This is a genomic window from Streptomyces sp. B93, assembly GCF_018070565.1.
In the GTDB taxonomy this organism is placed as follows: Bacteria; Actinomycetota; Actinomycetes; order Streptomycetales; family Streptomycetaceae; genus Streptomyces.
This window is the reverse complement of sequence record NZ_JAGPXL010000026.1, coordinates 1-56,570: the sequence shown is the minus strand read 5'-3', so window position 1 is coordinate 56,570 and position 56,570 is coordinate 1. Positions and strand designations below refer to the sequence as shown.

General features: G+C 72.9%; 50 protein-coding genes, 1 rRNA gene and 1 pseudogene (1 of these 52 running past the window's edge). 16 read left to right on the top strand and 36 right to left on the bottom strand.

All coding sequences use genetic code 11. The features are described 5' to 3' along the window. On the bottom strand, positions 1–1,143 hold the 5' portion of the coding sequence (locus KBY47_RS23305) for a DUF5685 family protein (protein ID WP_210923786.1). The gene continues 18 nt to the left of window position 1, outside the view; the window shows 1,143 of its 1,161 coding nt (coding positions 1–1,143); it begins with the start codon at positions 1,141–1,143; its stop codon lies off the left edge, out of view. A 366-nt stretch (positions 1,144–1,509) separates the two neighbouring features. On the opposite strand from KBY47_RS23305, the gene KBY47_RS23300 reads away from it, so the two are divergent. Then, positions 1,510–1,947, top strand: a complete 438-nt coding sequence (locus KBY47_RS23300) for a cell division protein SepF (RefSeq protein ID WP_210923785.1) — start codon at positions 1,510–1,512, stop codon at positions 1,945–1,947. 49 nt (positions 1,948–1,996) lie between these two features. Here KBY47_RS23300 and KBY47_RS23295 read toward each other — a convergent pair whose 3' ends face one another. Next, the gene (locus KBY47_RS23295; protein WP_374103099.1) at positions 1,997–3,184 is read right to left on the bottom strand and encodes an acyl-CoA dehydrogenase family protein; all 1,188 of its coding nucleotides are present in this window, start codon (positions 3,182–3,184) and stop codon (positions 1,997–1,999) included. Between the two features lie 128 nt (positions 3,185–3,312). After that, positions 3,313–4,917: an MFS transporter gene (locus tag KBY47_RS23290; protein WP_210923783.1), complete on the bottom strand. Its 1,605-nt coding sequence runs from the start codon at positions 4,915–4,917 to the stop codon at positions 3,313–3,315. A 272-nt stretch (positions 4,918–5,189) separates the two neighbouring features. Here KBY47_RS23290 and KBY47_RS23285 point away from each other — a divergent pair, with 272 nt between their 5' ends. Together KBY47_RS23285 and KBY47_RS23280 are read left to right on the top strand one after the other, a co-directional pair. Beyond that, the gene (locus KBY47_RS23285) at positions 5,190–6,449 is read left to right on the top strand and encodes a glycosyltransferase family 39 protein (RefSeq protein WP_210923781.1); all 1,260 of its coding nucleotides are present in this window, start codon (positions 5,190–5,192) and stop codon (positions 6,447–6,449) included. A gap of 240 nt (positions 6,450–6,689) precedes the next feature. Beyond that, the gene (locus KBY47_RS23280) at positions 6,690–7,832 is read left to right on the top strand and encodes a phosphatase PAP2 family protein (protein WP_210923780.1); all 1,143 of its coding nucleotides are present in this window, start codon (positions 6,690–6,692) and stop codon (positions 7,830–7,832) included. A gap of 31 nt (positions 7,833–7,863) precedes the next feature. Here the strand turns inward: KBY47_RS23280 and KBY47_RS23275 are convergent, their stop codons facing one another. Next, positions 7,864–8,079, bottom strand: coding sequence for an I78 family peptidase inhibitor (locus tag KBY47_RS23275; RefSeq protein WP_210923778.1), 216 nt, complete (start codon positions 8,077–8,079; stop codon positions 7,864–7,866). A gap of 441 nt (positions 8,080–8,520) precedes the next feature. Between KBY47_RS23275 and ctaD the strand changes: the two genes are divergently transcribed. After that, the gene (ctaD, locus tag KBY47_RS23270; RefSeq protein ID WP_247695100.1) at positions 8,521–10,218 is read left to right on the top strand and encodes a cytochrome c oxidase subunit I; all 1,698 of its coding nucleotides are present in this window, start codon (positions 8,521–8,523) and stop codon (positions 10,216–10,218) included. 15 nt (positions 10,219–10,233) lie between these two features. Here ctaD and KBY47_RS23265 read toward each other — a convergent pair whose 3' ends face one another. Continuing rightward, positions 10,234–11,541, bottom strand: coding sequence for an ABC transporter substrate-binding protein (locus KBY47_RS23265; protein ID WP_210923776.1), 1,308 nt, complete (start codon positions 11,539–11,541; stop codon positions 10,234–10,236). Further along, positions 11,510–12,055 carry a hypothetical protein gene (locus tag KBY47_RS23260; RefSeq protein WP_210923774.1) on the bottom strand — a complete coding sequence of 182 codons (546 nt, stop codon included), beginning with the start codon at positions 12,053–12,055 and terminating at the stop codon, positions 11,510–11,512. Before KBY47_RS23260 ends, KBY47_RS23265 begins: the two co-directional genes overlap by 32 nt. 128 nt (positions 12,056–12,183) lie before the next feature. Between KBY47_RS23260 and KBY47_RS23255 the strand changes: the two genes are divergently transcribed. Genes KBY47_RS23255 through KBY47_RS23245 form a run of 3 tightly spaced genes read left to right on the top strand, consistent with a single transcriptional unit; the run spans position 12,184 to position 16,186 of the window. After that, positions 12,184–12,663, top strand: coding sequence for a hypothetical protein (locus KBY47_RS23255; RefSeq protein WP_210923772.1), 480 nt, complete (start codon positions 12,184–12,186; stop codon positions 12,661–12,663). Continuing rightward, positions 12,663–15,554 carry an ATP-binding cassette domain-containing protein gene (locus tag KBY47_RS23250; RefSeq protein ID WP_210923770.1) on the top strand — a complete coding sequence of 964 codons (2,892 nt, stop codon included), beginning with the start codon at positions 12,663–12,665 and terminating at the stop codon, positions 15,552–15,554. Before KBY47_RS23255 ends, KBY47_RS23250 begins: the two co-directional genes overlap by 1 nt. After that, on the top strand, positions 15,551–16,186 hold the full coding sequence (locus KBY47_RS23245; protein WP_210923769.1) for an ATP-binding cassette domain-containing protein: 636 nt from the start codon (positions 15,551–15,553) through the stop codon (positions 16,184–16,186). The genes KBY47_RS23250 and KBY47_RS23245 overlap by 4 nt, the downstream gene beginning before the upstream one ends. Here KBY47_RS23245 and KBY47_RS23240 read toward each other — a convergent pair whose 3' ends face one another. Next, positions 16,187–16,798, bottom strand: a complete 612-nt coding sequence (locus KBY47_RS23240) for a transglycosylase family protein (RefSeq protein WP_210923768.1) — start codon at positions 16,796–16,798, stop codon at positions 16,187–16,189. A gap of 104 nt (positions 16,799–16,902) precedes the next feature. Beyond that, positions 16,903–17,568: a transglycosylase family protein gene (locus tag KBY47_RS23235; protein ID WP_210923767.1), complete on the bottom strand. Its 666-nt coding sequence runs from the start codon at positions 17,566–17,568 to the stop codon at positions 16,903–16,905. A gap of 548 nt (positions 17,569–18,116) precedes the next feature. Between KBY47_RS23235 and KBY47_RS23230 the strand changes: the two genes are divergently transcribed. Both KBY47_RS23230 and KBY47_RS23225 read left to right on the top strand, forming a co-directional pair. Further along, positions 18,117–18,899, top strand: coding sequence for a hypothetical protein (locus KBY47_RS23230; protein ID WP_210923766.1), 783 nt, complete (start codon positions 18,117–18,119; stop codon positions 18,897–18,899). A 65-nt stretch (positions 18,900–18,964) separates the two neighbouring features. Continuing rightward, the gene (locus KBY47_RS23225) at positions 18,965–19,369 is read left to right on the top strand and encodes a hypothetical protein (protein ID WP_210923765.1); all 405 of its coding nucleotides are present in this window, start codon (positions 18,965–18,967) and stop codon (positions 19,367–19,369) included. 76 nt (positions 19,370–19,445) lie between these two features. Here the strand turns inward: KBY47_RS23225 and der are convergent, their stop codons facing one another. The 5 genes from der to aroH all read right to left on the bottom strand — a co-directional run bounded on the left by der (position 19,446) and on the right by aroH (position 23,974). After that, positions 19,446–20,927, bottom strand: coding sequence for a ribosome biogenesis GTPase Der (gene der, locus KBY47_RS23220; RefSeq protein ID WP_210923763.1), 1,482 nt, complete (start codon positions 20,925–20,927; stop codon positions 19,446–19,448). Between the two features lie 79 nt (positions 20,928–21,006). Continuing rightward, positions 21,007–21,654: a 1-acyl-sn-glycerol-3-phosphate acyltransferase gene (locus KBY47_RS23215; RefSeq protein WP_210923761.1), complete on the bottom strand. Its 648-nt coding sequence runs from the start codon at positions 21,652–21,654 to the stop codon at positions 21,007–21,009. Beyond that, positions 21,651–22,328 (bottom strand): (d)CMP kinase, encoded by a 678-nt coding sequence (gene cmk / locus KBY47_RS23210; RefSeq protein WP_210923759.1) that lies wholly within the window; start codon positions 22,326–22,328, stop codon positions 21,651–21,653. Before cmk ends, KBY47_RS23215 begins: the two co-directional genes overlap by 4 nt. 201 nt (positions 22,329–22,529) lie before the next feature. Then, positions 22,530–23,615, bottom strand: a complete 1,086-nt coding sequence (locus tag KBY47_RS23205; protein WP_210923757.1) for a prephenate dehydrogenase — start codon at positions 23,613–23,615, stop codon at positions 22,530–22,532. After that, entirely contained in the window at positions 23,612–23,974 is a 363-nt protein-coding gene (gene aroH, locus KBY47_RS23200) for a chorismate mutase (RefSeq protein WP_210923756.1), read from the bottom strand. The genes KBY47_RS23205 and aroH overlap by 4 nt, the downstream gene beginning before the upstream one ends. Before the next feature lie 174 nt (positions 23,975–24,148). Here aroH and KBY47_RS23195 point away from each other — a divergent pair, with 174 nt between their 5' ends. Beyond that, the gene (locus KBY47_RS23195) at positions 24,149–24,559 is read left to right on the top strand and encodes a Rieske (2Fe-2S) protein (RefSeq protein ID WP_210923755.1); all 411 of its coding nucleotides are present in this window, start codon (positions 24,149–24,151) and stop codon (positions 24,557–24,559) included. Positions 24,560–24,581: 22 nt separating this feature from the next. Next, a pseudogene (locus KBY47_RS23190) lies at positions 24,582–25,272 on the top strand (DNA polymerase beta superfamily protein). Positions 25,273–25,283: 11 nt separating this feature from the next. On the opposite strand, the gene KBY47_RS23185 reads toward KBY47_RS23190, so the two are convergent. The 11 genes from KBY47_RS23185 to KBY47_RS23135 all read right to left on the bottom strand — a co-directional run bounded on the left by KBY47_RS23185 (position 25,284) and on the right by KBY47_RS23135 (position 37,903). Beyond that, complete coding sequence (locus KBY47_RS23185; RefSeq protein WP_210923754.1) at positions 25,284–26,306, bottom strand: ADP-ribosylglycohydrolase family protein; 1,023 nt, start codon at positions 26,304–26,306, stop codon at positions 25,284–25,286. Continuing rightward, positions 26,303–27,022, bottom strand: coding sequence for an NUDIX domain-containing protein (locus KBY47_RS23180; protein WP_210923853.1), 720 nt, complete (start codon positions 27,020–27,022; stop codon positions 26,303–26,305). The genes KBY47_RS23185 and KBY47_RS23180 overlap by 4 nt, the downstream gene beginning before the upstream one ends. Before the next feature lie 77 nt (positions 27,023–27,099). Next, positions 27,100–28,164, bottom strand: coding sequence for a pseudouridine synthase (locus tag KBY47_RS23175; protein ID WP_210923753.1), 1,065 nt, complete (start codon positions 28,162–28,164; stop codon positions 27,100–27,102). Then, on the bottom strand, positions 28,164–28,808 hold the full coding sequence (scpB, locus tag KBY47_RS23170) for an SMC-Scp complex subunit ScpB (protein WP_210923752.1): 645 nt from the start codon (positions 28,806–28,808) through the stop codon (positions 28,164–28,166). Before scpB ends, KBY47_RS23175 begins: the two co-directional genes overlap by 1 nt. Then, the gene (locus KBY47_RS23165; protein WP_210923751.1) at positions 28,805–29,800 is read right to left on the bottom strand and encodes a ScpA family protein; all 996 of its coding nucleotides are present in this window, start codon (positions 29,798–29,800) and stop codon (positions 28,805–28,807) included. The genes scpB and KBY47_RS23165 overlap by 4 nt, the downstream gene beginning before the upstream one ends. An 18-nt stretch (positions 29,801–29,818) precedes the next feature. Further along, positions 29,819–30,388, bottom strand: a complete 570-nt coding sequence (locus tag KBY47_RS23160) for a hypothetical protein (RefSeq protein ID WP_308405249.1) — start codon at positions 30,386–30,388, stop codon at positions 29,819–29,821. Next, entirely contained in the window at positions 30,373–31,509 is a 1,137-nt protein-coding gene (locus tag KBY47_RS23155) for a ParA family protein (protein WP_210923750.1), read from the bottom strand. The genes KBY47_RS23160 and KBY47_RS23155 overlap by 16 nt, the downstream gene beginning before the upstream one ends. Before the next feature lie 424 nt (positions 31,510–31,933). Next, entirely contained in the window at positions 31,934–33,049 is a 1,116-nt protein-coding gene (ald, locus tag KBY47_RS23150) for an alanine dehydrogenase (RefSeq protein WP_210923849.1), read from the bottom strand. Between the two features lie 138 nt (positions 33,050–33,187). Next, positions 33,188–35,344 carry a tetratricopeptide repeat protein gene (locus KBY47_RS23145; protein ID WP_210923748.1) on the bottom strand — a complete coding sequence of 719 codons (2,157 nt, stop codon included), beginning with the start codon at positions 35,342–35,344 and terminating at the stop codon, positions 33,188–33,190. A 160-nt stretch (positions 35,345–35,504) separates the two neighbouring features. Continuing rightward, complete coding sequence (locus KBY47_RS23140; RefSeq protein WP_210923746.1) at positions 35,505–36,131, bottom strand: NUDIX hydrolase; 627 nt, start codon at positions 36,129–36,131, stop codon at positions 35,505–35,507. Positions 36,132–36,238: 107 nt separating this feature from the next. Next, positions 36,239–37,903, bottom strand: a complete 1,665-nt coding sequence (locus KBY47_RS23135) for a CTP synthase (protein ID WP_210923847.1) — start codon at positions 37,901–37,903, stop codon at positions 36,239–36,241. Between the two features lie 503 nt (positions 37,904–38,406). Between KBY47_RS23135 and KBY47_RS23130 the strand changes: the two genes are divergently transcribed. The 3 genes from KBY47_RS23130 (at position 38,407) to KBY47_RS23120 (ending at position 43,350) form a co-directional block, all read left to right on the top strand. Then, a complete protein-coding gene (locus KBY47_RS23130) occupies positions 38,407–40,209 on the top strand; it encodes a glycoside hydrolase family 15 protein (RefSeq protein WP_210923744.1) in 1,803 nt (600 codons plus the stop codon). A gap of 70 nt (positions 40,210–40,279) precedes the next feature. Beyond that, positions 40,280–41,662 carry an FAD-binding oxidoreductase gene (locus tag KBY47_RS23125; protein ID WP_210923742.1) on the top strand — a complete coding sequence of 461 codons (1,383 nt, stop codon included), beginning with the start codon at positions 40,280–40,282 and terminating at the stop codon, positions 41,660–41,662. Between the two features lie 35 nt (positions 41,663–41,697). After that, positions 41,698–43,350: a PucR family transcriptional regulator gene (locus KBY47_RS23120; protein WP_210923740.1), complete on the top strand. Its 1,653-nt coding sequence runs from the start codon at positions 41,698–41,700 to the stop codon at positions 43,348–43,350. A gap of 7 nt (positions 43,351–43,357) precedes the next feature. Here the strand turns inward: KBY47_RS23120 and KBY47_RS23115 are convergent, their stop codons facing one another. The 5 genes from KBY47_RS23115 to KBY47_RS23095 all read right to left on the bottom strand — a co-directional run bounded on the left by KBY47_RS23115 (position 43,358) and on the right by KBY47_RS23095 (position 48,679). Continuing rightward, positions 43,358–44,494: a glycosyltransferase family 4 protein gene (locus KBY47_RS23115; RefSeq protein ID WP_210923738.1), complete on the bottom strand. Its 1,137-nt coding sequence runs from the start codon at positions 44,492–44,494 to the stop codon at positions 43,358–43,360. A gap of 299 nt (positions 44,495–44,793) precedes the next feature. Continuing rightward, positions 44,794–46,518 carry a DNA repair protein RecN gene (gene recN, locus KBY47_RS23110; RefSeq protein ID WP_210923845.1) on the bottom strand — a complete coding sequence of 575 codons (1,725 nt, stop codon included), beginning with the start codon at positions 46,516–46,518 and terminating at the stop codon, positions 44,794–44,796. Between the two features lie 160 nt (positions 46,519–46,678). Beyond that, positions 46,679–47,584, bottom strand: a complete 906-nt coding sequence (locus tag KBY47_RS23105) for an NAD kinase (RefSeq protein ID WP_210923736.1) — start codon at positions 47,582–47,584, stop codon at positions 46,679–46,681. Then, on the bottom strand, positions 47,581–48,396 hold the full coding sequence (locus tag KBY47_RS23100; protein ID WP_210923733.1) for a TlyA family RNA methyltransferase: 816 nt from the start codon (positions 48,394–48,396) through the stop codon (positions 47,581–47,583). Before KBY47_RS23100 ends, KBY47_RS23105 begins: the two co-directional genes overlap by 4 nt. Positions 48,397–48,403: 7 nt before the next feature. Continuing rightward, on the bottom strand, positions 48,404–48,679 hold the full coding sequence (locus tag KBY47_RS23095; protein WP_210923731.1) for a hypothetical protein: 276 nt from the start codon (positions 48,677–48,679) through the stop codon (positions 48,404–48,406). A 42-nt stretch (positions 48,680–48,721) separates the two neighbouring features. Between KBY47_RS23095 and KBY47_RS23090 the strand changes: the two genes are divergently transcribed. Continuing rightward, positions 48,722–49,069, top strand: coding sequence for a sterol-binding protein (locus tag KBY47_RS23090; protein WP_210923729.1), 348 nt, complete (start codon positions 48,722–48,724; stop codon positions 49,067–49,069). On the opposite strand, the gene KBY47_RS23085 is transcribed toward KBY47_RS23090, so the two are convergent. Genes KBY47_RS23085 through KBY47_RS23070 form a run of 4 tightly spaced genes read right to left on the bottom strand, consistent with a single transcriptional unit; the run spans position 49,053 to position 53,141 of the window. Beyond that, positions 49,053–49,973, bottom strand: coding sequence for an ABC transporter ATP-binding protein (locus KBY47_RS23085; RefSeq protein ID WP_210923727.1), 921 nt, complete (start codon positions 49,971–49,973; stop codon positions 49,053–49,055). The two genes, KBY47_RS23090 and KBY47_RS23085, sit on opposite strands and share 17 nt — an antisense overlap. Beyond that, positions 49,970–51,016, bottom strand: a complete 1,047-nt coding sequence (locus KBY47_RS23080) for an iron chelate uptake ABC transporter family permease subunit (protein WP_210923725.1) — start codon at positions 51,014–51,016, stop codon at positions 49,970–49,972. Before KBY47_RS23080 ends, KBY47_RS23085 begins: the two co-directional genes overlap by 4 nt. Then, positions 51,013–52,056 (bottom strand): iron ABC transporter permease, encoded by a 1,044-nt coding sequence (locus tag KBY47_RS23075; protein WP_210923723.1) that lies wholly within the window; start codon positions 52,054–52,056, stop codon positions 51,013–51,015. Before KBY47_RS23075 ends, KBY47_RS23080 begins: the two co-directional genes overlap by 4 nt. A gap of 56 nt (positions 52,057–52,112) precedes the next feature. Then, a complete protein-coding gene (locus tag KBY47_RS23070; protein ID WP_210923721.1) occupies positions 52,113–53,141 on the bottom strand; it encodes an HAD hydrolase-like protein in 1,029 nt (342 codons plus the stop codon). 85 nt (positions 53,142–53,226) lie between these two features. On the opposite strand from KBY47_RS23070, the gene KBY47_RS23065 reads away from it, so the two are divergent. Further along, positions 53,227–54,516, top strand: a complete 1,290-nt coding sequence (locus tag KBY47_RS23065; protein ID WP_210923719.1) for a DUF1015 family protein — start codon at positions 53,227–53,229, stop codon at positions 54,514–54,516. 75 nt (positions 54,517–54,591) lie between these two features. Here KBY47_RS23065 and KBY47_RS23060 read toward each other — a convergent pair whose 3' ends face one another. From KBY47_RS23060 to rrf, 3 genes are all read right to left on the bottom strand, one after another. Then, on the bottom strand, positions 54,592–55,314 hold the full coding sequence (locus KBY47_RS23060; RefSeq protein WP_210923843.1) for a tetratricopeptide repeat protein: 723 nt from the start codon (positions 55,312–55,314) through the stop codon (positions 54,592–54,594). Next, entirely contained in the window at positions 55,293–55,952 is a 660-nt protein-coding gene (locus KBY47_RS23055; RefSeq protein ID WP_210923861.1) for a hypothetical protein, read from the bottom strand. The genes KBY47_RS23060 and KBY47_RS23055 overlap by 22 nt, the downstream gene beginning before the upstream one ends. Positions 55,953–56,243: 291 nt before the next feature. Continuing rightward, positions 56,244–56,360: ribosomal RNA gene (gene rrf / locus KBY47_RS23050) — 5S ribosomal RNA — on the bottom strand. Between the last annotated feature and the right edge of the window lie 210 nt (positions 56,361–56,570).

Below are 56,570 nucleotides of genomic sequence, written 5' to 3'. Positions count from 1 at the left end.
GCCGTCGCAGCAGTTGCAGCCGTCCCCGCAGCAGTTGCAGCAGTCGCAGCAGTCACAGCAGTTGTCGCCGTGGCGCTGGCACAGCCCTTCCTTGCGCTCCCCCGTCCACGGGCTGGAGTACTCCCCGCAGCACATCTGGCACGTACACGCCAGCCCCATCCACACCGCGCAGCCCGCGAGCAGCCCACGCCGGTTGCCGCGCGGCGGCTCGGGCGGCAGCGGACCACCGGGGCCGCCGGGGCCGCCGGGCGGGGCGTACGGCCCCGGGGCACCGTGGGCGCAGGTGGCGGACGTACCGAAGGCGCGGTCGACGGAGGCGGGCAGCTCGTGCACGAGCAGCCGGTGTGTCAGCCGCCCGTCCGTGAACTCGGCCTCGTCGAGCGCGAGCCGGATGCCGTGCACGGCGTCGTCGGCGAGCCGTCGCGCCTCGGTGAGCGGGGTCCCGGTGGCGGTGAGCGGGTTCCAGGCGCCCGACGCGGCGTCGGCCTCCCGGTCCTCCACGGCGTCCAGCAGATGCGCCAGCCGCCCGAACAGCCGGCCGGCCTCGGCGAGCGGCTCGGCGTTGCCCGGCCGTCCGGCGAGCACGGCGGTGTGCGCGAAGGCCGCCGCGGTGGCCGTCTCGGTCGGCTCGGTGACGGCCAGCACCGGGGTGCCGGGCCCGGCCAGCGCCTCCACCCCGGCCTGCCGGTCCACGGCGTCCACCAGCAGCGCGGTGTCGAACCCGACCGCGGACCCGCTCCGGGCGCCCGCGCGCCCCCAGCCGTCGGCGACCCGGCGCGCGGCGAGCGCCACCGGGGCCCGGGCCAGCAGTCCGTCGCCGTCGGCGACGTGGTCGCGCACCTTGGCCGAGGCGAGCACCAGCGATACCGCCGCCGCGAGCCGCGCCCCCTCCCCCCGGGCGACGGACGCGGTGCGCATCCCGCGCAACGGGCACGGCCCCGCCGTACGCCGTCCGTCCGTGGAGCGCGGGGCCTGAGCCTCCGTCAGTACGGAGACGAGCAGCCCGTCGTAATTGGTCACCACCCGGGCGAGCTGCCCGTGGTCGCGGCGCAGCGCGAGACAGAGCCCGCACAGGTGCGCCAGCCACTCGGCGCTCAGCCGCTCACCGAGCCGATGACGGCAGGGCCTGACTATTCCGAACACGACGATTCCCCCCGTGATCCCCCGTGATCCCCCGCGGTCAGCCAGGATGCGCAGGACCGCGTCCTCCCTTTGAGCGACCGAATCCTATCGACCGACCGTCATCTCTTCTGTCCCGCTCCTGGCACGGTTTCGTTCACTCTTACGCACCGCTCATCACCCGGACGCGGGGAAGAGTCATATTTCACTCACAGTCAGCAGCCGTTTGCGGAACGACCCTTGGGGGACTTGGACTCTCGACGGATTCGCTGTGCACCAGTACCGTCACAAACCCCCCGCGCGGCGTCTATCCACTTGGCGCGACGTCCGCATCATGGATGACCATAGGGATGCGGAAGGCACGAAAGACCGCTGTGAGAGGAGGCGTCCATGGGATCGGTGCGCAAGGCGAGTGCGTGGCTCGGCCTCGTCGACGACAACGATGACGAGCGCTACTACGACGACGACTACTCCGAGGGGAACGAGACCGGGGACGCCTGGGTCACCGACCCGCGGGTGAAGGTGGCCACGGACACGGCCGAGGAGAGAGGCCGCCGGATCGGCACGGTGACCCCGGACAGCTTCCGGGACGCGCGTGCCATCGGCGAGCTGTTCCGGGACGGTGTCCCGGTCATCATGAACCTCACGGCCATGGAGGCCGCCGACGCCAAGCGCGTGGTGGACTTCGCGGCCGGGCTGATCTTCGGGCTGCGGGGTTCGATCGAGCGGGTCTCCAACCGGGTGTTCCTGCTGTCGCCCGCCAACACGGAGGTCATCAGCGGCGAACCGGCCGCACACCGGGCGGACGGCTTCTACAACCAGAGCTGAGGCAGGGCCGACGTCACACCGGCCCTGCCCCACCCGCTCTCCCCCGGCCTTACCGGAAGGCGTCCAGTCCGGTGAGCGCCTTGCCCAGCACCAGCTGGTGCATCTCGACGGTGCCCTCGTAGGTGAGCACCGATTCGAGGTTGGTCGCATGACGCATCACGGGGTACTCCAGTGAGATCCCGTTGGCGCCGAGGACCGTCCGGGCCGTACGGCAGATGTCGATGGCCTCGCGCACGTTGTTGAGCTTGCCGAAGCTGACCTGCTCGGGACGCAGGCGGCCGGCGTCCATCCGCCGCCCCAGATGGTGGGCGAGCAGAATCCCCTTGTGCAGTTCCACCGCCATGTCGGCGAGCTTGGCCTGGGTGAGCTGAAAGCCGCCGATGGGCCGCCCGAACTGCTCCCGCGACTTCGCGTAGTCGACGGCCGACTCCAGACAGCTGCGCGCCGCGCCCATGGCGCCCCACACGATCCCGTACCGGGCGTGCGACAGACAGCTGAGCGGCCCGCGCAGCCCGGTCGCCTCGGGCAGCACGGCGTCGGCGGGCAGCCGTACGTCGTCCAGCACCAGCTCGCTGGTGACGCTGGCCCGCAGCGACCACTTGTGCTTGATCTCGGGCGCGGAGAACCCGGGGCTGTCGGTGGGCACGACGAAGCCGCGGATGCCGTCGTCGGTCTGCGCCCAGACGACCGCGACGGCGGCGACGGAGCCGTTGGTGATCCACATCTTGCGGCCGCTCAGGACCCAGTCGGCGCCGTCGCGCCGGGCGTGGGTGCGCATCGAGGCGGGGTCGGAGCCGTGGTCGGGCTCGGTGAGGCCGAAGCAGCCGATCAGTTCACCGGCGGCCATGCCGGGCAGCCACCGCTGCTTCTGCTCCTCGCTGCCGAAGCGGTGGATGGCGTACATGGCGAGGGAGCCCTGCACCGACACCAGCGAACGGATGCCGGAGTCGGCCGCCTCCAGCTCCAGACAGGCGAGCCCGTACTGCACCGCGCTGGCCCCCGCGCAGCCGTAGCCGCTGAGCGACATGCCGAGCGCGCCGATGCCGCCCAGCTCCTTCGCCAGCTCCCTGATGACCGGCAGCTCGCCCTTCTCGTACCACTCGGCGACGTACGGCAGCACCCGGTCCGCGGCCCAGCGCCGCACGGTGTCCCGGACGCCGAGGTCCTCGGGGCCGAGCAGATCGTCGATGCCCAGCGGATCGCCGGGGTCGAACGGGGGCAACTTCGAGGACGACACGGAGACCCTCCGACTCAAACTAGCACTGCTAACCGGGACTGTTCAGGCCGACGCTACGGGGCACGCTCCCGCACGTCCACCCGCCGACCGACGGCGAGCAGGTGGGTGGGGTGGGAAACCCCCGACGCTCACGCGGAGACGCGGGACTTCTCGGCCCCCCGCTGCGCGGGCACGTCCACGACCGCCTGCTCGCAGTGCATCACCCGCGGCAACCGCAACGCCATCACCGCCCCCAGCAGCAACAAACCCGCGCTCACCAGCAGCGTCACATGCAGCCCGTGCACGAAGCAGTCCCGCGCCACCTGGCGCAGGCTCTCCCCCGCCGGCCCCCCGAGCCGCGCGGCCACCTCGTACGCCTCCCCGAGCGAGTGCCCGGCGTCCCCGGACGCCGACTCCGGCACCCCGGGCACCGCCCGCACGCCCGGCGCGTACGCCGCGTTCATCACGCTGCCGAGCAGCGCGATACCGATGCCCGCGCCCAGCTGGTACGACGTCTCGCCGATCGCCGCCGCCCCGCCCGCCTGCTCGGGCGGCGCCTCGCTCAGCATCGACTCGTACGCCCCGAACAGCGTCGTCTCCAGACCGAAGCCGAGCAGCACGAACCCGGACAGCATCAGCGCGGGCTCGTCCTGCCGTCCCAGCGCGGTCAGCAGCACCACCGCGCCCGCCGTCAGACAGAACCCGAAGCACACCATCCGGCGCGGCCCGAACCGCCGCAGCATCCGCGCCCCAGCCAGCCCCGCCGCCATCGCCGCGATGGTCAGCGGCAGCAGCCGAAGCCCGGTCTCGAGCGGCGAGAGCCCGAGCACCAGTTGCAGGTACTGCGCGGCGATCAGTTCGAGGCCCACCAGCGCGAGCATCGCCAGCACGATGCACCCGACGGACGTGCTGAACGCCGGACGGGCGAACATCCGCAGGTCCACCAGCGGATGCCGACGCCGCCGCTGCCGCCGTACGAACCGCACCAGGAGCCCGGCGCCGAGCAGCAGCGGCAACACCGTGAACGGGCTGGCCACCGCCTCGCCGCCGCCGAGCCGCTTCACCCCGAGGACCATGCCGAAGAGCCCGGCCGCCGCCATCAGGGCGCCGACCACGTCCCAGGGCCCGTCGCCCTCACCGGTCGACTCGGGCAGCAGCAGCCGTCCCACGGGCAGGCTGACCAGCATCAGCGGAATGTTGACCAGGAAGACCGAACCCCACCAGAAGTGCTCCAGCAGGAAGCCGCCGAGCAGCGGTCCGACCGCCGCGCCGACCGCGGCGACCGCGCTCCACACACCGATCGCCAGCGCCCGCTCCCGCCGGTCGGGGAAGACCTGCCGCAGGATGGAGAGGGTCGCGGGCATGATCATCGCGCCGCCGACCCCGAGCAGCGCCCGCGCCAGGATCAGCACCCGCGGGGTGTCGGCGAAGGCCGCGAGCGCGGAGGCCACACCGAACAGCGCGTAGCCGAGGAGCAGGATCCGTCTGCGGCCCACCCGGTCGCCGAGCGTGCCGAACAGGATCAGCAGCGAGGCGCAGACCAGCGGGTAGACGTCGACGATCCAGAGCAGCTCCATCGCGCCGGGCTTGAGGTCCTCGGTGACGGCGGGGACCGCCACGTGCAGCACGGTGGCGTCGACCGCGACCAGCAGCAGGCTGGTGCACAGGACGACGAGAACGACCCAGCGGTTGGCACCGGCCCCGGCCGCCCGACGGCGCGGCCCGGTGGCGGCGGCCGAGGTCGTCCCGGACATGTACACGTACCTCCCAGATGATCCCTCGCGTTCGGCGGGCTCACGGGGCGGGGACTCCCCGCGACTCGGCCGGAGAGGAGCGGTGTCCCCGGCTCTCGCAGGCGAACGGCGAGTGACACGTCAGCGTACGCGAGTTCGCGGCGGGGTCACGTGGCGGATCTCTCACACTTCCGGCGGAACGATGTGGCGTGCGCCACTCCGCTTGTGCGCACACCGGGGCCCCGGCACCGCCCCGGTCCGCCGGCCGCGCCGTTCAGCCGATAATCGAGCCCGTGACCGATCTTGAAACGCGCGTGGCCCCGTCCGGGTCCGCGCCCACCTGGCGCCGGGCGGCCCCGGCCCTCCTCGGGTACGCCGCCGTGCGCGCCCTGGGCCTGCTCGCCCTGGCCGGGTGGAGCGCCGCGCGCGACAAGAGCGCGTACACCCTGCTGACCGCCCGCTGGGACGCCCTCTGGTACACCAGGGTCGCCGAGCTGGGCTACGGCTACGAGGTGCGCCTGCCGAACGGCGACATCCACTCCAACCTGGCCTTCTTCCCGCTGCTGCCATGGCTGGAGCGGCTGGGACACGCGCTGACCCCGCTGTCGTACGCCGACGCCGGTTTCGTCGTCTCCCTGCTCTCCTCGCTCGCCGCCGCCTGGGGGATCTTCGCGGTCGCGGACCACCTGTACGGGCGGCGGGCCGGGGTCTGCGCGGTGCTGCTGTGGGCGGTGCTGCCGGTCGGGATCGTCCAGTCGATGGCGTACAGCGAGTCGCTGTTCACCGCGCTGGCCGCCTGGTCGTTGTACGCCGTGCTGACCGGCCGCTGGGTGGCCGCGGGCACCCTCGCGCTGCTGGCGGGTCTGACCCGGCCGGTGGGGCTGGCCGTGGTGGCGGCGGTGTGGACGGCGGCCGTCGTGTCGCTCGTACGGGACGCCCGGGCCCCCGGCGTTGCGCCGTCCGGGGGAGCCCGGAGCGCCGCCGCACCGTCCGGCGCCCGCCCCGCCGAGCGCGCCCCCGTCGCCTCCCCCGGCCCGCCCCCGGCCGGCGCGCCGATCTGGCCGCGCGCTCTCGGGATGCTGCTCGCGCCCCTCGGCGCCGCCGGGTACGTCCTGTGGGTCGGCCACCGCACCGGCCTCGGCCCGCTCGGCTACCTCGACGTCCAGGCGGGCTGGCGCAACGGCTTCGACGGCGGCTACGCCTTCGCCCGCTTCGTCGCCGACAAGTTCACGTCGTTCCCCTCGGCCCTGGCGGGCGTCGCGCTGGTCGTCGGAGTGGCTTTGCTGCCATGGCTGTATGTCGTCTGCGTACGGCAGCGCCAGCCCCTGTCGCTCCTGGTGTACGCGGGGGTGGTCACCGGTCTCGCCCTGTGCGCGTCCAGCTACTTCGGCTCGAAACCGCGGCTGCTGCTGCCCGCCTTCCCGCTGCTGCTGCCCCTGGCGCTCGCCCTGGCGCGGGCACGTCCGCGCAGGTCGGCGCTGGTGCTGGCCGGTGCGGCGGTGGTCTCGGCGCTGTACGGCGCGTTCTGGCTGAACGGCTCCGGTCCACCGTGAACCGCGAACGGCGCCACGATGAGCACCCGGGAAATTCCACCCGAGGGCCCGGTGAACACACTTAAAAGCAAGCCAAAACACAGGCTATGGAATGATCAAAGGAATTGCGGGGAAGAGGCTCCGGGCATTACGGAAACCCCTGAAATAAACGCCCCCCTGAGAGCAATGCCACATCACATCGTCATTACAACCCCGGTGATTCGCGGGGGAAGTGACCTCACTCCCTGTAACGTCGATTGAGTGCGTACCGAACCAAAGCTGACCCGGCTCGACCGGATCTTCGCCCGACTGGACCGTGAACCGGTGCGGCCCGTCCTCGACGTGCCGCGGATGACACGGCACCGGGTGGTGCTCTTCGGCGCGACGCTCGCCTTCTACCTCGCCATCGTGCTGGCCGTCGCGGTCACCTCGTGGCTGGTCCGCTTCGACTGGCAGGCGATGCTCTTCCGGCCGTACCAGCAGTGGCCGGAGATCCACGCCTTCCTGGACTACTGGGTGGTCCTCGGCCAGCGCGGCCCGACCGCCGTGATGGTCGCCGCATGGCTCGGCTGGCGGTCCTGGCGGCAGCACACGGTGCGCCCGCTGCTGGCCTTCGGCGCGGCGCTGCTGCTGCTGAACATCACGGTCGGTGCCGTGAAGTACGGCCTGGGCCGCTCGGGTCCGCACTACGCGACCGACGTCGGCTCCAACGAGATGTGGCACTGGTTCCAGGCCGGCAGCGACATATTTCCCTCCGGCCACACCGCCAACGCGGTCGTGACCTGGGGCATCCTCGCCTACCTGGCCTCCACCCCGCGCGCCCGCCGCTGGCTGTCGGCCCTGTCGGCGGTGCTGTCCCTGAGCGTGGGCCTGACCACGGTCTACCTCGGCACGCACTGGCTGAGCGACGTCCTCCTCGGCTGGGCCGCCGGTCTGCTGATCCTGCTCGCCCTGCCCTGGTGCGAGCCGCTGATCGCGCGCGCCGAGGCCTGGATCCTGGCCCAGCGCGACCGTCTGCCGCTCCGCCGCCCGGACCTCTCGACGGCCCCGCGCCCGGCGCCGGTCGCCGTGGCCACCGCGGAGCCGGTCACGGGTGCCGCGGTCGCGGATGCCACGGTGACCGGTGCCGAGACCGCGGGTGCGGCTCCCGCCGTGCTCACCACGACGGCGGCGGCGAGCGGCGAGGCGGCCACGGCGGAGTCCGACCCGGCCGCACCCGTGCGGGAGGCCATCCTGCCGTCGACGGTACGGACCACCCGGCCGCCGCTGTACCTGGCGCCGGGCCCGCACACCGCCCGTTCGGAACGCACCCCGATCACCCCGGCGGGCAGCCGCCGCCCGCCGCACGCCGAGCGCCCCACGCGCAACCAGCCCTCGGCCGCCCGCCCGGTGACGGGCGGCTGACCAGCGGGCCGGTGCCCGTGGCCCGGCCCGCTCAGCCCTTCCAGGCCCGCGCCACGCGGTCGTCCTTCACCTCGAAGTTCAGCCGTCCGACGCGGTACTCCATCGTGATGATCGCCCCCGGCGGCAGCGACCGCACCGTCGACCAGCCCCGCTCACGGGCGAGCCGCTCGGCGGAGGCCGCGTCGAGGCCGACGTAGGCGTCCGGACTGTCCTGTGGTTCCGCGGGCGGTGTCGGTATGGGTGCCATGCGGCCACGCTAGGCGCTGGGCGCCGACCGGGGAAGCCCACGCCGTGCACCGAGGGTCACGGGTGCCCCTCCGGTCACACTTCTGTCACAGGACCACGACACCCGTTTCGGTGGAACTCACCCACCCGGATGAGCGGCCCCGTACCTCTTCCGTAGGCATTCGATCGTAATTCCCGCGTGTCGCCCCGACTCTCCGAATAACCCGGCGGAAAGTGCCCGGAGGACTGTCCGAGAACCGTGCCCGGAGCACTATTCATTCCGTTTCCGGGCGGGCCGCGGCAGCCCGGTGCCGCACGGGAAATACCCGGCTCCCCCACGGCGACGCCGTCCGCACCCTGTCCGGGCACCCGTCGCCGCGAGCATCATGGCGAGGGCTCGCGGGTACCTGTGGCGCGGGCTTCGGCGGGCCCGGGGCGCGACGAGCGAAGGGGCGAGCGAGGCATGGGGACGCAGACCGTACCGGCGACAGCGCGACCCGCGGGGACCAGGAAGCGCGGCCGGGTGGTCGTCGACTGGCTGACCACCACCGACCACAAGAAGATCGGCCACCTCTATCTGATCACCTCCTTCGGCTTCTTCCTGATCGGCGGGGTGATGGCCCTGGTGATGCGCGCCGAGCTGGCCCGGCCGGGACTCCAGCTGGTGAGCAACCAGGAGTTCAACCAGCTGTTCACCCTGCACGGCACGATCATGCTGCTGCTCTTCGCCACCCCGACGTTCGCGGGCTTCGCCAACGAGCTGATGCCGTTGCAGATCGGCGCCCCCGACGTGGCGTTCCCGCGGCTGAACATGCTCTCGTACTGGCTGTTCCTGTTCGGCGGGCTGATCGTGCTCGGCTCGCTGCTGCTGCCCAGCGGTCCGGCCGACTTCGGCTGGTTCGCCTACGCGCCGCTCAACAGCCTGGAGCGGTCGCCCGGCCTGGGACCCGACCTGTGGATCATGGGGCTCGCGCTGGCCGGGTTCGGCACGATCCTCGGCGCGGTCAACTTCATCACCACCATCATCGGGATGCGCGCCCCCGGCATGACGATGTTCCGGATGCCGATCTTCACCTGGAACACGCTGTTCACGTCGATCCTGATCCTGATGGCGTTCCCGGTGCTCGCCGCCGCGCTGCTCTGCCTGGAGGCCGACCGGCAGTTCGGCTCGCACATCTTCGACGCGCCCAACGGCGGCGCGCTGCTGTGGCAGCACCTGTTCTGGTTCTTCGGGCACCCCGAGGTGTACATCATCGCGCTGCCGTTCTTCGGCATCATCACGGAGATCATCCCGGTCTTCAGCCGCAAACCGCTGTTCGGCTACATGGGCATGGTCGGGGCCACCATGGCGATCACCGGGCTCTCCGTGGTGGTGTGGGCGCACCACATGTTCGCTACGGGCGCGGTACTGCTGCCGTTCTTCTCCTTCATGAGCTTCCTGATCGCCGTGCCGACCGGAGTGAAGTTCTTCAACTGGACCGGGACGATGGTGAAGGGCTCGCTGTCCTTCGAGACGCCCATGCTGTGGTCGGTGGGCTTCCTGGTGACGTTCCTGTTCGGCGGTCTCACCGGGGTGATCCTGGCCTCGCCGCCGATGGACTTCCATGTCACCGACACCTACTTCGTGGTGGCCCACTTCCACTACGTGGTGTTCGGCACCGTGGTCTTCGCGATCTTCGCGGGCTTCTACTTCTGGTGGCCGAAGTTCACGGGGAAGATGCTCGAGGAACGGCTCGGGAAGATCCACTTCTGGACGCTGTTCGTCGGCTTCCACACCACCTTCCTGGTGCAGCACTGGCTGGGCGCCGAGGGCATGCCGCGCCGGTACGCCGACTATCTCGCCGCGGACGGCTTCACCGCCCTGAACACCGTGTCGACGATCGGCTCCTTCCTGCTCGGCCTCTCCACGCTGCCGTTCCTCTACAACGTGTGGAAGACCGCCAAGTACGGCGAGAAGGTCGACGTCGACGACCCCTGGGGCTTCGGCCGCTCACTGGAGTGGGCGACCTCCTGCCCCCCGCCCCGCCACAACTTCACGGCGCTGCCCCGCGTCCGCTCCGACTCCCCGGCGTTCGACCTGCACCACCCGGAGTACGGGATCGGACACCGCCATGTCGCCCAGACGCCCGGCGACAGGGGCCCCTGGCCGTCCGAGCGCTGACGGGGCCGCGGGTCCTCAGGGTTCGTACGCCAGCTGGGGCACGTCGAAGCAGTTCTCGGTCATCTCCCCCTGGGAGACCCAGCCCTCGCCGTCCTGCCAGCGGGCCACCGACAGGCAGGTGCGGCTGTGGGTGGGCGGCTCGGGGCTCACCCGGAAGCCGACCGGGAGGAGCAGCCCGCCCGCGGTGTAGCCGTCGGCCCGGCCGACACGGGCGTCGACGCACGCGCGCGTGATCCCCTCCGGCTCCTTCGCGCACGCCCCGGCCGCGTCCGTGAACCACTTCGCCGCCGCCCAGCCCTCCAACTGCCACTGAGCGTGCGTCTCCAGCCCTTCGGTGGCGTCCCGGAACTCCCGGACCGCCGGATGCCCGGTGTCCTCGAAGTTGCGGCTGGAGCCGGTCGCCCACAGGGCGTTGCGGCAGCGCGGCGCGTCCCGGTAGGCGTCCTCGACGGCGGACGTCCAGTTCTGCACGTTGGTGACCTTGGCGGTGACCTCGGCGCCGACGTCGTCCATCGCCTGGCACAGCCGGGCGTTCCCGTGGCCGTCGATGGCGTCGAAGACCAGGTCGGCGCCCTGCTCCTTCAGATCGGCGGCGACGGCGCGGAAATTGGGCAGGGCGAAGTCGACCTGCTCGGTGACCACGCGGTAGCCCTCGGCCTTCAGTCCGCGCTCCACGAGCCGGGCGTAGGCGGCGGACGCGGCCTGGTTGTAGGAGACGACGGCGGCGGTGCGGGCCCCGTGCTCCCGTTTGAAGTAGCGGTAGACCTCGGTGCCGCCGTACAGCTTGCCGTCCCAGCCCGGTTTCCCGTTCCGGGGCGCGGAGGTGCCGTAGACGCTGTACAGGTGCGGGTAGGTGGCGTAGGCGGCGCCGATGGGCTGGCCGCCGATGTCCGGGACGCGGGCCCGGGAGACCAGCGGGGCGCCCGCGTAGTCGAGGGCGGTGGTGGCGACCAGGGCGACGACGCCGTCGTCGATCAGCCTGCGCACGCACTCGTTGTTGCCGACGCCGCTGCCGCCGTCGTCGCACTCGCGCACCTCGACCCGGCGGCCGTCGATCCCGCCGCGCTCGTTGAGCCGCTCGAACCAGGCCCTGGCGCCGTCGCGCGGGCCGGTGAAGGCGTTGCCGCCGACCGGGCTGGTGGCGCTGGCGACGATGCCGACGCGGATCGGGGTGCTGTCGCCGGGTGCGGGCACGCGCGTGTGCGTACGGTCGTCGCGCTGGAATTCGCTCTCCGGGAGCCGGCTGCCGCATGCGGTGCCGAGCGCGAGCAGCAGGACCGCGGCGGCGGCCTCAGCAGCCCGGAACCGGCGACGCCGACGCATTGCCGCTCAGGTTCACCAGCGCGCACAGCGTCTTGGCGGACACCTTCCAGGTGCCGTCCTGCTCGACCGCCGTGCCGGAGGCGTCCGGCAGGGCGGTGGCGTCGTCGAGGGTGAGGGTGTAGGTCACGTCCGCCTCGGTCGGCGAGGTGAACTCGACCTCCGTCACCTGGGCCCCGACCTGTCCGCCGCGCTCGTCACCGCTGAAGGCGCGCAGCACGGGGGCCATCTGGTCGCCGTTCTCCAGGAGGGCCTGCTTCTCCTCCAGGGTGGTGTCCGGGTCGAAGAACTGCTGCCAGTTGTCCTTGACCTCGCGCTCGGCCTTCGCGGCGTCGGCGGGCGCGGTCGCCTCGCCGGTGGTGCGTTCGGCGGTCGGCGTCGGGGGCGGGCTCTCGCTGCCGCCGCCGTTGTCGTCGCCGCACGCGGCGAGTGCCGGGGCGAGGAAGAGCAGCAGCGCGGCGGCCAGCGCCGTACCCCACCTCCTCTTCCCCCTCCTGGGGTCGCTGCCGAGAACCATCTGGCTCACCACCGGGTGTCGGTCCGGGCCGTGCCCGCCTTGTTCTTTCAGGGTCAGCTTCCAGAAGGCATAGTGCAAGCCGTCGTCACCGGCACGTGCACTGCGACCCGAGGCGTGGGGAGCCAGCGATGCGGACAGCCCGACTGCGGACCGTGCATCCCGTCCTGTGGGCCGGGTGGGCCGCGCTCGCCGCGGGCGCGGTGCTGTGCGTCCTGGGCTGGTACGGCGTCTCCGGCGAGCGGTTCGCGGAGCGGCAGCTGCCCTATCTCGCGTCGTGCACGGTGCCGGGCGCGGCGCTGATCGTCGCGGGGGCGGTGCTGCTCACCCACGGCCGGGTCACCGTCGCGGCGACGCGTGTGGAGGAGCTGTACGGCCTGCTGGTGAGCGTGGAGGCGGCCGACGCCGAGGAGCCCGGACGGGCGGCGCTCGCGCCGGTCGCGGTCAGCGGGGAGCTGCGGATGGTGCCGGGCGGCACGCTGCTGCACCGGGCGGACTGTCCGCTGGTCGCCGGGAAGGCGGAGGCGGTGCCCGTCGACGGGCGGCTGCTCGCGGACGGCGACCTGGAGCCGTGCCCGATCTGCGAGCCGGGCGAAGCGGCCGAGGACTGATGTCGTCCCTGACCTACGACCTCACCCTCGCCGGTCTCTCGGTCGGCGGCGCCGCCGCGCTCACCGGCATCGGGCTGATCGTGACCTACCGGGCGACGGGCGTGCTGAACCTCGCGCACGGGGCGATCGCGATGGTGTGCGCGTATGTGCTGCGCGGCCTCGTCGTCGACGGGGGCTGGCCGGTGTGGGCGGCGGCCACGGTGACGCTGCTGGTGGTGGCGCCGGGCATCGGGGTGGTGCTGGAACGGTTCGTGTTCCGCCCGCTGTCGGTCCTGGGCGGCGACCCGGCGCAGACCCTGGTCGCGTCGATCGGCGTGTTCGTGCTGCTGGTCGGCGGGGCGGCGCTGCTGTGGGGGCTGGGCGCGCGGGACGACGCCCCGGAGGTGGTGCCCGCCGAGCCGTGGGGGCAGCTGGCGGTGGTGGTCGTGCTGACGGCGGGCGTGGCGGCGACGGTCCGCTGGACCCGGTTCGGGCGGGAGCTGCGGGCGGTCGTCGACGACCGGCGGCTCGCCGTGCTCGCGGGCATCGACGCGGACCGGGTGGCGGCGGCGGGCTGGGCGTTCGGGGCGTTCACGGCGGGGCTGACGGGGGTACTGCTGGCGCCGTACGTGCGGCTCGACCCGTACGGGCTGCCGCTGCTGGTGATGGAGGTGGTGGCGGTCGCCGTGGCGGCGCGGATGCGGAGCCTCACGGTCGCGGTGGTGGTGGCGCTCGGGCTGGGGGTCGCGCAGAGCCAGCTGACGCGGCTGCACCCGTCGGGGTGGGGCGAGCCGTTGCTCCAGGCGGTGGGCGCCAACCTGTTCGTGGTGGCGCTGCTCGTCGCGGCGCTGGTGCTGCCCGGCGTCGGCACCCGGGCCGCGCTGCCGCGCCCGGCGAGCGCGCGGGTGCCGACGCCGCCGGGCGCGTGGATCGTCGCCGGGGTGCTGTTCCTGCTGCCGCTGGGTTTCGCCGGCCGGGACCTGCACACCTCGGTGCAGGTCCCGGCGCTGGCGGTGGTGCTGTTGTCGCTGGTGGTGGTCACCGGCCGCGGCGGTCAGATCTCCCTGGGGCAGGCGGCGTACGCGGGCCTGGGCGCGCTGTTCACGGCGCTGCTCGCCGCGGGCCGCTTCCCGGGCCTGCCCCGGCTGCCGGAACTGCTGGCGCTGGCGGTGGCGGTGGTGCTGGTCGCCCCGCTGGGGCTGCTGACCGGCTGGCCCGCGATCAGCAGACGGGGCCTGGCGCTGGCGCTGGCGACGTTCGCGGTGGGCGTCGGCGTGAGCCGCTTCGTCTTCGCCCAGCCGTACGCCACCTCGGGGCTGACGCTGGGGCGCCCGGCGGGCTTCGACGGCGACCGCGCGTACTACCTGCTGGAGCTGGCCCTGCTCGGCGTCGCCCTGCTGGCCGCCCACGCACTGCGCCGGGGTCGCACCGGACGGGCGCTGGCGGCGATGCGCGACGACGAGCCGGGCGCGCGGGCGGCCGGGGTGCGAGTGCCGTCCCTGAAGCTGCTGGCGTTCGTCTCCGGCGCCGCGCTGGCCGCGCTCGGCGGCGGCATGCTCGGCATGGGCCTGCGCGCCTTCGACCCCGGCGCCTACGACCCGGTCCGCGGCCTCCTCTGGTTCGCGGCCGTGGTGGTCCTGGGCGCCGACAGCACCTTCGGCGCCCTGGCCGCCGCCGCCCTCCTGGTCGGCCTGGACGCGGGCACCAAGGGCGGTGTCGCCGCCGCCGTGATCGGTCTCCTCGCCGTCCTCGTCGGCCGCTTCCCCGGCGGCCCCTACGACGCCCTGCGAACGGCAGCGAACCGCCTACGCCTCCCTCACCGCGCCCACCTGACCCCCCTGGGCCGCCACCTGCGCACCCGACTACGCCCCCCACCCGACCACACCCGCCCGCGCCCCGGCCTGACGGGGGCAACGGCCCTGACCGTACGGGGCCCCGGGCCCTCGATCCTGACGCCCGAGCACCTTCGCCCATGGCGACGCCCCGGGGGCGGGGGCGCGCCGTCAGCGGACACGGACTCGGCCACGCGCGTCCCCAACGGCGCGCCGTCAGCCGACGCGGCCTCGGCCACACGCGTCCCCGGGACCGCACCGCATCCCGCCCGACCCCCCGCCCGGCCGGAGCCGCCGCGCGAACACCCGGCCCCCGCCCCGGACACCCGGCCCCGCACCACACCCGCACCCGACCGGCCCTCGAGCCCACAACCGCGCCCGACCACCGCCCCACCCCTGCTCACCGCCCGCGGCGTCCACGTCGCCTACGGCGGCTTCACCGCGCTCGACGGGGTCGACCTCGATCTGCCGTCCGGGAGGGTCACCGCGGTCGTGGGTCCGAACGGGGCCGGCAAGAGCACGCTGTTCCACTGTCTCGCCGGGACCGTGCGGCCCGCGCGCGGGCGGATCGGTTACGACGGCCGGGACATCACCAGGCTGGCGGCGCAGGCCCGGACCCGGCTCGGTGTGGCGCGGACGTTCCAGCAGCTGGCCGTCTTCCCGACGCTGACGGTGACGGAGAACGTACGGGTCGGCGCCGAGCAGGGCCGGATCGTCGACCCGGGTGCCGTGGAGCGGTCGCTGCGGCTGCTGGGGCTGGACGGGCCGGTGCGGGTGCTGCCCGCCGCCGGACTGCCCACCGGCACCCTGCGCCGCGTGGAGCTGGCGAGAGCCCTCGCGGGCGGCCCGCGCGTGCTGCTGCTGGACGAGCCCGCAGCGGGCCTGGACACCGCCGAGGTGGCCGCGCTGGCCCGCGTCCTGAAGGCCCTCGCCGCGGACGGCACGGCCCTGCTCGTCGTCGAGCACGACCTCGACCTGGTGGCCGACCTCGCCGACGTGGTGCATGTGATGGCGGCGGGCCGGATCGTCGCCTCGGGCCCGCCCGGCCGGGTCCTCGACAGCCATGAGGTCACCCCATGACCATCGCCCTGCGCCACGCGCGCGTGCGCTACGGCCCCTTGGAGGCCCTGCACGGCGTCACCCTCACCGCTCCGGGCCCGGGGCTGACGATCCTGCTCGGCCGCAACGGCTCGGGGCGTACGACGGCCCTGCGCGCGCTCGCCGGAACCGTCCCGCTGTCCGGCGGCGCGGTGCTGTGGGACGGCGCCGACGTCACCCGGACGCCCGCCCACGAACGCGCCCGCCGGGGCCTGTGCCTGGTCCCGGAGCGGCGGGCGGTCTTCGGCTCCCTCACCGTCCGCGAGAACCTCGAACTCACCACCCCCTCCTACGCCCCCGCCCTGGACGCCTATCCGCAGCTGGCCCCCCTGCTCCCCCGTCGCGCGGGCACCCTCTCCGGCGGTGAGCAGCGCATGCTCGCCCTCTCCCGCGCCCTGCTGTCCCACGCGCGCGTGATCCTCGTCGACGAGCCCACCCAGGGCATGTCACCGACGGTCGCGGCGCACTCGTACGACCTGCTGGCGGGCCTGCACGCGTGCGTGGTGATCGCCGAACAGCGAGTGCCGCCCGCGCTGCACGGCCGGGCGGCACTCGGGTACGAACTGCGCCGCGGCGCGGTCGTCTTCGCCGGTGAGGCGGCGGAACTCCGATGACTACGCGTCGGCGAGCGGCGGCCCGAACACGGCGGGCGCCCGCTCCGGACCCTGCGCCCGCACGGCGCCCTTGGGCAGGACGAGCAGCGTGCCGGTCCGCACCAGGTCGGGGTTGGCGCCGATGGTCTTCCTGTTGGCCTCGTAGAGGGTCCGCCAGCCGCCCTTGACGCCGTACTTGCGGGCGATCGACGAGAGCGTGTCGCCGGATTTCACGGTGTGCATCCGGCCGCTGAGCCCGTACCTCTTGGAGCAGACCGGCCAGGCCTCCCAGCCCTGCGCCGCGAGCACCTCCTGGGCGACGGCGATCTGCTGCTCGCGGCTGGCGAGGTCGGCGCGCGGGGCGTACTTCAGGCCGCCGTACTCCCGCCAGGTGGGCTGCCAGAACTGGAGCCCGCCGTAGAAGCCGTTGCCGGTGTTGATGTGCCAGCGCCCGCCGCTCTCGCAGTCGGCGACGCAGTCCCAGGGCCACTTGTCCCTGGGGCAGTGCTGGGGGGCCGCCCCCGTGGGCGGCCCGGAGGCCGGGGACCCGGGTGCGGCCGCGGCGGGGACGGGGGCGAGGGCGGTGAGCAGGGTCGTCGCGAGGACCCGCGAGATCCACGTGGGGTGGGGCATCGGCCCACGCTAAGCGGCACCTTTCGCCCTCCCGGCGTGCCGCGCCCCGGTGGCGGCGGGGCCCCACCCGGTCGGCGGACCGGGCGGGGCGGGTGCCCGCGGGCTCAGAGTTCGAGCCGCTGCCCGGGCACGATCACGTCGGGATCGTCGCCGATGACGGCGCGGTTGGCGGCGTACAGCCGCTGCCAGCCGGTGCCGTGCCGGGCGGCGATCCCGCTGAGGGTGTCGCCCGCGCGGACGGTGTAGTCACCGCGGGAGGCGCCGCGGTCGGTGTGGCCCGAGGTGCGCGCCGTGGGCTGCGACGACTGACTGGTGGGGGCCTCGTTGGTGCCCGAGCCGGTCCCTGCGGACCCGGAGCCCGCCGCGGGTGCGTCGCCGTACGCCCCGGCCCGTGCGGAGCAGGTGGGCCAGGCTCCCCAACCCTGGGCCCGCTGCACCTGGGTGGCGACGGCGATCTGCTGTTCCCTGGTGGCCCCGTCGGCGGTGGGCGCGTAGGCGGTGCCGCCGTAGGCGCGCCAGGTGGACGCGGAGAACTGGAGGCCGCCGTAGTAGCCGTTTCCGGTGTTGATGTGCCAGTTGCCGCCGCTCTCGCACTGGGCGATGCGGTCCCACACTCCGCCGTCGGCCGCCGCGGCGTCGCCGGTGGCGGTCAGCAGTCCGAGCGGGGCGAGGAGTGCCGCCCCGGCGAGGACCGCCGTCGTACGGGTCGTACGGGTCCTGCGACCGGGGTCGCGGACGTCGTCGCGAGTGGTATCGGCACATTCGGACATGGAACTCCCTCTCGACGGACCCGGGGTCCCCCGGACGGGGCGCGGCGCTCGCGCGGGGGCGCGGCCGTCGCGCTCCGCCCCGTCCACCGTGGTGGTGCTCGTCCGTCGGCCGTGGTGCGGGCCGGCGGATCCGGTGGACGTCCCCGGGCGGTGCTCGTTGCACACGGCGGAGGAATGTACGGAGCGCGGCGAGTCCGCATCAACCAACTCCTCGTCGGAGCAGGCCAGTTCGCCATTACCAGGGGTAACAGTCGATTTCCGGTCACCCATTTCGTTCCCCGATTTCACGATTTGTCGACCGACTCCGAGACCGATCTGTGACCCACTTCACCGCGTCAAGTTCCTTGACCGATGCAGGAGTTGACGGTGAGTGGCCGATTCCGCAGCGCCGGTGACGCTGCGCTGTGGATGGTGCGATTCCGTTCGACGAACAGCGTGACTCCCGCCACAGATCACCCGTTGTCTTCTTCATCAGCCCGGGACCGACCCGGACCACGGGCCGGGAGCCACCCGGCCCCTGCCACGCACGCATCCCGAGGGAGCCACCCGTGCCGCGCATGCTCGACGTCAGCGACGAGGTACGCGCCGAGATCGGCGACGAAGAAGCCGACCGGCTGCTCGCCGGAGACAACACCCCGGGCAGTTACGACTGCACGTCCTGCCGCACCCCAGGAGACTCCGAACGCGAGCGGACCAGCACCGTCCTGTTCATCGGCGACGAGACCGCCGTGCTCGCCTTCGCCCACTCCACCTGTCTGCCGTCCCAGGTCGTCCAGGTCACCGAGGAGCAGCTGAGGGGCGCCGTGAAGTCCATCAGCGGCGACACCGTCGACCTGGAGCCCGAGAAGGTCGTGCCCGAGCAGGCCGTGCTCGGCGTCACCAGCGGACTCGTGCTGCTCGCCGGGGAGTTGCACCCCGCGCTGGTCGTCGAGCCCACCGGCCCCATCGTGCGCCCCGGCGCCACCGGCGCGGGCGACGACTTCCTGCCACTCCTCATCGAGCAGGGCTTCATGCCGCTGACCGAGCTGAACGGCGTCCCCTCGGTGCTGCACGGCTGGTCGGTGCTGCTCGCCATGGGCCAGCTGCACGCCGTGCTCCAGCCCGGCGCGGGCGGCGGCCAGCCGGTGGCCTGGTGGCAGGCCCACCAGCCGCTCCAGGTCACCGAGAGCTGGCGCGCGGCCGCCAACAAGCACCAGCAGGTGCTGATGTTCGCCGCGCCGGTCGGCTCCATCGGCCGCCAGCTCCGCGAGGACCTGCTCCGCGACGCCCTCGACAAGGCCGCCGCCAACGGCAAGCTGGTCGCCGCCGCCCTGCCGCTCGCGGGCACCTGAGCCGCGCGCCCCCGCCCGCACCTCCCGGCCCGCATCCCTTGACGCGCGAGGTCGTTTGGACATACGTGCACGCATACGACGTTTCCCCCCGTCCTTCCCGTCCGTCGGCCGTCTCCGCGCGACCGTCGCATGACCCCCAGGGCGGCCCATCGGCCACGCCGATCTACGACGCGCTCTACGCCGAGTACGTCAAGACCTTCCGCGCGCTGCCGGGCGACCGCAGCGGCGAGGAGGAGCTGGGCTTCACGGCCTTCGGGCCGGTCCCGCACAGTACGGGCGGGTTCGCGATCCCGGCCCCCGCGTCGTACGGCGGTTCCTACGGCGCGTACAGCGCGGGCGCCGGGGCGGCCCGGCAGGGCGCGGGGCAGCAGTGGCACCGGGTCGGGCAGTTCGGCCGGACCGGGGAGCAGACCACCGCCATGCACCATGTCCCGGCGGCGCTCCCCCCAGCGCCCCGCAGAGGCCTCTGACGGCGCACGGCGCACGACTGAGGGGCGGCCCCGGACCACCGGGACCGCCCCTCATGTCATGTCCGACGTCACACGGCTACTTCTTCTTCCCGCGCTTCTCCCGCACCCGCACGGAGATGTGGATCGGCGTGCCCTCGAAGCCGAACTCCTCGCGCAGCCGGCGCTCGATGAAGCGGCGGTAGCCCGCCTCGATGAAGCCACTGGCGAACAGCACGAACCGCGGCGGCTTGGTGCCCGCCTGGGTACCGAACAGGATGCGCGGCTGCTTGCCGCCCCGGACCGGGTGCGGATGGGCGGAGACCAGTTCGCCGAGGAAGGCGTTGAGGCGGCCGGTCGGCACCCGGGTCTCCCAGCCGGCGAGGGCCGTCTCGATCGCCGGGACCAGCTTCTCCATGTGCCGCCCGGTGTGCGCGGAGACGTTCACCCGGGGCGCCCACGCCACCTGGCCCAGCTCGGTCTCGATCTCCCGCTCCAGGTAGTAGCGGCGCTCCTCGTCGAGGGTGTCCCACTTGTTGTACGCGAGGACGAGCGCGCGGCCCGCCTCCACGGCCATGGTGACGATGCGCTGGTCCTGCACGGAGATGGAGTCGGCGGCGTCGATCAGGACGACGGCGACCTCGGCCTTCTCCACGGCCGCGGCGGTGCGCAGCGAGGCGTAGTAGTCGGCGCCCTGCTGGAGGTGGACCCGCTTGCGGATACCGGCGGTGTCGACGAACTTCCAGGTCTTGCCGCCCAGTTCGATCAGCTCGTCGACCGGGTCGCGGGTGGTGCCCGCGAGTTCGTTGACGACGACGCGCTCCTCGCCCGCGACCTTGTTCAGCAGTGAGGACTTGCCGACGTTCGGGCGGCCGATCAGCGCGACCCGGCGCGGCCCGCCGAAGCCCGCCCCGCCGAACGTCTCGCGCGGCGCCTCCGGCAGCGCCTCCAGCACGGCGTCCAGCATGTCGCCGGTGCCGCGGCCGTGCAGGGCGGAGACGGGATGCGGTTCGCCGAGGCCGAGGGACCACAGATACGCCGCGTCGGCCTCCCCGCTCGGCCCGTCGACCTTGTTGGCGCACAGCACCACGGGCTTGCCGGCCTTGCGCAGCAGCCGTACGACCGCCTCGTCGGTGTCGGTGGCGCCCACCTTGGCGTCGACGACGAAGACCACGGCGTCGGCGGCGTCGATCGCGAACTCGGCCTGCGCGGCGACGGAGGCGTCGATGCCGAAGACGTCCTGCTCCCAGCCGCCGGTGTCGACGACCTTGAAGCGGCGGCCCGCCCACTCGGCCTCGTAGGTCACGCGGTCCCGGGTGACGCCCGGCTTGTCCTCCACGACCGCCTCCCGGCGGCCGATGACCCGGTTCACCAGGGTCGACTTGCCGACGTTCGGGCGGCCCACGACGGCGACGACGGGCAGCGGGCCGTGCCCGGCCGCCTCGATGGCGCCCTCGACCTCCTCCAGGTCGAAGCCCTCTTCCGCGGCGAGCTCCATGAACTCCGCGTACTCGGCGTCGCCGAGTGCCCCGTGCTCGTGCTCGAACCCGGCCGAGCCGTCGGGCTGGATGTGGTCGTTCATGAAGTCCGTACCTCGTCGTTCATCGTGGTGATCGGTGGAGTGCCCGTTCCGTCCGGACAGATCCACTACTCAGTGTCGCCTAGCGTCCGGTGAGACGCCTGGCGTTTTCCAGGTGCGCGGTGAGCTGCTTCTGGATGCGCTCGGTGGCCTCGTCGAGGGCCTTGCGGGTGCGGCGGCCGGTGCCGTCCCCCGCATCGAAGGGGTCCCCGAAGACCACGTCGATACGGCTGCGCAGCGCGGGCAGCCCCTTCACCAACCGTCCGGGCCGCCCGGAACTTCCCAGCACGGCCACCGGGACGACCGGCGCCCCGCTGCGGACGGCGAAGTAGGCGAGCCCGGCGCGCAGCGCGGCGAAGTCGCCCTCGCCCCGGGTGCCCTCGGGGAATATCCCGAGCACCCCGCCCGCCTCCAGCACGCCCAGCGCCCGGGTGATCGCCGTGCGGTCGGTGCCCTCGCGGTCCACCTTCAGCTGGCCGATACCGGTCAGGAAGGGGTCGAGCGGGCCGACGAACGCCTCCTTCTTGATCAGGAAGTGCGTCGGCCTGGGCGCCACGCCCATCACCATCGGGCCGTCGATGTTGTGGGAGTGGTTGACGGCGAGGATCGCCGGGCCGCTCGCGGGCATCCGCCAGGCGCCCAGGACCCGCGGCCGCCACAGCCCGTACATCAGGCCGACGCCGATGCGGCGGCCCACCTCCGCACCTCGTACCGACGGCACCTCGGTCACCTTCCGGCCCGCTTCTCCTCGACGAGGGTGACCACGCACTCGATGACCTGCGGCAGGGTCAGCTCGGTGGTGTCGACCTCGACGGCGTCGTCCGCCTTCGCCAGCGGCGAGGCCTTGCGGCTGGAGTCGGCCGCGTCCCGCTTCAGCAGGGCCTCCCGGGTGCTGTGCACGTCGGCGCCCTTCAGCTCACCGCTGCGGCGGGCGGCCCGGGCCTCCGGCGAGGCGGTCAGGAAGATCTTCAGATCGGCGTCGGGCAGCACGGTCGTACCGATGTCCCGCCCCTCGACGACGATGCCCCGCTCGGCCCTGGCGGCGATGGACCGCTGGAGCTCGGTGATCCGCGCCCGCACCTCGGGCACCGCGCTGACCGCGCTGACCTTGGAGGTGACCTCCTGGGTACGGATCGGCCCGGCGACATCCGTGCCGTCGACCGTGATCGTCGGGTGGGCCGGGTCGGTGCCGGAGACGATGTCCGGCTTGCCCGCGGCGGCGGCGATCGCGGCCGGGTCGTCGATGTCGATGCCGTTGGCCACCATCCACCAGGTGATCGCCCGGTACTGGGCGCCGGTGTCCAGGTAGCTCAGCCCGAGCTGCGCCGCCACGGCCTTCGACGTGCTCGACTTGCCCGTCCCGGAGGGGCCGTCGATGGCGACAATCACTGCGGCGCGTTCCACTGTGGAAACACCTTTCCTGGTCCTGGGCGTCGGGAAGGGCGGAGTACGCCCGGAACAAGGTTACTGGGTGCGGCTCACCCATCCGGCCGACGGATGTCGGAGCCAGCCCGTCCGGCGATTGAGGACGAGGCCCGTTCAGGGCCGAAGCGGGGGTGTGGGGGCGGCGGCCCCCACGACGACGGCAGGACAACGCCGGGCGCCCTACTGCCGGACCGACCACCCTCGCTCCCGAAGCGCCGCGGCCAGCACCGGCGCCGCCTTCGGCTCGACCATGAGCTGCACCAGCCCCGCCTGCTGCCCCGTAGCGTGCTCGATGCGCACGTCCTCGATGTTGACCCCGGCCCGCCCCGCGTCGGCGAAGATGCGGGCCAGCTGCCCCGGCTGGTCGTCGATGAGTACCGCGACCACCTCGTAGACCCGCGGAGCGGACCCGTGCTTGCCGGGCACGCGGACCTGCCCGGCGTTCCCGCGCCGCAGGACGTCCTCGATCCCGGCGCTGCCCTCCAGCCGCTTGGCCTCGTCGGAGGACTGGAGGGAGCGCAGGGCGCGGACCGTCTCGTCGAGGTCGGCGGCGACGTCCGTGAGCAGGTCGGCGACCGGCCCGGGGTTGGCGGAGAGGATGTCGATCCACATCCGGGGGTCGGAGGCGGCGATCCGGGTCACATCGCGGATGCCCTGCCCGCACAGCCGTACGGCGGACTCCTCGGCGTTCTCCAGGCGGGCCGCGACCAGGCTGGACAGCAGGTGGGGCATGTGCGAGACGAGGGCCACGGCACGGTCGTGCGCGTCGGCGTCCATGACGACCGGCACGGCCCGGCAGTGCGAGACCAGTTCCAGGGCGAGGTTGAGCACCTCGGTGTCGGTGTCCCGGGTCGGGGTGAGCACCCAGGGCCGCCCCTCGAAGAGGTCGCCGGTCGCGGCCAGCGGCCCGGACCGCTCCCGCCCCGACATGGGGTGGGTGCCGATGTACGACGTCAGGTCGAGTCCCAGCGCCTGAAGCTCCCGGCGCGGCCCGCCCTTGACGCTGGCGACGTCGAGGTAGCCACGGGCCAGACCGCGCCGCATCGCGTCGGCGAGCACCGCGGCGACATGGGCGGGCGGCGCGGCGACGATCGCGAGGTCGACGGGCCCCTCGGGCGCCTCGTCCGTCCCGGCGCCCAGCGCGGCGGCGGTACGCGCCTGCTCGGGGTCGTGGTCGGTGAGGTGCACGACCACACCGCGCTGGACGAGGGCGAGCGCGGCGGACGTACCGATGAGACCGGTGCCGATGACGAGTGCGGTCCTCACTGGGCGATGTCCTTGCGCAGAGCGGCGGCGGCGCCGAGGTAGACGTGGTTGATGTCGGAGCGGGCCCGGTCGGACTCGATGTGCGCGAGGATCCGCACCACGCGCGGCATGGCACCGGCCACGTCCAGCTCCTGGGCGCAGATCAGCGGTACGTCGACGATGCCGAGCTTGCGGGCCGCGGCGGCCGGGAAGTCGCTGTGCAGGTCGGGTGTGGCGGTGAACCAGATGCTGATGAGGTCGTCGGTGGTGAGCCCGTTCCGTTCCAGCACGGCGGTGAGCAGGGCCCCGACCTGCTGGTCCATGTGTCCGGCCTCGTCCCGCTCCAGCTGGACGGCCCCCCGGACCGCTCGTACCGCCACAACCCGCTCCTTAGCTCGGCTCTCCGTCCGTCCAGCGTAGTCAGCCCGCCGGGACCGGGCGCGCGGCGCCCGCCCGCTGAGACGCCGACAGCGGCGCGGGTTCCTTCGTCCCCGGCGCCTTCGGTGCGAGGATGCTGCTGCCTGTCCCGGACGCACACCGACGGAGTGACGATCATGACCCACGGCCCCAACCGGCGTACGGTCCTCCTCGCGACCGGCGCGGCAGCGCTCGCCGCGGGCTGCGGCGGCGACGGCGGAGACAGCGGGGACTCACCCTCCGGCACCGACGCCTCCCCCGGCCGGGAGCTGGCGAGGACGTCGGACGTCCCGGTCGGCGGCGGCACCGTCTTCAAGGACGCGAAGGTGGTGGTGACCCAGCCGGAGGAGGGTGAGTTCAAGGCCTTCTCCAGCATCTGCACCCACCAGCGGTGCCCGGTGGCCGACGTCTCGGACGGCACCATCAACTGCACCTGCCACGGCAGCAGGTTCAGCATCACGGACGGCTCCGTGGCCCATCCGCCCGCGACCAGGCCGCTGCCCGAGAAGGAGATCACCGTGGAGGGAAATTCGATCCTCCTGGCGTGATCCACGCCGTACGCTCCGGGCCATGCGCCCCGCAACCCCGATGACCCTGGTACGCGACCACACCGTCTACGCCTGTGTCATGGGCTCACGCGCCTTCGGCCTGGCGACGGAGGGCAGCGACACCGACCGCCGTGGCGTGTTCGTCGCCCCCACCCCGCTGTTCTGGCGCTTCGAGAAGCCGCCGACCCATGTGGACGGCCCGGCCGAGGAGCAGTTCAGCTGGGAGCTGGAACGCTTCTGCGAGCTGGCGCTGCGCGCCAACCCGAACATCCTGGAGTGCCTGCACTCCCCGCTCGTGGAGCACGCCGACGCGACGGGCCGTGAACTGCTGGAGCTGCGCGGCGCGTTCCTCTCCCGTCACGCGCACCTGTCGTTCACCCGGTACGCCCAGGGCCAGCGGGGGAAACTGGAGGCCGACGTCCGCACGCACGGCGCGCCCCGCTGGAAGCACGCCATGCATCTGCTGCGGCTGCTGCTGAGCGTCCGCGACCTGCTGCGCACCGGACAGCTCACCGTCGACGTCGGCGACCAGGGCGAGCCGCTGCTCGCCGTGAAGCGCGGCGAGGTCTCCTGGGGGGGAGGTCGAGGCCTGGATGACCCGTCTGGAGGCGGAGGCCGAGGCGGCTCTGCACCGCTCACCGCTCCCGCCCGAACCGGACCGCCGCCGCGTGGAGGACTTCCTGGTCCGGGTCCGCCGCGCCTCGGCGCGGTGACGTCAAGGGCCTCAGGAATCCCACAGCGCCCCCAGCGTCACCAGTTCCCCCCGGTACTCGACGCGGTCCGCCCACTCGCTCGGCCAGGCGTCCGCGCCGAGGTACGCCCCCGCGAAGGCGCCGGTCAGACAGGCTATGGAGTCGGAGTCGCCGGAGGTGCAGGCGGCCCGGCGCAGCGCGGTCAGCGGCTCGTCGACGAAGAGCAGGAAGCACAGCAGCCCGGTCGCCAGCGCCTCCTCGGCGATCCAGCCCTCGCCGGTGGCCAGACAGGGGTCGGTCTCCGGTGAGACCGTGCGCACGGCCCGCTGGAGCCGTTCCAGGACGGCCAGGCACTCGTCCCAGCCGCGCGCGATGAAGTGCTCGGCGCTGGGGTCCTGTGCCCGCCGCCACAGGTCACCGAGCCAGCGCTCGTGGTAGCGGGAGCGGTTCTCGTAGGCGTACGACCGCAAGCGCCCGACGAGCCCGGTCGGCTCGGCCCCCCGCGCGAGCAGCCGTACGGCGTGCGCGGTGAGGTCGGAGGCGGCGAGCGCCGTCGGGTGCCCGTGCGTGAGCGCGGCCTGGAGCTGGGCGGCGCCCGCGCGCTGCTCGTCGCTGAGCCCGGGGACCAGGCCGACCGGGGCGACGCGCATGTTGGCGCCGCAGCCCTTGGAGTGGATCCGGCTGGCGTCCTGCCAGGGCCGTTCCGGGTCCGCCAGCAGCTCGCAGGCCCTGATGCAGGTGGTGCCGGGGGCGCGGTTGTTCTCCGGTGAGCGGTTCCAGGCGACGTACTCCCGGCGCACCGCCCCGGCCATCGCCTCCGGCCCGAGCACCCCCCGGTCCATCGCCGTCCGCAGCCCCCGCCCCAGCGCCAGCGTCATCTGGGTGTCGTCGGTGACGGTCGCGGGCGTCGGCAGCCGCATTTCCCGCCAGGGGCCGCACTGGGCGAGGATCGACGGCACGTCGTTGAACTCGGTCGGGAAGCCGAGCGCGTCGCCGAGGGCGAGACCGGTGAGGGCCCCGGTGGCGGCGCGCTTGGTGACGGTCGTGGCGGTCATGCGGGACGTCCTTCCCGGGTCGGGCGGAGGAGGGGCGGGTGCAGGGCGGCGGCGGGACCGGCGCGGTACAGCGCCGCCGGTTTCCCCCGACCCCCGGTCAGCCGGGCCCCACCGGGCACCGGCTCGACGAAGCCCGGCGTGGCGAGCACCTTGCGGCGGAAGTTGGGCCGGTCCAGCGCGGTGCCCCACACGCTCTCGTAGACCTGTTGCAGCTCGCCGAGGGTGAACTCGGGCGGGCAGAACGCGGTGGCGAGGCAGCTGTACTCCAGCTTGGCGCCGACGCGTTCGCGGGCGTCGGCGAGGATCCGGTCGTGGTCGAAGGCGAGCGGCCCGACGGCGTCGAAGGCCACCCAGCGCGCCTGGGCCGCGTCGCTGCCGCCGTGCGCCTCCGGGGCGTCGGGCAGCAGGGCGGTGAAGGCGACGGAGACGACCCGCATCCGGGGGTCGCGCTCGGGTTCGCTGTACGTCCGCAGCTGTTCCAGGTGGAGCCCGGAGACGTCGTACAGCCCGGTCTCCTCGGCGAGTTCGCGCCGGGCGGCCGTCTCCGCGGACTCGTCGGGCTGGACGAAGCCGCCGGGCAGCGCCCAGTGCCCGGCGTAGGGCTCCTGTCCGTGCTCGACGAGCAGGACGTGCAGCGCGCCCGCGCGGAGCGTGAGGACCGCGAGGTCGACGGTGACGGCGAAGGGCTCGTAGGCGTGTTTGTCGTAGCCGTGCATGACGACGGCCACCCCCTTTAATAGTCACTGCGACTATAAAAGGGGGTGGCCGGGGGAGGCAACCCTCAGGCGACCGCCTACAGGTCGACCTCCTTCATCAGCATCCCGACCTCGGTGTTGGAGAGCCTGCGCAGCCAGCCGCTCTTCTGGTCGCCCAGGGTGATCGGCCCGAAGGCGGTGCGCACCAGCTTGTCGACGGGGAAGCCCGCCTCCGCCAGCATCCGGCGCACGATGTGCTTGCGGCCCTCGTGCAGGGTGACCTCGACGAGGTAGTTCTTGCCGGTCTGCTCGACGACCCGGAAGTGGTCCGCGCGCGCGTACCCGTCCTCCAGCTGGATGCCGTCCTTCAGGCGCTTGCCCAGGTCGCGCGGGATCGGGCCGACGATGTGCGCGAGGTAGGTCTTCTTCACTCCGTACCGGGGGTGGGTCAGGCGGTGGGCCAGCTCACCGTGGTTGGTGAGCAGGATGACGCCCTCGGTCTCGGTGTCGAGGCGGCCGACGTGGAACAGCCGGGTCTCCCGGTTGGTGACGTAGTCGCCCAGGCACTGGCGGCCCTCCGGGTCCTCCATGGTGGAGACGACCCCGGCGGGCTTGTTCAACGAGAAGAACTGGTACGACTGCGTGGCGACGGTCAGCCCGTCGACCTTGATCTCGTCGTGCTCCGGATCGACCCGCTTGCCCTGCTCCAGGACGATCTCGCCGTTGACCTCGACCCTGGCCTGCTCGATCAGCTCCTCGCAGGCGCGCCGGGAGCCGTAGCCCGCGCGTGCGAGCACCTTCTGGAGGCGCTCGCCCTCCTGCTCGGCGCCGGGGAAGGTCTTGGGCGGCTTGACGTCCTTCCTGCCCGCGTACCGCTCCCGGTTGCGCTCCTCGACCCGGGCGTCGTACTCCCGGGAGCGCGCGGGCGCCGTACGCCCGCGCCCGCCGCCGCCCTGCTTGGGGCCGCCCTTGGCGGCACCGCGCGCGGACGCGCCGCGCCCCGCCTTGGGGCCGTCCTTGGTGGCGCCGGGGCCCACGTCGTAGCGGCGCTCCTCGGGGCGGGGCTTGCGGGGGCGACCCTGCCCCTGCTTCTGGTCCCTGTCGTTACCGGCACCGCGGTGGTTACCGCGCCCGCCGCTCTTGCCGCTGCCGCTGCTTCGCATCAAAAGTCCGTCGTCTTGTCGTCTGCGTCCTCGGAATCCGGAGCGTCCGGATCGAACGACGGAACGCCTTCCTGCGTCTCGGCCTCGATCGCCTCCGCCTCCGGGAGGAAGGGCGCGAGTTCCGGAAGCTCGTCCAGGCCGCGCAGGCCCATCCGCTCCAGGAAGTAGTTCGTCGTCCTGTACAGGATCGCACCTGTTTCGGGTTCCGCGCCCGCCTCCTCGATCAGCCCCCTCTGCAGGAGGGTGCGCATCACGCCGTCGCAGTTCACCCCGCGCACCGCGGAGACCCTGCTCCGGCTGACGGGCTGGCGGTAGGCGACCACCGCGAGGGTCTCCAGCGCGGCCTGGGTGAGCCGCGCCACCTGGCCGTCCAGGACGAAGCCCTCGACGGCCGCCGCGTACTCGGGCCGGGTGTAGAAGCGCCAGCCGCCCGCGATCAGCCGCAGCTCGAAGCCGCGGCCCTGGACGGTGTACTCGTCGGCCAGCTCGCGCAGCGCGTCCGCGATCCGCCGCCGGGGCCGCTGGAGGATCTTCGCGAGGTGCTCCTCGGTCGCGGGCTCGTCCACGACCATGAGGACGGCCTCCAGCGCGGGCTTGAGTTCGAGATCGGCGACGGACGGCACGCCGGTGGTTGCCTCGCTCACGTCTTCTTCCCCTCCTCCGGCACCTCGGGCGGCCGGTCGAACTCGTCGGTCACCACCGGGGCGGCCTCCCCGTCCCCACCGGTCCAGCGCACCAGCAGCTCCCCCAGGGCGGTCTCCTGGTCCAGCGCCACGGCCTTCTCCCGGTACAGCTCCAGCAGCGCCAGGAACCGGGCTACGACGGTCAGGACGTCGTCGGTGTCCTCGACGAGCGCGCCGAAGCTGGCCTCGCCCAGCTCCCGCAGCCGCGCGACCACGATCCCGGCCTGCTCCTGCACGCTGACCAGCGGCGCGTGGATGTGCTCGACGTACACCTGCGGCTTGGGCCTGGGCTGCATCGCCTTGACGGCCAGTTTGGCGAACCCCTCCGGCCCGATCTTGATGACGACGTCCGGCAGCAGCTCGGCGTGGTGCGGTTCGAGTCCGACGGTACGGGGGTAGCGGCGGGCCTCGGCCTCCAGCCTGCCGCTGAAGATGTCGGCGATCTGCTTGTACGCCCGGTACTGGAGCAGCCGCGCGAACAGCAGGTCCCGCGCCTCCAGCAGCGCCAGGTCGGCCTCGTCCTCCACCTCGGCGGCGGGCAGCAGCCGGGCCGCCTTGAGGTCGAGCAGGGTCGCGGCGACGACCAGGAACTCGGTCGTCTCGTCCAGGTCCCAGTCCGGCCCCAGCGCCCTGATGTACGCCATGAACTCGTCGGTCACCTTCGACAGCGCGACCTCGGTGACGTCCAGCTTGTGCTTGGAGATCAGCTGGAGCAGCAGATCGAAGGGCCCCTCGAAGTTCGCCAGCCGCACCCGGAAGACACCGTCGTCGGCCTCTTCACCAGCGGCCGGGGTCTCAGGGCCCACCGGAGTCTCCGGAGCCACCGGACCCTCCGGCTCCACGACCTCGGCGACGGCCTCCGGCTCTGGCTCAACCGCCCCGGGGCCCCGCCCCAACGCACGCCGCCGCCCGGCACGGCCGGAAGCGGGGACAGAGGCACCAGGGGAGGTCATAACCCCCGCAGGCTACCCCTACCGTCCCCGCAGTCGCCGTACGAGGATGCTGGCGTCCCCCCGGGTCTCCAGATCGGCGAGGACGACCGCGACGGCCTCCCGGACGATCCGGCCGCGGTCCACGGCCAGCCCGTGCTCGCCGCGGAGGACCAGGCGCGCGTGCTCCAGGTCCATCAGCTCCTCGGCGGAGACGTACACGGTGATCTTCTCGTCGTGGCGCTCACGCCCGCTGGGACGGCGTGCGGAGGCCCGGCCACGCTTGCGCGGCTGGGCCGCCGCGGCGCCAGAACCTTCCTGCGCCGCCTGCCGCCGCGCGGAGCGCTCCGCGGACCGGCTGCGGGTCTCACCGCCGCCCTCCGCGGCCTCGGCGTCGGCCGCGACGTGCTCCGCCCCGTCGCCGTCACCGCCCTGCGCGGGCACGGACTGGGGCGCGTCCTCGGCGGCGGCCGTCTGGTCGCTCTCCCCGGCTGGCGCGGGCACCCGGGCCTCGCCGTTGGCCTGTCGTCTCGGGGTGGACGCCTGGAGCGCCATGCCCCCTGTCGTACGGAAGAGTTCGTCGGCCCCCGGCAGACTCACTCGGCGTGACACCGGGCGAGCACCTCCCTGGCGAGCTGGCGGTAGGCGGCGGCACCGACGGAGTTGGAGGCGTAGGTGGTGATCGGCTCACCGGCGACCGTGGTCTCCGGGAAGCGGACCGTGCGCCCGATGACCGTGTGGTAGACGTGGTCGTCGAAGGCCTCGACGACCCGCGCGAGCACCTCGCGGCTGTGCACGGTCCGGGAGTCGTACATCGTGGCCAGGATCCCGTCCAGCTCCAGCTCGGGGTTGAGCCGCTCCTGGACCTTCTCGATGGTCTCGGTCAGCAGCGCCACACCGCGCAGCGCGAAGAACTCGCACTCCAGCGGCACGATCACCTTGTGCGCGGCCGTCAGGGCGTTGACCGTGAGCAGGCCGAGCGAGGGCTGACAGTCGATCACGATGTAGTCGTAGTCGGGCAGCAGCGGCTTCAGGGCGCGCTGGAGCGACGACTCGCGGGCGACCTCGGAGACGAGCTGCACCTCGGCGGCGGACAGGTCGATGTTGCTGGGCAGCAGGTCCATGTTGGGGACAGCTGTCTTCAGCAGCACCTCGTCGGCCGACAGGCCCCGCTCCATGAGCAGGTTGTAGACGGTGAGGTCCAGCTCCATGGGGTTGACGCCGAGACCCACCGACAGCGCGCCCTGCGGGTCGAAGTCGACGAGCAGCACCCGGCGTCCGTACTCCGCGAGCGCGGCGCCCAGGTTGATGGTGGACGTGGTCTTGCCGACGCCACCCTTCTGGTTGCACATCGCGATGATGGTCGCGGGTCCGTGGTCGGTCAGCGGGCCCGGGATCGGGAAGTACGGCAGCGGGCGACCGGTCGGGCCGATGCGCTCACGGCGCTGCCGGGCCGCGTCGGGCGCGAGCGTGGCCGCGTACTCCGGATCGGGCTCGTACTCGGCGTCGGGGTCGTAGAAGTGCCCGTCGGGCAGTTCGTCGTAGTCGGCGAAGTGGTTGTGGGGCGCGCCACTTCCGTCGCCGGCCATGGCGTTCACGTGATGGCCATCCATGCTCTGGTGTGCTGGGCGAGTCACTCCCGCGGTCAGGGGACTCTGGTGGGCTGCGAAGGTGCGCACCGCGACGGAGCCGACAGCCTCGAACCCCGCGGAGCCCTGGCTCCGCGCCGCCATTCCTGGATGACCACCCCCGGGAGAAAATGTCGACTCATTCACAAGTCGTCTTACCTCCTTGGTGACCAGGAAACTTCTAGACAGGTCAGCGTGGCACCATGCCGACGGTTGGCGACTCTATGGCGTGTCGGGCGTCCGCAGCAACACAATCCGCCGGACCCGGCCGGATGTGTCGGTGATGAAACATCCCTCTGTCAAGGGCGTACGGCCGTCGCACGGCAGGTTTCACCGGTGTGCGAATCGGTTCAAGGGTTACGTTCGAGGCTAGTTGACCGAGCGACGCAAAGTGACCATACACACACTCGGCCGGACCTTGTCGGGCAAGGTCCGGCCGGGTTGACGAGGTTGACGTGCGGCTGACGTCCCGTGTTGACGTATCGCCTTTACGAAAAGGTGACTTAACCGCACGTCACCGCGGGCGGTCTCAGCCGAGCAGCGTGTCCAGTTCCACGTGCTCCAGGCCGTGCGCCTCGGCGACCTCCTTGTAAACGACCTTGCCGTCATGGGTGTTGAGACCCTTGGCCAGCGCGGGGTCACGGCGCAGTGCCTCGGCCCAGCCGTTGTTCGCCAGCGAGACGATGTACGGCAGCGTGGCGTTGGTGAGGGCGTTGGTGGAGGTGTTGGGCACCGCGCCGGGCATGTTGGCGACGCAGTAGAAGACCGAACCGTGCACCGGGAAGGTCGGCTCGGCGTGCGTGGTGGGGCGGGAGTCCTCGAAGCAGCCGCCCTGGTCGATCGCGATGTCGACAAGGACACTTCCCGGCTTCATCCGGGACACCAGCTCGTTGGTGACCAGCTTCGGCGCCTTCGCGCCCGGGATCAGCACCGCGCCGATGACGAGGTCGGCCTCCAGGACGGCCTTCTCCAGCTCGAAGGAGTTGGACATGATCGCCTTGACCTTGGTGCCGAAGATCCGGTCGGCCTCGCGCAGCTTGTTGATGTCGCGGTCGAGCAGGGTCACGTCGAAGCCCATGCCGACGGCGATCTGGGTGGCGTTCCAGCCGGACACACCGCCGCCGATGACGACGGCCTTGGCCGGGGTGACACCGGGGACGCCGCCGGGCAGCACACCGCGTCCGCCGGCCGCGCGCATCAGGTGGTAGGCGCCGACCTGTGGGGCGAGGCGTCCCGCGACCTCGGACATCGGGGCGAGCAGCGGGAGCGCCCGGCTGGGCAGCTCGACCGTCTCGTAGGCGATGGCGGTGGTGCCGGACTCGATGAGGGCGTCCGTGCACTCCTTGGAGGCGGCCAGGTGCAGGTAGGTGAAGAGCGTCTGGTCCTTGCGGAGGCGGTGGTACTCCTCGGCGATCGGCTCCTTGACCTTCAGCAGCAGGTCGGCGGTGGCCCACACCTCGTCGGCGGTGGCGAGGATCTCGGCACCGGCGGCGACGTACTCGGCGTCCGTGATCGAGGAGCCGACGCCCGCGCCGCGCTCGATGACGACCTGGTGGCCGTTGCGCACCAGCTCGTGCACACCGGCGGGGGTGATGGCCACCCGGAACTCGTTGTTCTTGACCTCGCGGGGGATGCCGACCTTCACGTCGATCACGGTCCTTGGCTCAGAGGGTGTATTGCGCGACATACCCGGATGTTCAGGGCACACCGGGAGACACCGCAGGAGAACGTGCGGCAGAGCCAGTTTAATGAAGGCGTTCCCGCTGTCTAGCCTTTCATTGCATCAATCTTCAGCGGGTGTACTGCGGATTTCGCAGGCGTTAGCGGCGTGTTCCATGGCTGGATCAGCGGCGTCGCCGTCCGCGGGCTCCACCGCGGCCTCCACCGCGGCTTCCTTCCCGGCCTCCTTCCCGGCCTCCTGGGGCGCCTCGGCCGGAACCTCGTCCTCCTCCCGAAGCTCCTCTCCCAGCATCCGCTCCGCCGCGCTGCGGTGCAGCCCGGCCGCCGTCGGGTCGCCGAGGTGGTCCAGGGTGTCGGCGATCCGCAGGTGCAGCGCGGCCTGGAGCCGTACGTCGTCGGCGCGGCGGGCCCACCCGACGGCCTCCTGGCAGGTGTGCAGCGACTCCTCGGGCCGCCCCGCGTACTCCTGCACCCGCGCCAGCTCGCTCAGCGCCCGCGCGTGCCCGGCCACGTCCTCCAGCCTGCGCAGGAACGCCGCGGCGGCCCGCCAGTTGCGCTGCGCCTCGCCGTAGCGGCCCGCGTAGGTGTGGGCGGACGCGATACGGCCGTACAGCCGGGCGGCGTCGGCGCGCTCGTCGCGGGCGAGACGCTCGGCCAGGGCACGGCCGAACCAGTCGGTGGCCCGGTCGTAGTCCCCCAGCTCCAGATGGGCACCGCCTACGGATTCCATCGCGCGGCCGGTCGCGTACGGGTCGTGCGCCTGCCGTCCGGCGTCCAGCGCGGCCCGGTAGCGGACCAGCGCCTCGCCGGTCCGGCCGGTCCGGGCGTCCAGGTCACCGAGGTTCAGCAGGGCCGCCGCCCGCTCCCGGGGCAGGCTCCGGCGCTCGGCCACGTCGAGGACGAGCCCGTGGATGCCGTACAGGTCGGGTGCCGCGGCCTCGGTGCCGAAGTGCGCGACCATCGCCCGCACCAGCTGCGACAGCAGCCGCCTGGCCAGCGTGTCGAGGTCCCCGTCGGCGACCGCGAGCCGGGCCGAGGCGAGCAGGGCGGGCCGCCGGATGCGCAGCCACTCGGCGGCCGCCCGGGGGCTGGGGAACCGCAGGGAGCGCGGCATGCCGAGCAGCTTCTCGCGGGCCTGCGGGCTGTCGGTCTCGGTGATGGCCCGGCAGGACTGGAGCAGCCGTACCGTGCGCTCCAGCATCCGGGCGCGGGCCAGGGTCAGCTCGGCCGGGCGGTCCTGGGTCTCGGTCAGCGCCCGCAGCAGGGGGTGCAGACAGCCCGGCACCTCGTACTGCGGCAGCGGCGACGGAACGGCCCGCAGCAGGCCGAGGGCGACGAAGTCGTCCAGGGTGGTGCGGGCGCCGCCGACCGAGCACCCGGCGAGCGCGGAGGCGGTGTGCGGGTCGACGTGTCCGGCGGGGGCGAGGGCGAGCAGCCGCAGGATCCGGGCGGCGGCGCTCGGCAGGGAGGCGTGCACGAGCCGGAAGACCCGCGGCAGCGGGGCCGTGTCGTCGCCCTCGGCGTGCAGCTGCTTGGCGAGGTCGGCGACGGCCGCCTGGGGACGGGCGGCCAGCCAGCCCCCGGCCAGCGTCAGCGCCGCGGGCTGGGCCTGGCACGCTTCCACCAGGCCCTCGGCGGCGCGCGGGTCGACGGTGATGCGGACCGAGCCGGTGTGCCGGGACAGGAGTTCCACGGCGGACTTGGTGTCGAGACCGCCCAGGGTGCACGGGCGGACGTCCGAGATGCCGGTGAGGGGGCCCTGGGCGACGACGACGGCCAGGCAGTCGGGGGTGTCCGGCAGCAGGTCGTCGACCTGTTCGGCGGTGACCGCGTCGTCCAGCACCAGGATCGCCCGGCGGTCGGCCAGGGCTTCGCGCAGGGCGGCGGTGAGGTCGTCGGCGGCGGCTCCGGCCGGGGTGGGCAGGTCCAGGGCGGTCAGCAGCTCACGGGCGCTGGTCTCGGTCGGTACGGGGGTGCCGTCGGCCTCGCTGAGCCGGGCGCGCAGCACCCCGTCCGGGTAGCGCGGGGCGACCTGCCGTACCAGCTCGCCGGCCAGCGCCGTACGGCCGGAGCCGGGGCGGCCCGCGATGAGCAGCACGCGCGCGCGGGGCGGCTTCTTCCCGGCGAGGGTGTCCAGGCCCGCGCGCTCGATGTCGGCGCACAGCTCCTTCAACTCCCGTGTGCGGCCCAGGAACCGGCCCCGGGCCGACGCGGATTCCGCCAGCTCGACGCCGCCTGTGTCCACCGCCTGATCCGTCACGGGCCACGCTCCCGTTCCACCGCACGCGCAAAGCCCGCCGGGACTCCGGTTCGGGCGTTTCCAGAGCCTAGTTCAGGCTTCGCGGCGATCCGGGGAGAGCGGGGCGGGGACGTCCCCCGATCGGATCAGGCGATCGTCACACCGGCCGCGCCGGGCCCGGTCAGGCCTCGAAGGGCCGCGCGGGCCACGGCGCCAGAGCCGGGCGCAGCGCGTCGAGTCCGTCGCCCGCGCGCGCGGCCACCAGGGACAGCACGCCGACCACGATGCAGTTGTTGTGCAGCTCCCCGGCGAGCACCCCCCGCACCAGCTCGTCGACGGGCACCCGCGCCAGCTCCAGGTCCAGCTCCTCGTGCTCGGCGGTGAACCGCTCGCCCTCGGCGTCGGACAGACCACGGGCGAGGAAGATCCGTACGGCCTCGTCGCAGCCGCCCGGGGTGGTGTAGACGTCGGTCAGCACCCGCCAGTCCTCGGCCTTGACGTGCGCCTCCTCGTACAGCTCGCGCTGCGCGGCGTGCAGCGGGTTCTCGCCGGGGACGTCGAGCAGCCCGGCCGGGATCTCCCACAGCTTCTGGCGCACGGGGTGCCGGTACTGCCGCAGCACCAGCACCCGGTCGGCGTCGTCGAGGGCGAGGACGGCGACGGAGCCGGGGTGCACCTGGTAGTCGCGGCGCACCACACTGCCGTCCGGCATGACCACCTCGTCCGTGCGGACGGAGGTCTTGTTGCCCACGAAGGGGGTCTCCGTCGCCCGGATCTCCCACTCCTCGGGGGTGTCCTTGATCGTCATGCCCTGTCCTTCCCCACACGTACGAAAGAAACCGGGGCGCGCCCCACCGCCTGCGAAATCGCCTGCGGATTGAGTGCGCGCGCCCCGGCCACCGTACAACTGTCGTGTTACTTCGAGGTCTTCCGCTCGACCGCGGCCTTCACGAGCCCCGCGAACAACGGGTGCGGGCGCGTCGGGCGCGAACGCAGCTCGGGGTGGGCCTGCGTGGCGACCAGGTAGGGGTGGACGTCGCGCGGGTACTCCACGTACTCGACCAGCTTGCCGTCCGGGGAGGTGCCCGAGAACTGGATACCGGCCTTCTTCTCCAGCTCCGCCCGGTAGGCGTTGTTCACCTCGTAGCGGTGCCGGTGCCGCTCCTCGACGTACTCCTTGCCGTCGTACACCTCGCGGACGATGGAGCCCTCGGCCAGCTTCGCCGGGTACATGCCCAGCCGCATGGTGCCGCCCATGTCGCCCTCACCGGCGACGATGTCCAGCTGCTCGGCCATGGTGGAGATGACCGGGTGGGAGGTGGCCGGGTCGAACTCGGTGGAGTTGGCGTCGGCGATCCCGGCCAGGTTGCGGGCGGCCTCGATCACGATGCACTGGAGGCCCAGGCAGAGCCCCAGCAGCGGGACGCGGTGCTCACGTGCGTACTGGATGGCGCCGACCTTGCCGGAGACACCGCGGTCGCCGAAGCCGCCGGGGATGCAGATCGCGTCCACGTCGGCGAGCTGCGCCTCGGCACCGGCGGGGGTGCGGCAGTCGTCGGAGGTGACCCACTTGATCTTCACCCGGGTCTTGTTGGCGAAGCCGCCCGCGCGCAGCGCCTCGGTCACCGACAGATAGGCGTCGGGCAGGTCGATGTACTTGCCGACCAGCGCCATGGTGATCTCGTGCGCCGGGTTGTGCACTCGGTCGAGCAGGTCGTCCCAGGTCGTCCAGTCCACGTCGCGGAACGGCAGGTCCAGCTTGCGGACCGCGTAGGCGTCCAGGCCCTCGGAGTGGACGGTCTTGGGGATGTCGTAGATGGAGGGGGCGTCGGGGCAGGCCACCACGGCCGCCTCGTCGACGTCGCACATCAGCGAGATCTTGCGCTTGATCGCGGTCGGCACCTCACGGTCGCAGCGCAGCACGATCGCGTCCGGCTGGATGCCGATGTTGCGCAGCGCGGCCACCGAGTGCTGGGTCGGCTTGGTCTTCAGCTCGCCCGACGGGCCGATGTACGGCAGCAGCGAGATGTGCACCACGAAGACGTTGTCCCGGCCGACCTCGTGCCGCACCTGGCGGACCGTCTCCAGGAACGGCAGCGACTCGATGTCGCCGACCGTGCCGCCCACCTCGGTGATCACGACGTCCACCTCGTCCGTCGCCATGCGGCGGATGCGGTGCTTGATCTCGTTGGTGATGTGCGGGATGACCTGCACGGTGTCGCCGAGGTACTCGCCGCGCCGCTCCTTGGCGATCACCGTGGAGTACACCTGGCCGGTGGTGACGTTGGCGGAGCCGTCCAGATCGCGGTCGAGGAAACGCTCGTAGTGGCCGATGTCGAGATCGGTCTCACAACCGTCGTTGGTGACGAACACCTCACCGTGCTGGAAGGGGTTCATCGTGCCCGGGTCGACGTTGATGTACGGGTCGAGCTTCTGCATGACCACGCGCAGTCCCCGCGCCTTGAGCAGCATGCCGAGGCTGGAGGCGGTCAGACCCTTGCCGAGCGAGGAGGCGACACCCCCGGTGACGAAGATGTGCTTGGTCGTCGTGGTGCTGTTTCGAAAAGCAGCGGGCGGCATGGCCAAGAGGGGGCTCCCGTGGTCGCGATCTGGAGGTGCGGCGTCGGGGGACCCCTGCTGTCGCGTCTGTCGCGTCGCTGTCGGGGGTGTCCACCGGTCCACGGGCTACCAGCGTATCAGCGCCCGGAGGGGATGGCGTCCGGCCACGCTGCGCGCACGCTCGGGCACGGACACGTACCGCTCAACCGGTTCTCACCCGTTCCTCACCCGGTGCTCACTCGTTCGGCGCAGCCGCGTTGTCCGGAGCGGCACGCGGATCATCTACGTGCGTCGTATCCTGCTCGGACACTCGCTGCCGAGCCGGCCGGTCGAAACGGCACACCCCCGCCCGTAACCACCGGAACAACGAGAGCTCGTCAGTTCGTTGAGAAATAATTGTCTTTTCGCTGTACAGCGACTCGACTGCATTGCTGTACATCTCAGCGACGCAATACAACGACCCCTTGACCGCACTAGCGACAGCCCCCGTGTGGGGTGACGTGGCCGTTCGACTGGAGTTGCACGTGGCCGGGCGTATCGAAGACTACGCACTCATCGGAGACATGCAGACCGCCGCACTGGTCTGCCGGGACGGCACAGTGGACTGGCTGTGCCTGCCCCGCTTCGACTCGCATGCCATCTTCGCCGGCTTGCTGGGCACCGAGGAGCACGGCTTCTGGCGCATCGGCCCCGCGCACGCCTCCGACGCACCGCCGCCCACGGCGGCCCGGCGCGGCTACCGCGGCGACTCGCTGATCCTGGAATCCGAGTGGGACACCCCCCGCGGCACGGTCCGTGTGACCGACTTCATGCCCCCGCGTGACGGCGCCCCGCAGCTGATCAGGATCGTGGAGGGCGTCTCCGGCCGGGTGCCGATGCGCTCGGCGCTGCGCATGCGGTTCTCCTACGGCCGGGTCGTGCCCTGGGTGCACAAGCACGAGGGCCGTACCGTCGCCGTCGCGGGCCCGGACTCGGTGTGGTTCGACACCGAGTGCGAGACCTACGGCAAGTCGCTGACGACGTACGCGGACTTCACCGTCGCCCCGGGCGACCGGATCGCGTTCACGATCTCCTGGCAGGCCTCGCACCGTGAGCCGCCACCGCTGCCGGAGCCGGAGCAGTCGCTGGAGGCGACCGAGGAGTTCTGGCGGGAGTGGGTGGAGCACTGCACCTACCACGGCCCGTACCGCGAGGCGGTGATCCGCTCTCTGATCACCCTGAAGGCACTGACGTACGCCCCCACCGGCGGCATCGTGGCGGCCCCCACCACCTCCCTGCCCGAGGAGATCGGCGGCGTCCGCAACTGGGACTACCGCTACACCTGGCTGCGCGACGCCGCGATCACCCTGTCGTCGCTGCTGCGCACCGGCTACCGCGAGGAGGCCCGCGCCTGGCGCGAGTGGCTGCTGCGGGCGGTCGCGGGCGACCCCGAGAACCTCCAGATCATGTACGGCATCGCGGGCGAGCGCGAGCTGGGCGAGGCCGAGCTGGACTGGCTGCCCGGCTACGAGAACTCCGCCCCGGTCCGGGTCGGCAACGGCGCCGCGCACCAGCTCCAGCTCGACGTCTACGGCGAGGTCACCGAGGCCCTGCACCTGGCCCACATGACCGGCCTCGCCCGCAACGACTACGCCTCCCTGCTCCAGCTGAAGCTGATCCGCTACCTGGAGGACCACTGGCAGGAGCCGGACGAGGGCATCTGGGAGGTGCGCGGCCCGCGCCGCCACTTCGTGCACTCCAAGGTGATGGCCTGGGTCGCCGTCGACCGCACCATCAAGCTGATCGAGTCCGGCGACGCGGACGGCCCGCTGGAGCGCTGGCGCGAGCTGCGCGACGACATCCACCGGGACGTCTGCGAGAAGGGCTACGACAAGGAGCGCAACACCTTCACCCAGTCCTACGGCTCCCGGGAACTGGACGCCTCGCTGCTGCTGATCCCGCAGATGGGCTTCCTGCCGCCGGACGACAAGCGGGTCATCGGCACCATCGAGGCCATCCAGCGCGAGCTGTCCACCAGCGACGGCTTCATCCTGCGCTACCCCACGGACGGCGAGAAGGCGGGCGTGGACGGCCTCCCCGGCGACGAGGGCGCGTTCCTCGCCTGCTCGTTCTGGATGGCGGACGACCTGGCGATGATCGGCCGGGTGGACGAGGCCCGCAAGCTGTTCGAGCGGCTGCTCGCCCTGCGCAACGACCTCGGGCTGCTCGCCGAGGAGTGGGACCCCCGCCTCCAGCGCCAGGTCGGCAACTTCCCCCAGGCGTTCAGCCACGTCCCCCTCATCGACACGGCCCTGCGCCTGACCGCCTCCGGCGCGTACGGCGGCTGACGCGCAGGCCGGGCCGCCCCTGCCTAGCCTGGAAGGAGACTCGAAACTCCTTCCCGGGAAGGGGGCGGCCATGGCTTCCCTCTCGAAGGCGGGCGCGGCCCTGACCGCGCTGCGCGAGGATCTCAGCGGCGCGGTGTTCGCCCCGGGGGACGAGGGCTACGACGACGCCCGGACCGTCTTCAACGCCATGATCGACCGGCGGCCCGCCGTGATCGCCCAGTGCGCCGACGAGGCCGACGTGGTGCGGGCGGTGCGGTTCGGGCGGGACCTCGACCTGAACATCGCGGTGCGCGGCGGCGGGCACAGCGTGGCCGGGATGGCGCTGAACGACGCCGGGCTCGTCATCGACCTGCGCCGGATGCACGGCGTGACCGTCCACCCCGGCGCGGAGGCGGTACGGGTCGAGGGCGGCGCCACCATGAGCCACCTGGACCGCGCCACCCAACCCCACGGCCTGGCGACCACCGGCGGCCGGGCGTCGACCACCGGCGTCGGCGGCTTCGTCCTGGGCGGCGGCACGGGCTGGCTGGACCGCTGGTGCGGCCTCGCCGCGGACAACCTCCTCGGCGTCGAACTCGTCACCGCCGACGGCGCCCGCACCCACGCCAACGCCGACGAGAACCCCGACCTGTTCTGGGCGCTGCACGGCGGCGGCGGCAACTTCGGCATCGCCACCGCGCTGACGCTCAAGCTGTACGAACTGCCCGAGTTCGCCATCGCCATGGTGCTCTGCCTGCCGGAGTTCGGTCCGGAGGTGGTCCGCACCTACCGGGACGTCATCACCCACGGCCCCACCGAGGCGGGCGGGGCCGTCCTCTACGTCACCGGCCCGCCGGAGGAGTTCGTACCCCCGCACCTCGTCGGCGAACCGGTCTGCGCCGCGCTGCTCACCTACGCGGGCGGCGAGCAGGACATGCGCAAGGTCGCCGAACCGCTGCTGGCGCTGCCGCACGAGGCGGAGATCGTCGGCGCGATGCCGTACGCCGACGTCCAGTGCATGCTCGACGACCCGCCCGGCCTGCGGAACTACTGGTCCGCCGAGTACCTCACGGGCCTCCCCGACGACCTCGTGGACGTCTTCTGCGCCCGCGCCGACACCCTGCCCGTCCCCACCGGCACCCAGCACGTGCTCTTCCCGCAGGGCGGCGCGATCGCCGACGGCCCGGCCGACTATCCCATCCCCTACCGGGACGCCCCCTGGTCGGTCCACCCCTTCGGCATCTGGGAAAACCCCGCCGACGACGAGCGCTGCGTGCGCTGGGTCCGTGACGTCCGCGCCGACGTCCGCCCCTGGTCCACCGGCGCGGTCTACCTCAACTTCATCGGCGACGAGGGCACCGACCGCGTCACGGCGGGCCTGGGCGCGGAGAACACCGCCCGGCTGGCGGCCCTCAAACGCCGGTACGACCCGGACAACGTGTTCCGCTTCAACCACAACGTCCGCCCCGCCTAGCACGCCCTGACCTGCGCGCGGGTAGCGTCCACCGCATGGACAGCCGTACGGACCACAGTCAGGGTGGGCACGACGCCGGGATCACCGTGCAGCGGGCGCTGGAGCTGCCCGGCCTGCGCAGCGGGCTCCCCGAGGTCGTCGCGGGCGCCGAACGGCTGCACCGGACCGTGCGCTGGGTGCACGCGGGCGAGGTCCCGAACATCGCCTCACTGCTCAAGGGCGGCGAACTGCTGCTGACCACCGGCTACGGCCTCGGCACCCGCCCCGCCGACCAGCGGGCGTTCGTGCGCACCCTGGCCGAGCGCGGCATCGCGGCCCTCGTCGTCGAACTGGGCCCGCGTTTCAGCCGGTTGCCCGCCACCCTGGTGGAGACGGCGCGCGCGGCCGGGCTGCCGCTGGTCCAACTCCACCGCGAGGTGCCGTTCGTGACGGTCACCGAGGAGATCCACACCGAGATCGTCAACGGCCACTACGCCCTGTTGCAGCGCGCGGAGGAGGTGCACCGCCGCTGCACCGAGGCGCTGCTCGGCGGCGGCGGGATCCCGCAGGTCCTCGGCATCCTGGCCGGCTTCGGCGACAACCCGGTGTTCCTGGAGACCGCCGACGGCCAGCTCCTGTACGCCGCCGGTGCCGGGCCCGAGGGAGCCGATCCGCTCCAGGTGTGGGAGGGGCTGCGGGGCCCGCACAAGGACGCCCCGCCGCCCGCCGGGTCGGTGCTGGTGGACGTGCCCGGCGGCGGCCCGGGGGCGGGCTCGGTGCGGGCCCGGCTGGTGCTGCTGCCGGTGCGCGCGCCGCTGGCGCCGGTGCACCGCATCGCCGCCGAGCGGGCCGCGGGCGTCCTGGCGGTGGTGCTGATGCAGGCCCGCCAGGAGGAGGAGCTGGCCGCGCGGGGCCGCGGCGACTTCCTCACCGACCTCGCCGAGGGCCGTATCAGCGCGGGGGACGCGCCCGCGCAGGCCCGCGTGCTCGGCTTCAAACCCGGGGACAGCCCGCTGCTGCCCATGGTGATGCGGCTCGGCGAGGCGCTGTCGCCCGGCGGCGGCTGGGCCGTGCTCGCGCGGGCCGTCGCGGAGGAGCTGGCCTCGGTGGGCGTACCGGTCCTGCTGGGCGTACGGCCGGTCGAGGGCCGGGTCCCGCTGCTGCTCGCGGTGCGCTCGGAAGCGGAGCGCGCGGCGGTCGCCGACCGGGTGGCCACGGCGCTGCGGGCCGGGGTGGAGCGGGCCGGGGTGCAGCGGCCCGGTGCCCGGCCCCCGGTCGTGGTCGTCGGCCCGGTCGGCGGCTGGGCGGCGGCCTCGGCGGGGCTGCGGCACGCCGCGGAGACCGCCACCGCCGCCCAGGGGCTCCCGGACCGGCCCTGGTACGACGCCCGCCGCCTCGACATCGACCTGCTGCTGTGGCGGCTGCGCGACCACCCCGACCTCGCGGCCTTCGTCGACCGTGCCGTCGGCCCGCTGCGCGACCACGACCGCCGCTCCCGGCCCCCGCTGCTGCCGACCCTGGAGACCTACCTCGCCCATGCGGGCCGCAAGGCGGAGACGGCCCGCGAGCTGCACCTGAACCGGCAGACGCTCTACAACCGCCTGGCCCGCATCGGCGAGCTGCTGGGCACCGACCTCGACGACCCGCAGACGGTCCTCACCCTGAGCCTGGCGCTGCGGGCCCGCCGCCATGTGGACCCGAACGCGTGAGGGGCCGTCAGCTCAGCGGCCGAGGCTGCGTCAACTCGTCGTAGACGCTGAGGACCTGGGCGACCGTCTCGTCCTCGGTCGGCCAACTGGCGGCCTGCCGGACGCCCTTCTCGGCCAGCTCCTCCCGCCGCGCCGGATCACCGAGCAGCCGTACGACTGTGTCGGCGAGCGTGTACGGGTCGCCGTAGGGGATCAGCTCGGCGGCGTCGCCGACGAGTTCGGGCACCCCGCCGACCCGGGTCGCGACGAGCGGCACGCGCGCGTGCAGGGCCTCCTGCACGAGCACGGAGCGCGACTCCCACCGGCTCGTCAGCAGCGCCAGATCGGCGACCGAGAGCAGCTCGCCAACGTCGTCCCGGCGGCCGAGCAGCCGGACCGGCAGTTCCTCGGCGTCGATCCGGCGCTGCAACTCCGCCCGCAGCGGCCCCTCCCCCGCGATCAGCACCAGCGGCGCGGGCTCCAGGCGGTGCCAGGCGCGGGAAGCGTCCAGCAGGGTGTCGTAGCCCCGGTGCCGGTCGAGGGAGCCGACGGCGAGCAGCAACGGGCGGCCGAGGGCGCCGAGTTCGGCGAGGATCTTGGGCGGCAGCCGGTCGGGGTCCTCCGGGTCGGGGGCCGGGCGGCGGCCGGGCAGGGCGACCGCCGCGAGCCGTGCGTCGCGTGCCCCGCTGCGGCGGGCCCGGTCGACCAGGTCCGAGGTGGTCCCGAGCACCAGGGTGGCCGCCCGGACCGCCCGCCGCTCCAGCATCCGCAGCAGATGGGCCCGCGCGCCCTCCGCGTGCGCCCGGTTGTGCCAGGTGACGACGAGCGGGGTGCGCCGTCCGCCGAGCGCCAGGGCGGTACGGAAGGAGGCGTGCAGCCCGTGCGCGTGCACCAGGTCGGCGTCGGTGCAGGCCGCCCGCAGCGCCGCGACGGACGCCGGGTCGCTGCTGCGCGGGACGTGCACGTGGTCGGCGCCGACGCCCGTGAAGTCGTAGGCGCGTTCGGCCTCGACGGGGGCGCACACCGTGACCCGCACGCCCCGCGCCACCAGCCCCGCCGTCAGCGAACGCACGTGCGCGCTGCTGGCGACGCTGCCTCCGCCCAGCACCTGCACGGTGCGCAAGGACGGCTGGCCGTGCGGTGAGTGGCTGGTCACGAGGCTCACGCGGCCGGGGCTCCTGGTTCGGCGACGGGCGGTTGGTTCGGCACGGGCGGTTGGTTCGGCGACCCACCGGCGGTTGGTTCGGCGACCGGCGGTCACGAAGAAACGTACAGAAGGAACGGGCGGCCGCACTGCACCGCGCGTTTCCCCCGCGCACCCCGCCAAGGATGCCAGGCCATCCGCCCCTGACGGCAACGCCGGGGTCACCGACCGCGGTCAACCACCGAGTCGGGTCACCCACAAGGGTGAGAGCGGGGCACTTTTGTACGAACCGCCGCCGAACCGCCGCCGAACCGCCGCCCCTACACCTCGCCCCGCGCCGTCGCCAGCAGCTCCTCCGCGTGCGCCCGGGCCGTCTCGGAGTCCTCCTGCCCGGCCAGCATCCGCGACAGCTCCCGGATCCGCTCCTCGCCCTCCAGCACCTTCACACCGGACCGGGTCACCGACCCGTCGTTGGTCTTCTCCACCAGCAGCTGCCGGTCCGCGAACGCGGCCACCTGCGGCAGATGCGTCACCACCACGACCTGCGCCGACTTCGCCAGCCGCGCCAGCCGCCGTCCGATCTCCACCGCCGCCTTGCCGCCGACGCCCGCGTCCACCTCGTCGAAGAGGTACGTCGGCACGGGGTCCGTGCCCGCGAACACCACCTCGACGGCCAGCATCACGCGCGACAGCTCACCCCCGGACGCCCCCTTGGCGATCGGCCGCGGCGGCGCCCCCGGGTGCGGCGCGAGCAGCAGCTCCACCTCGTCCACGCCCGACGGCCCGTAGGCCACCGTACGGCCGCCGACCTCGACACCCTCGGGGTCCTCGGTCTGGCGGATGTCGAAGGACACGCGCGCGTGCGGCATCGCCAGCGAGGCCAGCTCGGCGGTCACGGCGGCGGCGAACCGCTCGGCGGCCTCCGTCCGGGCGTCGGTCAGCGCCTGCGCGAGACCCCCCAGCTCGGCCCGCAGCGCGTCCCGCTCGGCGGTCAGCTCCCCGATCCGCTCGTCGTCGCCGTCCAGCTCGGTCAGCCGCGCGGCACCCCGCTCCGCCCACGCGAGCACGGCGGCGGTGTCGACGTTCTCGCCGTACTTCCGGGTCAGCGCCGTCAGCGCCGCCCGCCGCTCCTCCACCGCCGCGAGCCGCAGCGGATCGGCGTCCAGGTCGTCGGCGTACCCCGCCAGCTCCCCGGCGACATCGCCCAGCAGGATGCCGATCTCCCCGATCCGGTCGGCCAGCGCGGCCAGCGCCGGGTCATGGGACCGTACGGCCTCCAGCGCCCGGTGCGCGCCCGCGACGAGCGTGGAGGCGTCCACGCCCTCGGGGTCCTCGGGGTTGCCCGCGAGAGCGGCGTGCGCGGCCGTCGCGGCGGACGCCAGCGCCTCCGCGTGCCCGAGCCGCTCGGCCTCCTCCGCCAGCTCGGCGTCCTCACCGGCACGCGGTTCGACGGCGGCGATCTCGTCGAGGCCGTAGCGCAGCATGTCGGCCTCCTGGGCCCGCTCACGCGCGCGTGTGGTGATCTCCGCCAGCTCGGCGGTGACCGCCCGCAGCCGCCGGTACGCCTCCGTGTACTTCCCGAGCGGTACGGCGACGGCGTACCCCGCGTACCGGTCGAGCGCCTGCCGCTGCCGGGACAGCTTCAGCAGCCCCTGCTGGTCGGTCTGCCCGTGCACGGCCACCAGCTCGTCGGCCAGCTCCGCCAGGACCCCCACGGGCACACTGCGCCCGCCCAGGTGCGCCCGCGACCGCCCCTCGGCGGAAACGGTACGGCTGATGAGCAGGGTCCCCTCGTCCAGCTCGGCCCCGGCCTCCTCGGCGCGCACGGCGGCCGCCCCGTCCTCGGGCACGGCGACGCGCCCCTCGACGACGGCGTTCTTGGCGCCGATCCGCACCAGCGCCGCGTCCGCCCGGCCACCGAGCAGCAATCCCAGGCTGGTGACCACCATGGTCTTGCCCGCACCGGTCTCGCCCGTGACGGCGGTGAACCCCGGCGACAGCTCGACGACCGCGTCATCGATGACACCGAGCGACCGTATCCGCATCTCCTCAAGCACGGACACGACCTTACGAGGTCCAGCGGCCCCAGTGCGAGGCGCCCTGTCACCCGGGCGAGTGGACCGACCTGAAGGGGCGCGGGGAACTGCGCGACAAGCCACCACGCACCCGCACCCGCCGAATCACCGAACCGCCCCCCACAGATGGCTAGTGCGGCGCCCCGCGCCACCCAGAAACCGGCAACGCGAACTTGGCGACCAACCGATCGGTGAACGACGCATGATGCAGCCGCGCCAACCGGACCGGCACCGCCCCCCGCCGCACCTCCACCCGCGCCCCGGGCGGCAACTCCACCGTCCGCCGCCCGTCACACCACAGCACCCCCGGCGGGACGTGCGGCAGCATCTCCACCGCCAGCACCGAGTCCGGCGAGGTCACGAGCGGCTTCGCGAACAGCGCGTGCGCGCTGATCGGCACCATCAGCAGCGCCTCCACCTCCGGCCACACCACCGGCCCGCCCGCGGAGAACGCGTACGCCGTCGAACCGGTCGGCGTGGCGCACACGATCCCGTCGCACCCGAACCCGGTCACCGGCCGCCCGTCGATCTCGAGGACGACCTCCAGCATCCGCTCCGCGGACACCTTCTGCACGGCCGCCTCGTTCAGCGCCCAGTCGGTGTGCACGATGTCGCCGTTGCTGTGCACGACGACGTCGACGGTCATCCGTTCCTCGACCTCGTACGCCCTGCTGACCACCCGGTCGACGACCTTGTCGAGGTCGTCGCGCTCGGCCTCGGCGAGGAACCCGACCCGCCCGAGGTTGACGCCGAGCATCGGCACCCCGGACGCCCGCGCGAACTCCGCGCCGCGCAGCAGGGTGCCGTCACCGCCGAGGACGATCAGCAGCTCGCACCCGTCGAGGCACTGCGGGGTGGCCTCCTTGACGAGCTGCACGCTGTCCGGCAGCGGCAGGTCGGCCGCCTCGGCCTCCAGTACCCGCACGCCGATCCCGGACCGCAGCAACCCCTTCACCACCAGCTCGGCGCTGCGGATGGCGGCCGGGCGGCCGGTGTGGGCAAGGAGGAAAACAGTACGAACGCTGTTCGGTGTCAACGTGGCCCCTCCGCAACTGCACGGTCGACGTCGGCCGGGTCCAGTCGGTCGGCCCCGGCCCGCAGCCACAGAAAGTACTCCACGTTGCCGGACGGCCCGGGCAGCGGACTGGCCGTCACGCCCCGCACGCCGAGCCCCAGCTCCCAGGCCCGCCCGGCGACCCCGCGCACGGCCTCGGCCCGCAACTGCGGACTGCGCACCACTCCACCGCTGCCCAGGCGCTCCTTGCCCACCTCGAACTGCGGCTTGACCATCATCACCAGATCGGCGTCCGGCCTCGCACACCGCACCAGGGCGGGCAGCACCAGCCCGAGCGGGATGAAGGAAAGATCCCCCACGACAAGATCCACAGGCTCCCCATCGATCGCCTCAAGCGTCAACTCGCGTACGTTCGTACGGTCCTTGACGGTGACGCGTTCATCGCTCCGCAGAGTCCACGCGAGTTGTCCGTATCCGACGTCGACGGCGACGACGTGCGCGGCGCCCGCCCGCAGCAGGACGTCGGTGAAGCCCCCGGTCGACGCCCCGGCGTCCAGCGCCCGCCGCCCCTCGACGGCCAGTCCGCGCGGCACGAAGACGGCCAGCGCGCCCGCGAGCTTGTGCCCGCCCCGTGAGACGTACTCGGGATCGCCCTCGTCGGCCGCGACGACGATCGCGGCAGCGGTCTCCACCTGCGTGGCGGGCTTGGTCGCCACGGTCTTGCCGACGCTGACCCGGCCCGCGGCGATCAGCTGGCTGGCGTGCTCGCGCGAGCGCGCGAGCTTCCGGCGGACCAGCTCCGCGTCGAGACGGCGACGTGCGACTCCTGCCACGTTCGGTTCAGCTCCTACTGCCGTACGAAGACGGGGGCGCCGGAGGTCCCGGGCGGGCGTCGAGCGCGGTGAGCGCGTCGCGCAGCCCCCGGTGTACATCCTCGTACACCTCGACGTGTCCGTCCGTGGCGAGGTGGTCGGCATCGGCCAGCCGCGCCAGCTGGGCGTCGACGCCGGCGTCGCCGGTGGGCTCGCGGGGCACGTTCAGCGGGGCGGGCGCGGCGGGGCCGGCCGCGGGCGCCTCCGGCTCGGCCACCGCCTCCTGGGGAACGGGTTCGTGCATGCCCAGACGCTACCTCGAACCGCTGCGGTACCGTCGGTCCCGATGGCCACGATCGAGGAGTGCCGGGCGGCACTCGACAAGCTCTCGGACAACATGCGGCACGCCGAGGGGGGCGTCCGCGACGCGACGCACCTGGACCGCTCGGTGAGCTGCCACATCAAGGACCTGGACGTCACCTTCGTGGGCCGGATGGCCGAGGGCCGGATCGAGGTCCATGACACCGTCCAGGGCCCGCCCCGCGAGAGGGCGCAGATCCGGCTGGCGCTGACCGGCGACGACCTGCTGGCGCTGGTCGACGGCGAGCTGCACTTCGCCCGCGCCTGGGGTTCGGGCCGGGTCCGGCTGGAGGCGGGTCTGAGGGACCTGTTCCACCTCAGGAAACTGCTGTAGCCCCCGCCTTCCCGACGGCTTCGGCGACGGTCTTCCGCGTGGCCCTGGCCTTGCGCGCGGCGGGCACCACCAGCGGCGTCCCCGTCTCGGGGCAGTCGATGACCTGGCAGCCGAGCCCGAAGACCTCCTCCACCAGCTCCGCGGTGACGATGTCGCCGGGCGCCCCCTGTGCGACGACCTTCCCGTCGCGCAGCGCGATGAGGTGCGTGGCGTAGCGGGCGGCATGGTTCAGGTCGTGCAGTACGGCGACCAGGGTCCGCCCCTGCTCCTCGTGCAGCTCCGCGCACAGGTCCAGCACGTCGATCTGGTGCTGGATGTCGAGATACGTCGTCGGCTCGTCCAGCAGCAGCAGCGGCGTCTGCTGGGCGAGGGCCATCGCGATCCACACGCGCTGGCGCTGTCCGCCGGAGAGTTCGTCGACGTACCGGTCGGCCAGCTCGGCGACGCCGGTCTGCCGCATGGACTCCTGGACGACCCGCTCGTCCTCGGCCGACCACTGGCGCAGGATGCCCTGGTGCGGGTAGCGGCCGCGGCCCACCAGGTCGGCGACGGTGATCCCGTCGGGCGCGATCGACGTCTGCGGCAGCAGGCCGAGGGTGCGGGCGACCTTCTTGGCGGGCATCGACTGGATGACCTGCCCGTCGAGCAGCACCCGGCCCTCGTTCGGCTTGAGCATCCGCGACAGCGCCCGCAGCAGCGTGGACTTGCCGCAGGCGTTCGGGCCGACGATCACCGTGAAGGAGTTGTCGGGTATCTCCACCGACAGCTGTTCGGCGATGACCCGCTGGTCGTAGGCGAGGGTGACGTTCTGTGCGGACAGGCGGTTCACGGTGCTCCCTGGGTTGTTCGGCTCACGGTCGGCGCCACGGTGCGGCCCGGTGCTCGGCTGCGGCCTGGTGCTCATATCCGCCCCGCCTTGCGCTCGGTGACGAGGAGCCAGAGCAGATAGACCCCGCCCAGCACACCCGTGACCACGCCGACGGGCAGCTGGTCGGCGCCGAAGAGGCGCTGCGAGGCCCAGTCGGCGGTGACCAGGAGGGCGGCGCCCATGCACACGGAGGGCACCAGGTTCGGTCCCGGCGTGCGGGTCAGGCGCCGGGCGAGCTGCGGCGCGGTGAGCGCCACGAAGCTGACGGGTCCGGCGGCGGCGGTGGCGGTGGCGACGAGCAGGACGGCGGCCACCAGCAGCAGCATCCGCAGCCGCTCCACCCGCACCCCGAGGGCGTACGAGACGTCGTCACCCATCTCCATCATCCGCAGCCCCCGCCCGCCCGCGAGCACCAGCGGCACGAGGACGGCGCACAGGACGAGCAGCGGCCAGACCTGGTCCCAGCCGCGGCCGTTGAGCGAGCCGGTCATCCACACCACCGCGCGGGAGGCGTCTACGAGGTCGGCCTTGGTGAGCAGATAGCCGTTGACCGCCGTGACGATCGCGGAGACACCGATGCCGACCAGGACGAGCCGGTACCCGTGCACGCCCCGCTTCCAGGCGAGCACATAGATGGCCAGACCGGTCGCCAGGCCGCCGACGAGCGCGCCGACGGTGACCTCGGTGGCGTCCCCGGACATCAGCACGATCACGGTCAGCGCGCCGGCCGTGGCGCCCTGCCCGAGGCCGAGCACGTCCGGGCTGCCCAGCGGGTTGCGGGAGATGGCCTGGAACAGCGCGCCGCCGAGCCCCAGCGCGGCCCCGACCAGCAACCCGACCAGGACCCGGGGCAGCCGCAGCTGGTTGACGACGAACTCCTGCATGGCGTTGCCCCCGCCGAACAGCGTCTTGACGACGTCCCCGGAGGACATCTCGAAGTCCCCGGTCCCGATGAGCACCACACTCGCGGCGAACGCGGCGACCAGCAGCAGGACGACGACCGTGACGGCCCGCACGTCCACCCGTACGGAGAACCCGCCGGGGGTGCGCAGGACACGGTTGGCGCGTTGGGTCTTCACAGCTGGGCCGTCCTCCGCCGTCGTACGAGAAAGATGAAGACCGGCCCGCCGAGGATCGCGGTGACGATGCCGACCTGGAGTTCCGCGGGCCGCGCCACGATCCGGCCGAGCACATCCGCGCCGAGCAGCAGCACGGGCGACAGGAGAGTGGCGTACGGCAGGATCCAGCGCAGGTCGGGTCCGGTGAAGGACCGCACGACGTGCGGGACCATCAGGCCGACGAAGACGATCGGCCCGCAGGCCGCGGTCGCCGCTCCGCACAGCACGGTGGCCGCCAGCATCGCCAGCGCCCGGGTGCGGTTCAGGTTGGCGCCGAGGGCGCGCGCGGTGTCGTCGCCCATGGCCATGGCGTTGAGCGGCCGGGCGAGCGCCAGCGCGAGCACCACCCCGGCCAGCAGGAAGGGCAGCACCGGCCGGATGGTCTGGTCGGTCGCCGAGTTCAGCGAACCGACCGTCCAGAAGCGCATCTTGCCCAGCGCCGCCGAGTCCATGATCATCACGGCCTGGAGGTAGCCGAAGAGCGCGGCGCTGATCGCCGTACCGGCGAGGACCAGCCGCACCGGCGTCGCCCCCCGGCTGCCGCCGAGGAACCACACCAGCGCCCCCACCCCGGCCGCACCGGCGAAGGCGAACCACACATAGCCGCTCAGGCTGGTGACGCCGAAGAAGGTGATGGCGGTGACGACGGCTGCGGACGCGCCCGCGTTGATGCCGAGCAGGCCCGGGTCGGCCAGCGGATTGCGGGTCAGCGCCTGGAGCACCGCCCCCGCCAGCCCGAACGCGGCCCCGGCGAGCAGGCCGAGCCCGGTCCGCGACAACCGCTCGTCGACGACGACGTCGCCGTAGGTCCCCGAGTTCTCGAACAGGCCGTGCCAGACCTGCTCCAGGGACAGTTCCTTCGCCCCGATGGCGATGCTCGCCAGCGCGACGAGCACCAGGACCAGCAGGGAGACGAGCAACCCGAAGGAACGTATCGCCCGGCGGTTCGGGGACGCGGGGGCGGCTTCCGCGCGCTGCGCGGGAGGACTCTCGACCAACACGCAGTTAGGTTAGCCTACCCTGTTATTTGATCAAGATCCCGAGCCTCCGCACCCCCCTACAGTCCCAGCCGCGCCAGCGCCTTCCCCCCGTCCAGCTCGCACACCCCGTCCCCGGCCGCCGTCCACGCCGCCGCGCACAGCGCCCGCAACCCGTCGAGGGCGCCCCCTTCCCCCTCGACCTCCAGCCGCTCCGGACCCGCCACCGCCGTCCAGCCCCCGCACCGGAAGCCGCCGTCCACCGCGACCACGTCCGGCTGCCCGGTCAGCATCCCCCGCAGATCCGCGTCCACATAGGTCGGCCGGAACCGCGGCGCCGCCCTGAGCAGTTGCGCCCCGTCGGTCACGCCGGTCAGCACGAGCAGCGAGTCGACGTCCCCGTTGAATGCCCCCTCGATGTCCGTGTCCAGCCGGTCCCCCACCACCAACGGCCGCTTCGCCCCCGTACGCAGGATCGTCTCCCGGTGCATCGGCGGCAGCGGCTTGCCCGCCACCTGCGGCTCCGCGCCGGTCGCGATCCGCACCACCTCCACCGCGGCCCCGTTGCCCGGCGCGATACCCCGCGCGCTCGGAATCGTCAGATCGGTGTTGGACGCGAACCACGGCACCCCGCGCGCGATCGCGTAACAGGCCTCGGCGAACCGCCCCCACGGCAGCTCGGGGCCGCCATAGCCCTGCACCACCGCCACCGGCTCGTCGTCCGCCGACTCCACCGGCACCAGGCCGCGCTCCCGCAGCGCCACCCGCAGCCCCTCGCCACCGATCACCAGCACCCGCGAGGCCGCGGGCACCTGCTCACTGATCAGCCGCGCCACCGCCTGCGCCGAGGTGATGACGTCCTCCGCCGCCGAAGGTATCCCCAGCGCCGTCAGATGCGCCGCCACGGCCTCCGGCGTACGCAACGCGTTGTTCGTGACATACGCCAGACGCATCCCGCCCGCCCGGGCGGCGGCCAGCGACTCCACCGCGTGCCGGATCGCGTGACCGCCCGCGTACACCACCCCGTCCAGATCGAGCAGCGCCGTGTCGTACGCCTCGCTCAGGGCCCGCCCACTGCCCCCGGGCCTCGTCCTGACGCTCCGGCTCATCACCACATCGCTCCTCGCCCATCCTGGTCCGCTCGCGCTTTCCCCCGATCATCGCGCATCCCACTGACACACGTACGATGCCGGGATGAACGCAGCAGGTCACTCGGAAGCAACGGAGCGCCGAGGCCTCGAACTCACCCCGTTCCGAGGCCTGCGCTACGACCCCGACCGGGTCGGCAGTCTGGCCGCCGTGACATCACCGCCGTACGACGTCGTGGTCCGCCCCGACGGCCTGCACCACCTGGAATCGGCCGACCCGCACAACATCGTCCGTCTGATCCTCCCCCAGGCCATCACCCCCACCGCCCGCAACGAACAGGCGGCCCGCACCCTGCGCCGCTGGCGCACGGAAGGCGTCCTCGCCCCCGACCCCGAGCCGGGCCTGTACGTCTACGAGCAGACCGACCCCGACGGCACCCTCCAGCGCGGCCTCATCGGCGCCCTCCGCGTCACCGACCCCGCCGACGGCCTCGTCCTCCCCCACGAGGACGTCATGCCGCACATCGTCGCCGAACGCGCCGACCTGATGCGCGCCACCTCCGCGAACCTGGAGCCCCTCCTCCTCACCTACCGCGGCGACCACGCCTCCCCGGCCGCGGACATCATCGAACGCACCGCCGAGAAGCCCCCGCTCCTCGCCACCACCACCGAGGACGGCGTCGCCCACCGCCTCTGGACGCTCACCGACCCGTCCGACATCGCGGCCGTCCGCGCCGACCTCTCCGGCCACCAGGCCCTCATCGCCGACGGCCACCACCGCTGGGCCACCTACCGCCGCCTCCGCGCGGACCACCCCTCCCCCAGCCCCTGGGACCACGGCCTGGTCCTGCTCGTCGACACCGTCCGCTACCCCCTGCGCGTCCGCGCCATCCACCGCCTCCTGCACGGCCTCCCGGTCACCGACGCCCTCTTCGCCGTACGGGACCTGTTCCGCGTACGACGCCTGGAAGCGTCCCTCCCCGAGGCCCTGACCGCCCTCGCCGACGCCGCCCACGCGGGCAACGCCTACCTCCTCGCCGGAGACGGCGCCTACCACCTCCTGGACCGCCCCGACCCGGCCTTCCTCGCCCGTACGGTCCCCACCGACCGTCCGCCGGCCTGGCGCACCCTCGACGCCACGGTCCTGCACACCGCCCTCCTCGCCCACGTCTGGCACGTCCCCGAGGACTCCCCCGCCCACATCGCCTACATCCACGACGCCGCCGCCACCGTCGCCAAGGCCGAACACGACGGCGGTACGGCGGTCCTGATGCACCCGGTCCGCGAGGACGTCGTCCGCGAGCTGGCCCGCGAGGGCGTCACCATGCCCCGGAAGTCGACGTCGTTCGGCCCGAAGCCCGCGTCCGGACTGGTGCTGCGCGCACTGGAGCGGTGACGGAGCCCGAAAACGACGAAGGGGCGGAACCCCGGTCTCCCGGAGCCCCGCCCCTTCCTCTCATCCGCTCAGCCGTCAGCCCTGGTCGCCGCGCTCGCCCTCGGAGGCCTCCCGCTCCTCGTCCAGCGCGTCCATGAACTCGACCCCGTCCAGCTCCGCGAGCCGGTCCGAGGCGTCCGTGCTGCCGTCCCGGTCGGCCTCCACCGCCTTCGCGAACCACTCCCGCGCCTCACCGCGCCGCCCGGCCGCGAGCAGCGCGTCGGCGTAGGCGTACCGCAGCCGCGCGGTCCACGGCTGCACGGCGTTCGACGCCAGCTCGGGGCTCTGCAAGGTCACGATCGCCGCGTCCAGCTGACCCATGTCACGCCGGGCACCCGCCGCGACGAGCCGCATCTCGACCTGCCCGGCCTTGTCCAGCTTCTGCACCTCGGGCGCACCGGCCATGTCCAGCGCCTTCTCCGGCCGCCCGAGCCCACGCTCGCAGTCGGCCATGAGCGGCCACAGGTCCACCCTACCGGTCATCCGCCGCGCCGCCCGGAACTCGGCCAGCGCCTCGGCGTACTTCTGGTTCGCGTACGCCGCGAACCCGGCCGCCTCCCGTACGGCGGCGACCCGCGACGCCAGCCGCAGCGCCACCCTGGAGTACCCGTAGGCACCTTCGGGGTCGTCGTCGATCAGCCGGGCGACCATCACCAGGTTCTTCGCGACGTCCTCGGCGAGGGTCTTCGGCAGGCTCTGAAGCTCCTGCCGTACGTCCTTGTCGATCTCGTCCCCGGTCACGTCCTCCGGAATCGGCAGCCGCTTGATCGGCTCCCGGTCCCGCTCACGCTCATCCCGGAACCGCCCACCGCCACGGCGGTCATCGCGCCGGTCGTCACGGCGGTCGTCGCGCCTGTCGTCACGCCCACGGAACCCACCGGGCCGCCCGGAACGCTCATCACGACGCGGCCCACGCCCCCGGTCGTCACGCCCCCGGAACCCACCACGCGCGGGACGCTCCTCACCACGCCGCTCAGGCCGACGCCCGTAACCACGCTCGCCGTCACGGCGGTCGTCCCGCCTGTCGTCACGGCGGTCGTCCCGCCTGTCGTCACGGCGGTACGCAGGACGGTCGCCGTCCCGCCGGAACCCACCACGGTCCCCACGCTCGGGGCGGTCAGTCCGGTCATCGCGCCGGAAGCCACGGTCGCGATCCCGCCCACGGTCGTCCCGACGGAACCCACCACGGTCATCGCGGCGCTCATCGCGTCGGTCGTCCCGCCTGTCGTCACGGCGGTCGTCCCGCCTGTCGTCACGCCGGTACGCAGGACGGTCGCCGTCCCGCCGGAACCCACGATCCCGATCCCTGTCCCGGTCCCGGTCGTCCCGCCGAGGCGCACCCGCCCGGTCGTCACGCCGACCGTAGCCACCGCGGTCACGGTCACCACCGCGATCACGATCCCGATCACGGTCATCCCGCCGGAAGCCACCACGCTGACCGCGGTCGCCCCGGTCACCACCCCGATCACGGTCACCGCCGCGCCGAGGCCCGCCACGGAACCCCCCGCGATCCCCGCGATCGCCGCGTTCCCCACCGTCCCGTCGCCGCGGGTCGCGCTCCGGTCGGTCGTCGGGAGAGTTGGTGGACATCGGGTGACTCCTGTCTTAGGTACTGCAAATCATTAAACAACGAAAGGACCCCTGGCCCCAGCTGAACGCTGGTGACCAGGGGTCCTCCCTCAAAGATTGTTCGGCGGCGTCCTACTCTCCCACAGGGTCCCCCCTGCAGTACCATCGGCGCTGTAAGGCTTAGCTTCCGGGTTCGGAATGTAACCGGGCGTTTCCCTCACGCTATAACCACCGAAACCCTATTGGTTTCGAGCGAACAAGCACACTCTTCATTTGTCTGTTCTGCTCAAAGCCGACAACTGTTCGTTGTCTCAGAACTAACACAGTGGACGCGAGCAACTGAGGACAAGCCCTCGGCCTATTAGTACCGGTCAACTCCACACGTTACCGTGCTTCCATATCCGGCCTATCAACCCAGTCGTCTACTGGGAGCCTTACCCCATCAA

What these genes read in the sequence shown, in the direction of transcription:
- KBY47_RS23300 (WP_210923785.1), top strand. Translation starts at nt 1,510, where the DNA reads ATGGGATCGGTGCGCAAGGCGAGTGCGTGGCTCGGCCTCGTCGACGAC.
- KBY47_RS23290 (WP_210923783.1), bottom strand. Translation starts at nt 4,917, where the DNA reads ATGTCCGGGACGACCTCGGCCGCCGCCACCGGGCCGCGCCGTCGGGCG.
- KBY47_RS23275 (WP_210923778.1), bottom strand. Translation starts at nt 8,079, where the DNA reads ATGGCACCCATACCGACACCGCCCGCGGAACCACAGGACAGTCCGGAC.
- ctaD (WP_247695100.1), top strand. Translation starts at nt 8,521, where the DNA reads ATGGGGACGCAGACCGTACCGGCGACAGCGCGACCCGCGGGGACCAGG.
- KBY47_RS23265 (WP_210923776.1), bottom strand. Translation starts at nt 11,541, where the DNA reads ATGCGTCGGCGTCGCCGGTTCCGGGCTGCTGAGGCCGCCGCCGCGGTC.
- KBY47_RS23260 (WP_210923774.1), bottom strand. Translation starts at nt 12,055, where the DNA reads ATGGTTCTCGGCAGCGACCCCAGGAGGGGGAAGAGGAGGTGGGGTACG.
- KBY47_RS23255 (WP_210923772.1), top strand. Translation starts at nt 12,184, where the DNA reads ATGCGGACAGCCCGACTGCGGACCGTGCATCCCGTCCTGTGGGCCGGG.
- KBY47_RS23250 (WP_210923770.1), top strand. Translation starts at nt 12,663, where the DNA reads ATGTCGTCCCTGACCTACGACCTCACCCTCGCCGGTCTCTCGGTCGGC.
- KBY47_RS23245 (WP_210923769.1), top strand. Translation starts at nt 15,551, where the DNA reads ATGACCATCGCCCTGCGCCACGCGCGCGTGCGCTACGGCCCCTTGGAG.
- KBY47_RS23240 (WP_210923768.1), bottom strand. Translation starts at nt 16,798, where the DNA reads ATGCCCCACCCCACGTGGATCTCGCGGGTCCTCGCGACGACCCTGCTC.
- KBY47_RS23235 (WP_210923767.1), bottom strand. Translation starts at nt 17,568, where the DNA reads ATGTCCGAATGTGCCGATACCACTCGCGACGACGTCCGCGACCCCGGT.
- der (WP_210923763.1), bottom strand. Translation starts at nt 20,927, where the DNA reads ATGAACGACCACATCCAGCCCGACGGCTCGGCCGGGTTCGAGCACGAG.
- KBY47_RS23195 (WP_210923755.1), top strand. Translation starts at nt 24,149, where the DNA reads ATGACCCACGGCCCCAACCGGCGTACGGTCCTCCTCGCGACCGGCGCG.
- KBY47_RS23185 (WP_210923754.1), bottom strand. Translation starts at nt 26,306, where the DNA reads ATGACCGCCACGACCGTCACCAAGCGCGCCGCCACCGGGGCCCTCACC.
- KBY47_RS23180 (WP_210923853.1), bottom strand. Translation starts at nt 27,022, where the DNA reads ATGCACGGCTACGACAAACACGCCTACGAGCCCTTCGCCGTCACCGTC.
- KBY47_RS23175 (WP_210923753.1), bottom strand. Translation starts at nt 28,164, where the DNA reads ATGCGAAGCAGCGGCAGCGGCAAGAGCGGCGGGCGCGGTAACCACCGC.
- KBY47_RS23165 (WP_210923751.1), bottom strand. Translation starts at nt 29,800, where the DNA reads ATGACCTCCCCTGGTGCCTCTGTCCCCGCTTCCGGCCGTGCCGGGCGG.
- KBY47_RS23155 (WP_210923750.1), bottom strand. Translation starts at nt 31,509, where the DNA reads ATGGCGGCGCGGAGCCAGGGCTCCGCGGGGTTCGAGGCTGTCGGCTCC.
- KBY47_RS23140 (WP_210923746.1), bottom strand. Translation starts at nt 36,131, where the DNA reads ATGACGATCAAGGACACCCCCGAGGAGTGGGAGATCCGGGCGACGGAG.
- KBY47_RS23135 (WP_210923847.1), bottom strand. Translation starts at nt 37,903, where the DNA reads ATGCCGCCCGCTGCTTTTCGAAACAGCACCACGACGACCAAGCACATC.
- KBY47_RS23125 (WP_210923742.1), top strand. Translation starts at nt 40,280, where the DNA reads ATGGCTTCCCTCTCGAAGGCGGGCGCGGCCCTGACCGCGCTGCGCGAG.
- KBY47_RS23120 (WP_210923740.1), top strand. Translation starts at nt 41,698, where the DNA reads ATGGACAGCCGTACGGACCACAGTCAGGGTGGGCACGACGCCGGGATC.
- recN (WP_210923845.1), bottom strand. Translation starts at nt 46,518, where the DNA reads ATGCGGATACGGTCGCTCGGTGTCATCGATGACGCGGTCGTCGAGCTG.
- KBY47_RS23095 (WP_210923731.1), bottom strand. Translation starts at nt 48,679, where the DNA reads ATGCACGAACCCGTTCCCCAGGAGGCGGTGGCCGAGCCGGAGGCGCCC.
- KBY47_RS23090 (WP_210923729.1), top strand. Translation starts at nt 48,722, where the DNA reads ATGGCCACGATCGAGGAGTGCCGGGCGGCACTCGACAAGCTCTCGGAC.
- KBY47_RS23085 (WP_210923727.1), bottom strand. Translation starts at nt 49,973, where the DNA reads ATGAGCACCAGGCCGCAGCCGAGCACCGGGCCGCACCGTGGCGCCGAC.
- KBY47_RS23070 (WP_210923721.1), bottom strand. Translation starts at nt 53,141, where the DNA reads ATGAGCCGGAGCGTCAGGACGAGGCCCGGGGGCAGTGGGCGGGCCCTG.
- KBY47_RS23065 (WP_210923719.1), top strand. Translation starts at nt 53,227, where the DNA reads ATGAACGCAGCAGGTCACTCGGAAGCAACGGAGCGCCGAGGCCTCGAA.